50 protein-coding genes and 4 pseudogenes (1 of these 54 running past the window's edge) are annotated in these 57419 nt (G+C 69.6%); 35 read left to right on the forward strand and 19 right to left on the reverse strand.

Annotated elements, in window-relative coordinates:
- On the reverse strand, window positions 1–610 hold a 610-nt coding region (locus ACRWNP_RS24610; RefSeq protein WP_431964858.1), incomplete at its 3' end, for a GntR family transcriptional regulator.
- A gap of 270 nt (window positions 611–880) precedes the next feature.
- Between ACRWNP_RS24610 and ACRWNP_RS24615 the strand changes: the two genes are divergently transcribed.
- The 12 genes and pseudogenes from ACRWNP_RS24615 (at window position 881) to ACRWNP_RS24670 (ending at window position 12102) form a co-directional block, all read left to right on the forward strand.
- Window positions 881–2428 carry an extracellular solute-binding protein gene (locus tag ACRWNP_RS24615; protein WP_431964860.1) on the forward strand — a complete coding sequence of 516 codons (1548 nt, stop codon included), beginning with the start codon at window positions 881–883 and terminating at the stop codon, window positions 2426–2428.
- A gap of 80 nt (window positions 2429–2508) precedes the next feature.
- Entirely contained in the window at window positions 2509–3375 is an 867-nt protein-coding gene (locus tag ACRWNP_RS24620; RefSeq protein ID WP_431964862.1) for a carbohydrate ABC transporter permease, read from the forward strand.
- The gene (locus tag ACRWNP_RS24625) at window positions 3375–4286 is read left to right on the forward strand and encodes a carbohydrate ABC transporter permease (protein WP_431964864.1); all 912 of its coding nucleotides are present in this window, start codon (window positions 3375–3377) and stop codon (window positions 4284–4286) included. Before ACRWNP_RS24620 ends, ACRWNP_RS24625 begins: the two co-directional genes overlap by 1 nt.
- Entirely contained in the window at window positions 4286–5353 is a 1068-nt protein-coding gene (locus ACRWNP_RS24630) for an ABC transporter ATP-binding protein (RefSeq protein WP_431964866.1), read from the forward strand. The genes ACRWNP_RS24625 and ACRWNP_RS24630 overlap by 1 nt, the downstream gene beginning before the upstream one ends.
- Window positions 5353–6429, forward strand: coding sequence for an ABC transporter ATP-binding protein (locus ACRWNP_RS24635; RefSeq protein ID WP_431964868.1), 1077 nt, complete (start codon window positions 5353–5355; stop codon window positions 6427–6429). Before ACRWNP_RS24630 ends, ACRWNP_RS24635 begins: the two co-directional genes overlap by 1 nt.
- A gap of 35 nt (window positions 6430–6464) precedes the next feature.
- Window positions 6465–6629, forward strand: a complete 165-nt coding sequence (locus ACRWNP_RS24640; RefSeq protein WP_431964870.1) for an FAD-linked oxidase C-terminal domain-containing protein — start codon at window positions 6465–6467, stop codon at window positions 6627–6629.
- 76 nt (window positions 6630–6705) lie between these two features.
- Window positions 6706–8166 (forward strand): NAD-dependent succinate-semialdehyde dehydrogenase, encoded by a 1461-nt coding sequence (locus ACRWNP_RS24645; RefSeq protein ID WP_431964872.1) that lies wholly within the window; start codon window positions 6706–6708, stop codon window positions 8164–8166.
- Window positions 8163–8642: an Ldh family oxidoreductase gene (locus ACRWNP_RS24650; protein WP_431964874.1), complete on the forward strand. Its 480-nt coding sequence runs from the start codon at window positions 8163–8165 to the stop codon at window positions 8640–8642. The genes ACRWNP_RS24645 and ACRWNP_RS24650 overlap by 4 nt, the downstream gene beginning before the upstream one ends.
- Before the next feature lies 1 nt (window position 8643).
- On the forward strand, window positions 8644–9879 hold the full coding sequence (locus ACRWNP_RS24655; RefSeq protein WP_431964876.1) for an iron-containing alcohol dehydrogenase: 1236 nt from the start codon (window positions 8644–8646) through the stop codon (window positions 9877–9879).
- A gap of 263 nt (window positions 9880–10142) precedes the next feature.
- A pseudogene (locus ACRWNP_RS24660) lies at window positions 10143–10692 on the forward strand (IS701 family transposase); the annotation flags it as partial.
- A 21-nt stretch (window positions 10693–10713) separates the two neighbouring features.
- A pseudogene (locus ACRWNP_RS24665) lies at window positions 10714–11294 on the forward strand (transposase); the annotation flags it as partial.
- Between the two features lie 247 nt (window positions 11295–11541).
- The gene (locus ACRWNP_RS24670; protein WP_431964878.1) at window positions 11542–12102 is read left to right on the forward strand and encodes a hypothetical protein; all 561 of its coding nucleotides are present in this window, start codon (window positions 11542–11544) and stop codon (window positions 12100–12102) included.
- Window positions 12103–12158: 56 nt separating this feature from the next.
- On the opposite strand, the gene ACRWNP_RS24675 is transcribed toward ACRWNP_RS24670, so the two are convergent.
- Window positions 12159–13334: an ISAs1 family transposase gene (locus ACRWNP_RS24675; protein WP_431964880.1), complete on the reverse strand. Its 1176-nt coding sequence runs from the start codon at window positions 13332–13334 to the stop codon at window positions 12159–12161.
- Window positions 13335–13460: 126 nt separating this feature from the next.
- On the opposite strand from ACRWNP_RS24675, the gene ACRWNP_RS24680 reads away from it, so the two are divergent.
- The 5 genes from ACRWNP_RS24680 (at window position 13461) to ACRWNP_RS24700 (ending at window position 17258) form a co-directional block, all read left to right on the forward strand.
- Window positions 13461–13652 (forward strand): hypothetical protein, encoded by a 192-nt coding sequence (locus ACRWNP_RS24680; RefSeq protein ID WP_431964882.1) that lies wholly within the window; start codon window positions 13461–13463, stop codon window positions 13650–13652.
- 101 nt (window positions 13653–13753) lie between these two features.
- Window positions 13754–13927, forward strand: a complete 174-nt coding sequence (locus tag ACRWNP_RS24685) for a hypothetical protein (protein ID WP_431964884.1) — start codon at window positions 13754–13756, stop codon at window positions 13925–13927.
- 1038 nt (window positions 13928–14965) lie between these two features.
- Window positions 14966–15802 (forward strand): Sec-independent protein translocase subunit TatA, encoded by an 837-nt coding sequence (tatA, locus tag ACRWNP_RS24690; protein ID WP_431964990.1) that lies wholly within the window; start codon window positions 14966–14968, stop codon window positions 15800–15802.
- Complete coding sequence (locus ACRWNP_RS24695; RefSeq protein ID WP_431964886.1) at window positions 15741–16610, forward strand: AraC family transcriptional regulator; 870 nt, start codon at window positions 15741–15743, stop codon at window positions 16608–16610. Before tatA ends, ACRWNP_RS24695 begins: the two co-directional genes overlap by 62 nt.
- A 207-nt stretch (window positions 16611–16817) precedes the next feature.
- Window positions 16818–17258, forward strand: a complete 441-nt coding sequence (locus ACRWNP_RS24700) for a hydrolase (RefSeq protein WP_431964888.1) — start codon at window positions 16818–16820, stop codon at window positions 17256–17258.
- Between the two features lie 201 nt (window positions 17259–17459).
- Here the strand turns inward: ACRWNP_RS24700 and ACRWNP_RS24705 are convergent, their stop codons facing one another.
- The 5 genes from ACRWNP_RS24705 to ACRWNP_RS24725 all read right to left on the reverse strand — a co-directional run bounded on the left by ACRWNP_RS24705 (window position 17460) and on the right by ACRWNP_RS24725 (window position 24361).
- Window positions 17460–18332: a class I SAM-dependent methyltransferase gene (locus ACRWNP_RS24705; RefSeq protein ID WP_431964890.1), complete on the reverse strand. Its 873-nt coding sequence runs from the start codon at window positions 18330–18332 to the stop codon at window positions 17460–17462.
- Between the two features lie 115 nt (window positions 18333–18447).
- Window positions 18448–19041 (reverse strand): helix-turn-helix domain-containing protein, encoded by a 594-nt coding sequence (locus ACRWNP_RS24710; RefSeq protein ID WP_431964892.1) that lies wholly within the window; start codon window positions 19039–19041, stop codon window positions 18448–18450.
- A 634-nt stretch (window positions 19042–19675) separates the two neighbouring features.
- Window positions 19676–20314, reverse strand: a complete 639-nt coding sequence (locus ACRWNP_RS24715; protein WP_431964894.1) for a CBS domain-containing protein — start codon at window positions 20312–20314, stop codon at window positions 19676–19678.
- Window positions 20315–20672: 358 nt separating this feature from the next.
- Window positions 20673–22637 (reverse strand): SpoIIE family protein phosphatase, encoded by a 1965-nt coding sequence (locus ACRWNP_RS24720; RefSeq protein ID WP_431964896.1) that lies wholly within the window; start codon window positions 22635–22637, stop codon window positions 20673–20675.
- A gap of 782 nt (window positions 22638–23419) precedes the next feature.
- Window positions 23420–24361, reverse strand: a complete 942-nt coding sequence (locus tag ACRWNP_RS24725; RefSeq protein WP_431964898.1) for a ferritin family protein — start codon at window positions 24359–24361, stop codon at window positions 23420–23422.
- A gap of 239 nt (window positions 24362–24600) precedes the next feature.
- On the opposite strand from ACRWNP_RS24725, the gene ACRWNP_RS24730 reads away from it, so the two are divergent.
- From ACRWNP_RS24730 to ACRWNP_RS24770, 9 genes and pseudogenes are all read left to right on the forward strand, one after another.
- Window positions 24601–25155 carry a DUF2231 domain-containing protein gene (locus ACRWNP_RS24730; protein ID WP_431964900.1) on the forward strand — a complete coding sequence of 185 codons (555 nt, stop codon included), beginning with the start codon at window positions 24601–24603 and terminating at the stop codon, window positions 25153–25155.
- Complete coding sequence (locus ACRWNP_RS24735) at window positions 25152–25460, forward strand: hypothetical protein (protein ID WP_431964902.1); 309 nt, start codon at window positions 25152–25154, stop codon at window positions 25458–25460. Before ACRWNP_RS24730 ends, ACRWNP_RS24735 begins: the two co-directional genes overlap by 4 nt.
- Window positions 25430–25846 (forward strand): ferredoxin, encoded by a 417-nt coding sequence (locus ACRWNP_RS24740; RefSeq protein ID WP_431964904.1) that lies wholly within the window; start codon window positions 25430–25432, stop codon window positions 25844–25846. The genes ACRWNP_RS24735 and ACRWNP_RS24740 overlap by 31 nt, the downstream gene beginning before the upstream one ends.
- 135 nt (window positions 25847–25981) lie before the next feature.
- Window positions 25982–28303: a heavy metal translocating P-type ATPase gene (locus ACRWNP_RS24745; RefSeq protein WP_431964906.1), complete on the forward strand. Its 2322-nt coding sequence runs from the start codon at window positions 25982–25984 to the stop codon at window positions 28301–28303.
- 580 nt (window positions 28304–28883) lie between these two features.
- Window positions 28884–30011, forward strand: a complete 1128-nt coding sequence (locus tag ACRWNP_RS24750) for an ABC transporter permease (protein WP_431964908.1) — start codon at window positions 28884–28886, stop codon at window positions 30009–30011.
- Window positions 30008–30724, forward strand: coding sequence for an ABC transporter ATP-binding protein (locus tag ACRWNP_RS24755; protein WP_431964910.1), 717 nt, complete (start codon window positions 30008–30010; stop codon window positions 30722–30724). Before ACRWNP_RS24750 ends, ACRWNP_RS24755 begins: the two co-directional genes overlap by 4 nt.
- Before the next feature lie 61 nt (window positions 30725–30785).
- Entirely contained in the window at window positions 30786–31394 is a 609-nt protein-coding gene (locus tag ACRWNP_RS24760) for a TetR/AcrR family transcriptional regulator (protein ID WP_431964912.1), read from the forward strand.
- A gap of 254 nt (window positions 31395–31648) precedes the next feature.
- A pseudogene (locus ACRWNP_RS24765) lies at window positions 31649–31781 on the forward strand (IS21-like element helper ATPase IstB); the annotation flags it as partial.
- A gap of 628 nt (window positions 31782–32409) precedes the next feature.
- The gene (locus tag ACRWNP_RS24770) at window positions 32410–32901 is read left to right on the forward strand and encodes a MarR family winged helix-turn-helix transcriptional regulator (protein ID WP_431964914.1); all 492 of its coding nucleotides are present in this window, start codon (window positions 32410–32412) and stop codon (window positions 32899–32901) included.
- 167 nt (window positions 32902–33068) lie between these two features.
- On the opposite strand, the gene ACRWNP_RS24775 is transcribed toward ACRWNP_RS24770, so the two are convergent.
- The 3 genes from ACRWNP_RS24775 to ACRWNP_RS24785 form a co-directional block, all read right to left on the reverse strand.
- Window positions 33069–34553: a DHA2 family efflux MFS transporter permease subunit gene (locus tag ACRWNP_RS24775; RefSeq protein ID WP_431964916.1), complete on the reverse strand. Its 1485-nt coding sequence runs from the start codon at window positions 34551–34553 to the stop codon at window positions 33069–33071.
- A 495-nt stretch (window positions 34554–35048) separates the two neighbouring features.
- Window positions 35049–35630, reverse strand: coding sequence for a TetR/AcrR family transcriptional regulator (locus ACRWNP_RS24780; RefSeq protein ID WP_431964918.1), 582 nt, complete (start codon window positions 35628–35630; stop codon window positions 35049–35051).
- A gap of 335 nt (window positions 35631–35965) precedes the next feature.
- Window positions 35966–36175 carry a hypothetical protein gene (locus ACRWNP_RS24785; RefSeq protein ID WP_431964920.1) on the reverse strand — a complete coding sequence of 70 codons (210 nt, stop codon included), beginning with the start codon at window positions 36173–36175 and terminating at the stop codon, window positions 35966–35968.
- 334 nt (window positions 36176–36509) lie between these two features.
- On the opposite strand from ACRWNP_RS24785, the gene ACRWNP_RS24790 reads away from it, so the two are divergent.
- The 3 genes and pseudogenes from ACRWNP_RS24790 (at window position 36510) to ACRWNP_RS24800 (ending at window position 37749) form a co-directional block, all read left to right on the forward strand.
- The gene (locus tag ACRWNP_RS24790; protein ID WP_431964922.1) at window positions 36510–36710 is read left to right on the forward strand and encodes a hypothetical protein; all 201 of its coding nucleotides are present in this window, start codon (window positions 36510–36512) and stop codon (window positions 36708–36710) included.
- A 78-nt stretch (window positions 36711–36788) separates the two neighbouring features.
- Window positions 36789–37076, forward strand: a pseudogene (locus ACRWNP_RS24795) (alcohol dehydrogenase catalytic domain-containing protein); the annotation flags it as partial.
- Between the two features lie 97 nt (window positions 37077–37173).
- Complete coding sequence (locus ACRWNP_RS24800) at window positions 37174–37749, forward strand: zinc-binding dehydrogenase (protein ID WP_431964924.1); 576 nt, start codon at window positions 37174–37176, stop codon at window positions 37747–37749.
- Window positions 37750–37943: 194 nt separating this feature from the next.
- Here ACRWNP_RS24800 and ACRWNP_RS24805 read toward each other — a convergent pair whose 3' ends face one another.
- The 5 genes from ACRWNP_RS24805 to ACRWNP_RS24825 are packed head-to-tail and all read right to left on the reverse strand — an operon-like array spanning window position 37944 to window position 43225.
- On the reverse strand, window positions 37944–38801 hold the full coding sequence (locus ACRWNP_RS24805; RefSeq protein ID WP_431964926.1) for an MBL fold metallo-hydrolase: 858 nt from the start codon (window positions 38799–38801) through the stop codon (window positions 37944–37946).
- Window positions 38798–40225: an MFS transporter gene (locus tag ACRWNP_RS24810; protein ID WP_431964928.1), complete on the reverse strand. Its 1428-nt coding sequence runs from the start codon at window positions 40223–40225 to the stop codon at window positions 38798–38800. The genes ACRWNP_RS24805 and ACRWNP_RS24810 overlap by 4 nt, the downstream gene beginning before the upstream one ends.
- A 25-nt stretch (window positions 40226–40250) precedes the next feature.
- Window positions 40251–41378, reverse strand: coding sequence for a zinc-binding dehydrogenase (locus tag ACRWNP_RS24815; protein WP_431964930.1), 1128 nt, complete (start codon window positions 41376–41378; stop codon window positions 40251–40253).
- Entirely contained in the window at window positions 41375–42250 is an 876-nt protein-coding gene (locus tag ACRWNP_RS24820) for an NAD(P)-dependent oxidoreductase (RefSeq protein WP_431964932.1), read from the reverse strand. Before ACRWNP_RS24820 ends, ACRWNP_RS24815 begins: the two co-directional genes overlap by 4 nt.
- A 51-nt stretch (window positions 42251–42301) precedes the next feature.
- Complete coding sequence (locus ACRWNP_RS24825) at window positions 42302–43225, reverse strand: SDR family NAD(P)-dependent oxidoreductase (RefSeq protein WP_431964934.1); 924 nt, start codon at window positions 43223–43225, stop codon at window positions 42302–42304.
- Between the two features lie 132 nt (window positions 43226–43357).
- On the opposite strand from ACRWNP_RS24825, the gene ACRWNP_RS24830 reads away from it, so the two are divergent.
- The 3 genes from ACRWNP_RS24830 (at window position 43358) to ACRWNP_RS24840 (ending at window position 47442) form a co-directional block, all read left to right on the forward strand.
- Window positions 43358–44242 (forward strand): helix-turn-helix transcriptional regulator, encoded by an 885-nt coding sequence (locus tag ACRWNP_RS24830; RefSeq protein WP_431964936.1) that lies wholly within the window; start codon window positions 43358–43360, stop codon window positions 44240–44242.
- Between the two features lie 224 nt (window positions 44243–44466).
- Window positions 44467–46791, forward strand: a complete 2325-nt coding sequence (locus ACRWNP_RS24835) for an LLM class flavin-dependent oxidoreductase (protein WP_431964938.1) — start codon at window positions 44467–44469, stop codon at window positions 46789–46791.
- A 264-nt stretch (window positions 46792–47055) separates the two neighbouring features.
- Entirely contained in the window at window positions 47056–47442 is a 387-nt protein-coding gene (locus tag ACRWNP_RS24840; RefSeq protein WP_431964939.1) for a winged helix-turn-helix transcriptional regulator, read from the forward strand.
- 246 nt (window positions 47443–47688) lie between these two features.
- On the opposite strand, the gene ACRWNP_RS24845 is transcribed toward ACRWNP_RS24840, so the two are convergent.
- Window positions 47689–48318, reverse strand: coding sequence for a cysteine hydrolase family protein (locus ACRWNP_RS24845; RefSeq protein ID WP_431964941.1), 630 nt, complete (start codon window positions 48316–48318; stop codon window positions 47689–47691).
- 586 nt (window positions 48319–48904) lie between these two features.
- Here ACRWNP_RS24845 and ACRWNP_RS24850 point away from each other — a divergent pair.
- From ACRWNP_RS24850 to ACRWNP_RS24860, 3 genes are all read left to right on the forward strand, one after another.
- Window positions 48905–49516, forward strand: coding sequence for a nuclear transport factor 2 family protein (locus ACRWNP_RS24850; RefSeq protein WP_431964943.1), 612 nt, complete (start codon window positions 48905–48907; stop codon window positions 49514–49516).
- Between the two features lie 54 nt (window positions 49517–49570).
- A complete protein-coding gene (locus tag ACRWNP_RS24855; RefSeq protein ID WP_431964945.1) occupies window positions 49571–50671 on the forward strand; it encodes a Gfo/Idh/MocA family protein in 1101 nt (366 codons plus the stop codon).
- Between the two features lie 408 nt (window positions 50672–51079).
- Window positions 51080–52318: an acyl-CoA dehydrogenase family protein gene (locus ACRWNP_RS24860; RefSeq protein ID WP_431964947.1), complete on the forward strand. Its 1239-nt coding sequence runs from the start codon at window positions 51080–51082 to the stop codon at window positions 52316–52318.
- 534 nt (window positions 52319–52852) lie between these two features.
- On the opposite strand, the gene ACRWNP_RS24865 is transcribed toward ACRWNP_RS24860, so the two are convergent.
- From ACRWNP_RS24865 to ACRWNP_RS24875, 3 genes are all read right to left on the reverse strand, one after another.
- Window positions 52853–53806, reverse strand: a complete 954-nt coding sequence (locus ACRWNP_RS24865; RefSeq protein ID WP_431964949.1) for a fatty acid desaturase family protein — start codon at window positions 53804–53806, stop codon at window positions 52853–52855.
- Window positions 53796–54716 carry a pyridoxal-phosphate dependent enzyme gene (locus ACRWNP_RS24870; RefSeq protein WP_431964950.1) on the reverse strand — a complete coding sequence of 307 codons (921 nt, stop codon included), beginning with the start codon at window positions 54714–54716 and terminating at the stop codon, window positions 53796–53798. Before ACRWNP_RS24870 ends, ACRWNP_RS24865 begins: the two co-directional genes overlap by 11 nt.
- 78 nt (window positions 54717–54794) lie before the next feature.
- A protein-coding gene (locus tag ACRWNP_RS24875) for an amino acid adenylation domain-containing protein (protein ID WP_431964951.1) crosses the window boundary here: on the reverse strand, window positions 54795–57419 show its end. 4698 nt of this gene lie beyond the right edge of the window; 2625 of the gene's 7323 nt are visible here — the last part of the coding sequence; its start codon lies off the right edge, out of view; its stop codon occupies window positions 54795–54797.

Here is a 57419-nt window from a genome sequence, read left to right on the forward strand (position 1 = left end):
GAACCTCCTCGTGCTCGGCCATGGCCAAGTGAGTGACCTGGGTGTCGTGGAGAAGCCGGAACAGGTGCACGTGCGTGTGCAGGCGAGCCAGCGCTTCGCGGATGACCTGGTTCTCCGCGCTCAAGGCGATGAGATTGTGAAAAGCAGCGTCGCGGAGCCCGAAGGCGCCATAGGCCATGAGCCCGGTGCCCCCCTCCAGCTCCGCCATCTCCTCCAGCAGTCGCCGCAGGCCGGCCACCTGCTGCGATGATGCGCGTTCGGCGGATCTGCGCGCCGCTGCCGGCTCCAGGAGCAGGCGGAGCTCAAGCATGTCCTCGAATCGCTGACGGGTGATTTGGGGAGGAATGTGATAGCCGGCATGGGGCACACGCACGACCAGGCCCTCGGCCTCCATGCGGTTCAGAGCGTCTCGGATCGGCGTCTGCGAGACCCCCAGCTCTCGCGCCAGGACGTCGATCGTGACGCGGGAACCAGGCTCGATCCGTAGCGACATCAGCTGTCCGAGCAGCGTGTCGTACACCTCGTCGGCAAGCCGGCCACGAGATCTTCCCGGCGGCGTTCCGCCCGTCATGGCCCCCCGGCCCCGCGCGATCATCGCTTCGTCGTCCATCGTGACGTGAGGTCCCTTCTAGCGTCTTGGCGAACCTGTTGACATCGGTCGCAATGCTGCGGGATGTTGATGCTCCCATTCAGATCGTATAGGAAAGGTGACGGACGCCAGCCCTCCTTCACCCGTCGCGGAACCGCCCGCCATCGCTCCGCTTCGATCAGTTGGAGCTCCTATGAGCATGCTCGACGTCCCACTCGGTTCGCCGCAGGGCCGCACAAGGGCGGAAGGACCTGTCGACTGCTTGAAGCCCCATTACCTCGCGGCGTACTCGTGACGCCGGTCCGCGGGTCAGCCCTTGCGGCAGCCGTCGACCCGCCTGCACACCCCCAGCAACTGCTCGGCGAAGCACGCAGCAAGGCTCCAGAGCTCCCCGCCCAGAAGGCAGGCAAGAAGATGCGGCATCCAGAGCGAATAAGACGACTGTCCGTTTCCGGTCGAACGGCGCAGCTGGCGACGGCGGCCGTATTAGTGGCCGCGACCATGGCGGCTTGCGGGCAGGACGACGGCGCGGATTCGAGCGCGCCCAAGGCGCCGGCGACCATCCCGGAGCTCACCAAGGACCCGCTGACCCTCAGCTTCATCTGGTTCGACTGGCCCCCCGCTCACGCTCTGGAAGCCTTCGCGAACGCGGAGTACACCAAGGAGCGGCCGAACGTGACCATCAAGGTCAACACCGTGCCGAACGCGAACTGGCATGACGCGATGTTCACCCAGTTCGCAGCGCACAAGACCGACTTCGACATCCCGATCCTGGACTCGCAGCACATCGGTGAGGCCGTGACGAACGGCAACATCCTCGACATCACCGACTTCGTCAAGAAGAACATCGACGTCAAGGCCTACAACCCGTACCTCCTGGCGGCCTACGGCCAGTTCCCGCAGGCGGAGACCGGGAAGCGCGACGAGAACGCCAGCCTGTACGGACTGCCGCTGCTCGGCGACACCTGGACGATGATCTACCGCAAGGATCTGATCGGCGACAAGCCACCGCAGACCTGGGACGAGATGATCTCAGTCGCCGAGAAGTGCCAGGCGGACAACCCTGGTGTCAGCGGGCTGGCTTTCCACCAGGCCAACGGCTCCGACGCCGCGGCCGTGACCTACAACACGGTCAACGGCGTCTACGGCGGCAACCTCTGGGACGCCAAGACGCGCAAGATCGAGGGCGTCCTCAACGACGCGGCGGGCCAGGAGGCGATGGACGTCCTGGTCAACAAGATGAAGCCGCTGACCGCCAAGGGCTCCGGCAACTGGTTCATCGACGAGGTGAACGCGGCGGTCGCCCAGGGCAAGGCATGCATCGGGTTCAACTGGATCGCCGCGAGCGGCGGCCTGCTCGACCCGAAGCAGTCGACGCTCGGCACCACGCGGGAGCAGATTCTCGACAAGCTGGGTTTTGCCACCCTGCCGAGGCAGAAGACGAACCTGGTGCCTCTCGGCGGCATGGGGATGCACGTGTCGGCCTACTCCCCCAAAGCGAACCAGGCGGAGGCCCTGAACTTCATGAAGTGGTTCGAGCGGGCTGACATCCAGAAGAAGTGGGCCGCGGCTGGTGGCGTGCCCGCGCGTACGGACGCCCTTCAGTCGCCCGAGTTCCTCAATGCCGGGCCGTTCAACCAGGTGTACGCCGACTCGGTTCCGCGGATGCGGGACATGTGGAACGTGCCCGAGTACGCGCGCCTCGTCGACATCGAGAACACCAACGTGAACGCGGCTCTCAACGGCGCGAAAAAGCCGAAGGATGCGCTCGACGACATCGCCAAGGAGCAGCAGAGCGTGCTCGACTCCGGCAGCCGCAAGGGCGGCGGCGGACTGTGAGTGACCCCACCCCTCTGACGACCGACCACGCCCGGCAGGTGGCGTCCGCGACGCCGCCTGCACCAAGTCGGTCCCGCCGCTTGAGCGACCGCGGGCTCGCCGTGGCCTTCGTCTCCCCGGCGCTGCTGCTGCTGCTCGCCATGTCGGTGTTCCCGTTGCTGTGGGCGTTGTACCTGTCGTTCACCGACTACTCGGCCACTCGCGGGGGGCCGGCCCATTTCATCTGGTTCGAGAACTACACCGCCATCCTGACGTCGGCGCAGGTCCACCTGAGGGCCTTGACGACGTTGATCTACGTGTTCGGCGCGGTCACCCTGCAGACGGTGCTCGGTTTCGCCATCGCCTACCTGATCTCACGGCGCACGCACGGGCGAGGACTGCTGACCACTCTATTCCTGGTTCCGATGATGCTGTCGCCGGTCGTGGTCGGGCTGTTCTGGCGATTCATGCTCGACGCGCAATTCGGCGTGATCAACAGCATGCTCGGCTCGCTCGGCCTGGGGCAGGTGGAGTGGCTCACCCAGCAGCGAACGGCACTGATGTCCCTGATCGTGGTCGACACCTGGCAATGGACGCCGTTCATCATGCTCATCGCACTTGCGGGCCTCACCGCGGTTCCCAAATACCTGTACGAGGCCGCTTCGATCGACCGGGCGTCCGAGTGGTTCCGGTTCCGCACCATCACTCTTCCGCTGGTGTGGCCGCTGCTCCTCATCGCTGTGCTGTTCAGGGCCATCGAGGCCTTCCGGCTGTTCGACCTCGTCTACATCCTCACCAGCGGAGGTCCGGGGGTCTCCACCGAGACGTTGTCGTTCCACGTCTACAAGGTCGCGTTCCTGGGCTTCAACACCGGAACCGCCTCGGCGTACGGGATCCTCATGGTCCTCGTCGTCATCGTCCTCACGCAGCTCTACCTGCGCTACTTGAACAAGCTCAAGGAGGACTGATGGCCGTATCCGTCGACGAGGCCGCGTCCACAGGCCCTGTCCAGGATCACACGCCCCCCGCGCGTCGCCTCCGCGGCCGGGGTCGTTCCGTGCTGGAGGTCGCGCTGCTGACCGTGCTGGCCGTCGTGATGCTCTTTCCGGTGCTGTGGATGATCGAGACGTCCATCAAGGAGAACCGGGACGTCTATGCCATCCCGGCCAAGTTCTTCCACTTCAAGGTCACCATGGGCCATTTCAAGGACGTGTTCGTCGCCCCCGGCGGCGGTCGCTCGGCCTTGTCCGTCTCGTTCCTCAACTCCCTCCTTGTCGCCGGGGCCTCCACGGCGCTGGCCACCGTGCTGGGGGTCCCGGCGGCCTGGGCCTACTCACGCTTCGCCGTGAAGGCCAAGAAGGACCAACTGTTCTTCATCCTGTCCACCCGCTTCATGCCGCCCGTGGTGGTCGTGATCCCGATCTTCCTCATGTACCGCCAAGTCGGCCTCATCGACACCAAGCTCGGCCTGATCCTCATCTACGCCGCGTTCAACGTCCCGTTCACGATCTGGATGATGAAGGGGTTCGTCGACGAGGTGCCCGCAGAGTACGAGGATGCCGCCATGCTCGACGGCTACACCCGCTTGCAGGCGTTCCGGCGATTCACCCTTCCCCTGCTCCTGCCCGGCATCGCCGCGACGGCGGTCTTCGCACTCATCTTCTCGTGGAACGAGTTCGTGTTCGCCATCTTCCTCACCTCCAGCGACGACGTGCGGACGGCCCCGCCTGCCATCGCCGGCCTCATCGGTGGAACCACGGTGGACTGGGGTCTCGTGGCCGCCGCCTCCCTGGTGTTCGCCCTACCGGTGCTCGTCTTCGCCTACCTGGTGCGCAAGCACCTCGTCGCCGGTGTGACGCTCGGGGCGGTGCGACGCTGATGGCGGGCATCGAGGTGACCGCGCTGCACAAGCGCTACCCGGACGGGACGGTCGCAGTTGATCACGTGGACCTGTCCATCGGCGACGGCGAGCTGTTCGTGATGCTCGGCCCTTCGGGCTGCGGCAAGACGACCACGCTGCGAGCCATAGCCGGCCTGGAGCGGCAGACGACGGGCGACATCCGCATCGGCGACACGCTGGTCAACGACCTGCCGCCAGCAGAGCGCGACATCGCCATGGTGTTCCAGTTCTACGCTCTCTACCCGCATCTGAGAACCCGCGACAACCTGGCGTTCCCGCTGCGGGCCGAGGGACTGCCCAAGGCGGAGGTGCGCGAGCGGGTCGACGAGGCCGCCCGGCTGATGCGGCTCGGTCCGCTCCTGGACCGGCGACCGCACCGGCTGTCCGGCGGGGAGCAGCAGCGCGTCGCGCTTGCTCGCGCCCTGGTGCGACGACCGCGCGCCTTCCTCATGGACGAACCCCTCACCAATCTGGACGCGGAGCTGAGGGCGGACATGCGCACGGAGATCAAGCACCTGCAGGGGGGACTGGGGACGACGATGGTCTACGTCACCCACGACCAAGTCGAGGCGATGTCGCTCGGCCACAGAATCGCCATCCTCAACAAGGGCCGCGTCGAGCAGATCGGCACGCCGCTGGAGGTCTACGACCGTCCGGCGAGTCTTTTCTGCGCCGCATTCATCGGCTCCCCGCCGATGAACCTGATCGAGGTGGAGGTGGCCGACGGGAAGCTGCGCAGTCAGGGTGGACTGGTCCTCACGCCACCGCCAGGCCTGCCGCGCGACCGTCGCCTGGTCGCAGGCGTCCGGCCGGAGGCGCTGGAGGTCACGGAACCAGGGGCGGAGCGTTCGGCCCCGGCCCGCGTGGTCTCGGCGGAGTGGCTGGGAGACGAAATCATCTGCGTGATCGACCACGGTGGCCGGCGCGACGTACGGGTTCGGATGCCACCGACTGTCCGTTTCGCCGCTGACGCGCCGGTCGGGCTGCGGCACACCGGCGGGCCCCCGCCGGTCTACGACGTGCGCACGGAAGAGCTGGTGGCCTGATGGGAACCGTGGCAGTGCACGGGCTGTGCAAGTCCTTCGGCAAGGTCCAGGCCCTGGACGGGGTGACGCTGGACGTGCCGGACGGCTCGTTCTTCGTCGTGCTCGGGCCCTCCGGGGCAGGCAAGACGACGACCCTGCGAGCGATCGCCGGCCTTGAGAGGCTTGACGCCGGGTCGGTGCATCTGGACGGGAGGGACGCGACCGGTGACTCCCCGGCCGCACGCGACCTGGCCATGGTCTTCCAGAGCTACGCCCTCTACCCGCGACTCACGGCGTACGAGAACATCGCTTCGCCACTGCGGGCACGCCGCTGTTCTTCGAGCGAGATCGCCGCTGCCGTCGAGCAGATGTCGAGCCTGCTGCACATCGAACGCCTGCTGCAGCGTCGTCCCGCGCAGCTGTCGGGCGGTGAGATGCAGCGTGTCGCGCTGGCGCGGGCGCTGGTCCGTCGCCCGCGCGCGTTTCTCATGGACGAGCCGCTGACGAACCTCGACCTCAAGCTCCGCGTCGAGATGCGCACCGAGCTCACCCGCATCCACCGGAGTCTCGGGGGAACCTTCGTCTATGTGACCAACGACCAGGTCGAGGCCCTGTCCATGGCCGACCAGGTGGCGGTCCTCAAGGAGGGGAAGGTGCAACAGGTCGGAACGCCGACCGAGGTGTACGAGCGACCAGCCAACCAGTGGGTCGCAGGCTTCGTCGGGAGCCCGTCGATCAGCCTCCTCCCCTGCCGCGCCGAGGGGGATCGTCTGGTCGGGGCGGAAGGCTGGACGCTGCCGCGGCCCCGCTGGACCACGGCTGAGGACGGTCGTCCGCTGCTGCTGGGCCTGCGGGCAGAGGACCTGTCCATCGAGCAGCGTGGGGACGCGTCGTTGTCGGGTGAGCTCTACGGCCTTGAGCCGCTCGGTGACCGAACGGTGGTCGACGTCCGAGTGGGGACGGAGATCCTCAAGGTCAAGGCGCGACCCACCGTCACGGGTACGCCGGGCGAACGGCTGCTTGTCACGGTCGACCTGGACCGCGCGCACCTGTTCGATGCGGGCACCGGGCTGGCGCTGTCCGAGGCCGGGAGGTAACCGCGCAGGGCGGCGACGTCACCACGCGCCCGCACGTGGCAATCGAGCCTCGGCGGACCGTCACCGGTGAGCACGGCCTGACGACGCTGAAGCGGCCATGGCCCGAGAAGGCGATCGGTGGCGCGGGGCGTCGCCCTGCAGCCAGGGCCAAGGCCACGTTCGACCCGCTCGGCAACCTCGACCCCGACGAGGTCGTTTGACCCGTTCGTCAACGCGCGTGGCGCGATCGTTGAGGTCAGGCCGGACATCACCAAGAACATCACAGGAGGCGACGCAATGAGTGACCCGATGAACGTCCTGCCCCCCGAGCACCGGCGGCTCCGGATTGGCGACGCCTGGCGCGACGCCGCCAGCGGAGCCACCTTTGCCGTCGAGGATCCGGCCACTGGCAAGACCATCGCCGAGGTGTCGGACGCCGACGTCGTTGACGGGCTCGCCGCTCTGGACGCGGCGAGCAAGGCAATGGCGGAGTGGGCGGCGACACCGCCGCGAAAACGGTCGGAGTTGCTGACCGCGACGTACCGGGCACTGACCGAGCGATCCGAGGAGATCGCCCGGCTGATAACGCTCGAGATGGGCAAGCCGCTCGCCGAGGCTCGGGGAGAGGTGGCTTACGGCGCCGAGTTCTTCCGTTGGTTCGCCGAGGAGGCGGTGCGCGTCGAGGGGCGCTACAACACCGCTCCCGCTGGTGGATATCGCATCCTCACCGTGCCGAAGCCGGTCGGACCGTGCATCTTCGTGACGCCCTGGAACTTTCCGTTGGCCATGGGTGCCCGCAAGATCGCTCCTGCGCTGGCGGCGGGCTGCACGACGATCACCAAGCCGGCAGCCCAGACGCCACTCACCATGCTGTTCCTGGCCCGCATCATGGAGGAGGTCGGCGTTCCCCCGGGCGTCGTCAACGTCGTGACAACCGAGCGTGCCGGCGAGGTGGTCTCAGCACTGCTGGCCGACCGTCGGACCCGCAAGCTTTCGTTCACCGGGTCGACCGAGGTCGGGCGCGTGCTGTTACGACAGGCGGCGGACAACGTGCTGCGCACCTCCATGGAACTGGGCGGCAACGCGGCCTTGATCGTGTGTGCCGACGCGGACCTGGACGTCGCGCTCGAGGGTGCCATGGTGGCCAAGATGCGCAACATCGGGGAGTCCTGCATCGCGGCGAACCGAATCTACGTCGAGGAGCCGGTGCGCGAGGAGTTCACGGCGCGCTTCGCCCAGCGGATGGGCGCGCTCTCGGTGGGCCATGGTCTCGACGACGGCGTGGACGTCGGGGCGTTGATCGACGAGGCCTCGGTCACCAAGATCGACGAGCTCGTCGCCGACGCGGTCAATCGCGGCGCCCGTGTCTTGGTGGGCGGCGAGCGTCCGGATGGGCCGGGCCACTTCTACCCGCCTACTGTCCTGGTCGACGTGCCCGAAGACGCGCGGATACTGCGGACGGAAATCTTCGGCCCGGTGGCGCCGATCATCTCGTTCACGTCCGACGACGAGGTCATGGCGAAGGCCAACGACACCGAGCACGGCCTGGCCGGATACGTCTTCACCCGTGACCTCCAGCGGGCGCTCCGGTTCACCGAGGGGTTGGAGACGGGGATGGTCGGCATCAACCGTGGTCTGATCTCGGACCCGTCAGCTCCGTTCGGAGGCGTGAAGCAGTCCGGGATCGGCAAGGAGGGGTCGCACGAGGGCATCCTTGAGTACCTCGACGTCACCTACGCGGCGATCGACCTACCGTGACCGGTTTGCTGCTCCGGGTGCCCGCCGAGGATCACCGCGCCCTGTGCACACATGACCTGACCGGCCTCCACCCGTGGGGCGGGACCCGGGCCATGGCCGGCACGAATCCGCCGGCACCCGGGGACGCCGTCGACTCCGCCGGTGTGCGCGCCACAGACGCGGCCGCGGCGGTGGATGGGGCGATCAGCCCTTTCGGCGGTCCCAAAGGCTACGCCCTCGGGCTCATGATCGACGTGCTGGTCGCGACCTTGACTCGTACCGCCCTTGGCGACGATGTCCGCGGGACCCTCGACCCGACTGACCCGCCCACCAGGGGCGACGTCTTCATCGCGATGGACCCGAGGGCGCCCGGGCACGACCGAGTCCGGGAGCCCGGCGCGCGCCTGCGCCACCCGGAAGCCGACGCCGTCCCGGTCTCGCAGGTGAACTGGACGTCCGCCCAGCACATCACCGCCGACGTTCCAGAGAGGCACTGACATGCTTGAGACCGTCCGCGGACCACGCCAGCTGATAGTGGGCGAAGGGGTCGCGCAGAACATCCCACGAGTGGTGGCCGAGTGTGGCTCGCGAGTCCTCATCGTGACCGACCGGGTTCTTCTGGGGCAGCCGGGCGTGGCCGAGATCGTGGCCGCCGTGCGGGAGAAGGTCGAAGTCGTCGGGGTGTTTGCCGACGCCACTCCGGACGTGCCACTCGCCGATGTCGCCCTGGCCGTCTCGGTCGCCGCAGAGGTGCACGCCGACGTCATCCTCGCCATCGGGGGTGGCACGGTGATCGACCTCGCCAAAATCGTCGGCGTCATCCGGCGCCACGGTGGGACGCCGCGCGACTTCTACGGCGAGTCGAAGGTGCCGGGGCCGACGATTCCTCTCGTCGCGGTCCCGACGACGTCAGGCACCGGCTCCGAGCTCACGCCCGTCTCGGTGTTGACCGACCCGGACCGCGAGCTGAAGGTGGGGGTCTCCAGCGTCCACATCGTGCCCGACTTCGCCATCGTCGACCCCGAGCTCACCTACACCTGCCCTGCGACCGTCACTGCCCACTCCGGCATCGACGCGTTTTGTCACGCGGTGGAGAGCTACACCGCGCGACCCCGGGCCCACGGACCGCGCGACCCTGTGGAGCAGGTCTTCCTCGGCCGCAACCCGATCACCGATCACTACGCGCTCCTGGCCGCGAAGCGGATCGCCCGCAGCTTGCCCCTTGTCGTCAGGGACGGAGGCGACAAGGACGCGCGCGCGGACATGTCCTATGGATCCATGCTGGCCGGGCTCGCATTTTCCCACGCAGGCAACGCGGCTCCGCACGCCCTCCAGTACCCCATCGGCGCAGCCACCCACACACCGCACGGCCTGGGCGTCGGGCTGCTGCTGCCCTACGCGCTGGACGCGGCCAGGGATGCCATCAGCGACCGGTTGACCATCCTCGCCGGGGTGTGCGGGCTCGACGTGACCGACGCCTCGGATGCCGAGGCCGCAGATACGTTCCTCACCTGGCTCGACGGGCTCCTAGCCGACATCGGCATCCCTGCCACCTTGGCGGACATCGGCGTGGCACGCGCCGACCTCCCGCGCTTCGCGGAGATGGCCAGTGGCGTCACCCGCTTGATCCAGAACCATCCAGGCCCGACCGACACCGCCAGTCTGACCGCGATCCTCGACGCGGCCTGGATCGGGGACCGGACCCGACACGTCCTGACTCCGGAGCAGAGATAGTGACGGGCCTTTCACATGACGACGGGTTCCCTGCCCCACCCTGGGTATCGGAATTGTCGGCTACGACTTAGTACTCCAGCAGTACTTCGTGGCTTGACCTGGGGAAACGTCGAGTGGTGGGAGTGTAGCGGGCAGGATGCCGTCACGGACGGCTTCTGCCCGCTCACCCCTCGAAGGAGTGCCCACGACGGCAAAGTAGTCCCGGGCCGGGGAAGCCTCGCGTCGTGATCACCGAACAGGCAGCCGAGACCTGGGACCGCGACCTGGACCACCTTTTCACCACCATCGGGCACCACTTCAGCAGCCTCGAACCACGCCGCCGCATGCGGGACTACGTACGCGGACTGTTCGCCCCGGTGGCCCGCAAGAACAGCTGGCAGCTCGCCGAACACGTCGGCCACGCCACCCCCGACGGACTGCAGCACCTGCTCTCCCGAGCCCACTGGACCCCGACAATATCCGCGACGACCTGCAGACCTACATCGCCGAACACCTCGGCCGTCCCCACGGGGTACTGATCATCGACGACACCGGCTTCCTGAAGAAGGGCACCACCTCCGCCGGAGTTCAAAGGCAGTACTCCGGAACCGCCGGCCGGACCGAGAACTGCCGGATCGGCGTCTTCGCCGCCTACGCCAGCCCGCTGGCCGCGCTCTGGTGGACCGCGAGCTCTACCTGCCCAAGTCCTGGACCGACGACCGCGACCGCTGCCGCGGCGCCAAGGTCCCCGACCAGCGGGAGTTCGCCACCAAGAACACCCTTGCGGCAACGATCGTCCGCAGGGCGCTGGCCTCGCCGCTGCCGATCGCCTGGTCACCGCGGACGCGCTTACGGATCGGGTATGCCGCAGAACGCGGCGAGGTGGACTTGTCGCTGGTCAGCGTGGACTCTGCTACCTCCCGCGCTCACCACCACGCCGCCGGGATGGTTCTGGACGAGGAGCAGTTGAAAGCTCTGGTGGAGGCCGCCGAGTCCGAAAAGGGGGCGGGAAGAAGGGACAAGAGCCGCAAGACGAACAGGACGGAGACCCGGAACGAGCCGAGCGGCGGCGGCTGCGGCGACGCCGCCGGGCGCGTTTGAAGGCTGCTGACCTGGGTCGTTCCCAGGGTGGGCGGACCAGCAAAGTGCACTTGTCAGCCGACCGGCGCTGTCGTCCGCTGTCGTTCGTCCTCACTCCCGGCCAGGCCGGTGACAGTCCGCAGTTCGCGCGGGTCGTGGACAAGATCAAGGTCCGTGGCAGGAGGGGCCGGCCCCGCACCCGCCCGGACGCGGTCGCCGGCGACAAGGCGTACTCCTCCCGCAGCAATCGCACCTACCTGCACAAACGCAAAATCCGGGCGGTGATCCCGGAGAAGGCGGACCAAGCGGCCAACCGTAAGAAGAAGGGCTCGCGCGGAGGCCGCCCCGTCAGCCACGGGTCGTGTCCCCTGCCGTGACACGAGAAGGGACGCCATCCCGCGATGGCGGTGTTCGAGCGTCTCGGACTGGAGCGGGCCCGGGTGCTCAGAGTCTCGGTCCGCCCCCAGGGCTGATGCGTTCTCGGGTCGTGAGATGAGAGCCCCGACCTGTCTTGATCCACTCGTGGTTCCCCATGTGGTGTCCTGCTATGCCGACGCCAAGTAGGCTGCGCCAGGCGATCGGCAATCAACTTCGGGTGGGGCCTTGTCGAAGCCAGCAAGAGTGCTGTGGGAAGGGACCTACTGGGGTTTCCGCGGGGGCAACCTGAAATTTGCCGGGCCCGTGAGCCATCCGGCGCTGCTGGAGCTGAAGACCAGCCTTCTCGGCTATGTCATCGTCTCTGGCATGGAGGTGACCGGGGACGGTTTCAGGGAGGGACCGTACCTCGCATCGTTGATCGGGCCGAGGCCGAGCAGACTACTGATCCCACCGCAAGTCCACGGCTTGTGGATCAAGAGGGGTTCCTACAGAACGAACGGCATCATGCTCAAGTGCCGTGCCCGGGTTCTCCCGATCGAGGCTGCACGGCCCCTCGTGGGCGAGGTGCGAGGGTCTTCGGAGGACGTGCTTGCCCACTCCGGGGAGCGGCGGCGGGTCACCCTGGAGTGGCACGATGGGCCAGGCCGGCTGCTGTTCAGAAACCTGGACGGCACTGGCGAGCAGGTGCTCAACGCGCAGGACGGACGCTATCGCGGCAAGGTCACGCTGCCCGGACGCCCCGGCCTGGCCATCGTTGACTGTCCCGGCCGCTGGTCCATCGGCTGAGCCAGCCCCCCGCGTTCGAGAACGGCGTCAGCCCGATTGTCAGGACCGATGTGTTCTCAGCAGGTGATCTCGAGGAGCGCGGTGGCGTGCTCGGGGTGTGACCGGTAGTGGTCGGCTGCGGCAGCGATGTTGGCCCAGCCGGCCTGACGCATCAGCCCGATGGCGAGGTTGCGCAGGGTGGCCATGGCGCGGGGCGCGCTACCGGTGCGGATCTTGGAGGCATCCTCGGCGAACGTCACGTCTCGCACGTGGTGCAGGGCCTCCACGGACCAGTGGTCCTGGACGAGTTGGGCCAGGTATGAGGGGCCGGCCTGGTCGGGAGCGAGGCTGGTGACAACGTAGACGGTCTTGTGCTGGATCTTGCCTCTCTTCTTGTGGACACGGCGTCGCTTGATCTCGATGGCCTGGACCGCGTGCGGGAACAGCAGGCCGGCCTGGACCGTGCACACCTTCAGACGCCGCACCTGGCGGCGTCCGTGCCCGGCGGTGCGGGTGCGGTCCAGCAGCGGTATCTGCTTCCAGGGCAGGCGGCGAAGCTGCCGCTGCAGCTTCTTCTGGTTGCCCTTGGCCACCAAAACGTAGTGCCCGCCCGCAGCGACGATTTCCTTCGCGGTCTTGCGCTGGGTATGCATGGCATCGGCAGTCACCACCACGCCGCGCAGGTCGAGGCGGGCCAGCAACGAGGCGAAGGCCGGGATCTCGTTGCTCTTGGCCGCCACCTGGCGCTGGGCGACGACGGTCTGGGACTCGTGCAGGGCGGCGGCCAGCAGGTGCACCGTGACCTCGTCGGTGCGCGAGCCACGCACGCTCTTGCCGTCCACGGCCAATCCGACCAGGACGCCGTCCTCCCGGACTGGATCGGCAGCGTGACGGGCGAGCCAGGCGCCGACGGCGTCGTCCAGCGCGTCGCCATCGATCCGGGCCAGCAGCCGGCCGAGCGTCGAAGCGTCGGGGGTGGCGTGCTGAAGGCCGAGCTCGGCGCGAACTTCCTCGCTGGCGGTGGTGGCATACCGGGCGATCTGGGCGAGCGATCGGGCTCCACCGAGCACCGCCACGAGACACAGGGCCAGCAGCGTGCCGATGAGGTAGCGGCGTCCGCGTGCCCGGCGCGGATCGGGAACCGCGGCCAGCACCTCGGCCAGCGCGGCCAGATCACGTGGTTCGACGGACGAGCAGGGAACAGTGGCGTCCTCGCAGTGGCGCGCGAGGACGTTGATCACGGAAGATGGCACGCGGACGCGACTCCAGGTCGATCTTCGGTCTCAGCAACCTTGATCATCTGGTGTCACGTCTCTTGCTTCCACTCCGACAAGCGGCTCATCTGGCACCAAGTCCGATGAACCACCTCGTCCCGCCAGTTGAGAACGCATCAGCCCTGGGTCCGCCCCGAGCACCTGAAGGACGCGGCAGGCGCACCGCAGCAGCCCAGCCTCAACGCCGCCCGGGAGAACAGCCGGCGCCTGGACCCGGTCGTCGACCGGGTCCATGCCCGCTTCGGCCCGGGCACCGTCACCCGGGGCACGCTCGCCCACCGCCGCCACAGCGCCTGATGGCGTCTCGGCTCACTCCACGGCCGCGGGGCACGGCCCGTCACCGCCCCCCAACCGCCACGGCCGCCGAACGGGCCCGGCTGCTACGCCGGGCCGCCCTCATGGACCGCATCGCCCTGAACGACCCCCGCCCCGGCCCCCTCCCAGCAGCCGCAGAAACCGCCGGACAACTCCTCCTGCACGACCGCCGCCATCCCGACCTCGTGGCCGGCCCGCACCACCCCGACGCGACCACGCCCGCCCCCAGCCGCCGCTTCTACGTCCGCCAGGAGTAAGCCGCCTGGACGGCCGCCGGACGCCCCGGAACCTGAATCGACATCGCCCCGACCAGAAGAAGGAAACATGACCCGCAACGACATCGACACCCCGCACGCCCCCGCAGCAACCGGCCGGCACCACTCGCCTGGACTCCCACGCCCGACCGCCACACGTGAACAACGCGCCAGCCGGCAACAGGAACACTCACGCCAGGAAAAGCCGACGAACGCACCATGGCCGAACACACAGACCCACCGGCCGTTCCCGATGCCCGAACGCGGCTCCTCCCAGGTGCAGCAGCCGGCCCTCCATCCGGCCCAAACACCCCCGCACACCCCCCGAGCCGGACAGCCGGCGCACGTGGCCATGCCGGTCACAGGCGGCGAACCGCACCCCGCCACAAGCCCGTTGCCGGCCCGGCTCCGTGCGGTTGCTGCGGCGACGGGCGACGAATTCACCTGCGAGGCCCGGCCTGACGACGCCGTGGGAATCTCCCGACGGCGCAGCCGGACACCGGTGAAACCACGGTCCCAGGTGCACCGGGAGACCTCCTCCCAGGCGCCCGCCCACGAGACCGCGAGCGCGGGCACGGACACCGGCCTGCCCGGTCACCTCCCGCGGATCGCCTTCTGCGACGACGAGTGCCGGCAGTCCCTCGGTGCAGAGCCCTGCCGGGTCGTGGACATCGACCGCGTCCAGCAGCGTGACGTCCCGGCCGAGCGCGGCCGGGACGCGGAACGGGAACTCTTCGCCCCATCGGCGGACGGGCAACCGTGCCGGACGCACCCGCCCGCGGGAACACGCCGTCGTCCGCGGCCGAAGGCGTGTGCCTCCCGCGGCGTCGACCTTCCGCAAGACCCGGTCGCGAGCAGGACGCCTCTTCGAGCAGCGACCGGCGCTCTGCGCACGCCCGCGGAGCGCCGGGGCCATACCCGGGGCAGCAAGACACGATGCGCCGCGGGCGCCCCCGTTCCCACCGCCGCCTCGCAGGAACAAGCGGCACGGATCGCAGAGGCAGGCATGAAAGCCGACGCGTCCGAAGGGATGGTGTGACGATGTTCCGCAATGCGCTGGAGCCCTGGCACCTGCTGATCCTGGTCGCGGTGCTGGTCTTGATCTTCGGCTCGAAGAAACTACCCGACACCGCCCGGGCGCTGGGCAAGTCCATGCGGATCCTCAAGAGCGAGACCAAGGCCGTGCACGACGACGGCGCCTCAAACGAGCCACACCCCGAGCCCGAGCCCGAGCCCGCACCGGGACCGGGGACGCTCCCGAAGACACCGCCATCGCCCGCACCGCGCCCGCGGACAACACGACCGGCCACTGAGACCGAGTCCGGTCGTGCGCGCCCTTGGCTCATCCCCGCACGAGACGCTGCCCGAAGCCTTGCCGGCCGGCTCACCTCGCGCTGCCGGGCGCCCACACCGCTGTCTGCGAAATCGGCCGGCGTCCGGGCCGGAGCAGCGTTGCTTCCCGGCTCGAGCCCGGCGCACGACAGTGGACGGTCAAAGGACCCTGGTGAGCCGCCCGCCCTCGGGCCAGGCAGGGCAGATCAGACCACGGGAAGCGGTGCCGATCCGGACCAACTGCTCCCGTATCCGTCGCCATCTGCTCAGGTGGCGCCGCACTCCATCAGCGGCCACGATCGGGCGGGTACCGGGAGCCATCGACGGCGCTGCCCTGGACCGGGCGTCGGCGCCGATCTGGCCGACCGACGCCGCGCCACCGGGCCCGCCGTGACGTCCTCCGCCTCGGATGATCGGATCGGTTCGGAACGGTCGGGTGCGGCTGGGGCGGCAGCTGCCAGGGTTGCATCGAAAGGGAGGCCTCGTGATCTCGGCACTCAACCAGCTCGTCGATCTTGTCGAGGAGCACCTCGCGGAGGAACCTGACGTCCGCGGGCTGGCAGCGGCGCTCGGCACGACCGAGTACCACTTGCGCCGGATGTTCTCGTCGCTGGCAGGCATGCCGCTGTCGGAGTACGTACGCCGGCGGCGCATGACCGTTGCCGCCGCCGATGTCGTCCGGGGCGAGGGCGATCTGCTGAGTATCGCCGTCCGGCACGGATACGGCTCAAGTGAGGCATTCGGACGCGCGTTCCGGGCGGTCCACGGCGCCGGTCCCGGTGACGTGCGGCGTGATGGAGGCCCCTTGCACACACAACCGCAGCTCAGGTTCCGCCTGACTGTCGAAGGGAGCAACCCGATGGACACCCGCCTCATCGACCGACCCGCGTTCCGGCTCGTCGGACACGCGGCCCGGGTACCGCTCATTTACCAGGGCGTCAATCCCCACATCCAGCGGCACATCGCCGCACTGCCGCATGAGGAGCACCTGCGGCTGAAGGCCCTCGGCGACACCGAACCGGAAGGCCTGCTGCAGGTCTCCGACGACCTCGACCCCGACGGCGGGGAGGGCCGCGAACTGACCTACCTGCACGGAGTGGCCCTCGCCCACGACACGGCGGCCCCGGACGACCTCGACACCATCGAGGTGCCGGCTGGGAGGTGGGCGGTCTTCCGTACCAGCGGACCGCATCCGCAGGCCCTGCAGACGACCTGGGCGGCGACCGCGACCGAGTGGTTCCCTTCCAACCCGTGGCGGCTGCGGCCGGGTCCCTCGATCGTCGCCGTCCTCGAGCGCGCGGATGACTTCAGCACCGCGACCTGCGAACTGTGGCTGCCTGTCGAACCGGCGTGACGCACCATCGAACGCGGCCGAGGGCTTCGGTTGGCGGATGCCGCCAACCGAAGCCCTCCGTCACATCCGGCTCCGCCTGGTGCGGACCTGGACGATCCAGCGCGAGAGCCCGTCAGTGTCTGCCGAACCCGGGCTGTCCCGCGACCGCACTGGCGGTGTGCGTGCGGGAGCACCCTGTCCCGGCCCGGCCTCAGGGACGATGGGGTCATGGATCCGCTGCTGCGCCAACTACCGCCCGCCTTCTGGAGCGTTCGGTACGTGGGCTCCCGGTTTCCGGGGTCGTCGGAGGTCGCCGGCCTTCCCAGCCTTGAGGAGGGTGCGAACTGCCAGTTGTTCGCCTACGAGGTGCTTCGGCACTTCGGCCTGGCTCCGCCCGGTCTGCGTTCGAGTGAACTGTGGGCCGATACGCAGGCCACAGCTCGTGTATCGGTTGCGCAGCCGCTTGACCTGGTGTTGTTCAACGCCACCGATGATGCTTATGGCGCCCACGTAGGAGTCTGGGTGAACGAGAGACGGGTGCTGCATCTTTGTGCAGAGATAGGGCGCCCGGTGGTTTGGGAGATGACAGAGTTTGCGCAACGGCAGCGTTACCAGGTTTTGGTCGGCATCAAGCGTGTGGTCGACAGGACGGAGGACATTGTCGGCTGACTCGACAGGCCGGGGGGAGGCGTAGCGTCCTGAGGCCCCGACGGGCGGGCGTGCTGAGGGCTGCCTCGTAGCAGCCGGCCACGGGTTGAGATGATCTCGTAGTGGCTGTTGTGATCAGGGCGTCACAGCCGTCCTGCCGGCCGTGGAGTCCGCCCCGGGAGGACCGCGTCCTGCTGATCACGGCCCTGGGGGCACTTGGGATCAGGTGCGGCGGGCGGCCCAGACGGTGCGCTCGGTGCGCACCGCCAGGTCGTCGCGGCGCAGGATGCTGTGCGGGCTGGCGGTGTCGAGGAGCCGGTCGAGGGCGGTGACGTCCTCTGGGGAGAGCTCGGTGGCGGCGGCGCTGCGGATGCGTTGCAGGCCGCCGAGGGCGTAGCGGCCGACCGCTTCGCTGCGGGAGCCCTCGACCTTCACGGCGATGGTGCGTTCGCCCTCGACCGTGAAGCCGGCGGCGGTCAGCAGCGGGCCCCAATCGGCGCCGCGGTGGGGCCTTTGCTCGGCCTGGAAGCGGTCGGTCGCAGCATGGCAGCGCTCTTCCAGGCCAGGCCGGTCCTCGGGGGCACTCTCGGGCAGGAAGCGGGGGAAGCCGGCCAGTTCGACGACGGCGAACAGGCCGCCGGGGGTGAGCGCGGCGTGGACGTTGCGCAGTGCGCGATCGGGGTGGGCCATGTGGTGCATCGAGGCCGACGCCCACACCAGATCCGGTGAGCCGAGGTCGGGCCAGGCGGAGTCGTCGAGGTCGGCCTGCACGATACGCACGCGCTCCTCCAGGCCACGGGCGCATGCCTTTGCGTGAAGGTGCTGGAGGTATCCGGCGGATGTGTCCACGGCGGTGACGTGCGCGTCGGGAAAGCGGTCGAGGAGGGCAAAGGTGCCAGCGCCCGTTCCACAGCCCAGATCCACGATCTGACGCGGGCCGGTTTTCAGCGGCAGCCATGCGGTGATGGAGGCTATGTGCTCGGCGAGGACCTCGGCGTCCAGGTCGAGGATCTCCGCCAGGCCGTCTTCGTCGTGCTGCTGGTGGCGGCCGTGCTGAGCGCTGTGGTGGAGGGCGTGCGCGTGTGCTTGCTTCATGCCTCTACGGTAGGACAGTCATGCGTCTGTGGCATGACTGCTCCCTGTTTACGCAAGGAGATGGCCCGATGCGCTGCCCGACGCGCAAGATGCCGCCGTCGCGCGGCCCGCGCAGTCATCCACCGGCACCCTGAACGTCGCCGTCACTGCCCTCGTGCTGGTGGCCGCGGCGCGCGTCGCGGTCGAAGATGCCCAGGATCTCGCAGGGGCCACCTTCGGCGCCGATCGCGTGCGGCATCATGGTCGGGAACTCGGCAGCCTGGTGGGTCTCGACGCGGAGCCGGCGGTGGCCGAGCATGAGGATCGCGGTGCCGGACAAGACGACGAGCCATTCGCGCCCCGGGTGGGCACGCATGCGTGCCGGGTTCTCGGGTGGCGGATCAGTCATGCGCTGGCGCACCACACTCATACCGGGGTCCCCCTTCACCAGCCAGCGCATCGAGCCGCGGGCACCGTCGATCATCGGGCTGCTGACGACGTCGTCAGCCGCGGTCTCCACCAGTTGATCCAGCGTGGTGTCCAGAGCGCGTGCGAGAGTGACCAGCTGATCCAGCGCGAGGCGGCGCTGGCCGTTCTCGATGCGGCTCAGCGAAGACTGGCTGAGGTGGGCACGGGTGGCCAGTTCCTCCAGGGACCAGCCCTGCGCCACCCGCAAAGCGCGGATTCGTTTGCGTACGAGACTGTCCAGATCGCCGTCTTCTTGCGTCATGAGCAACATGGTATGCCCACCCCGCAAGCCGAGGGTCAGCGTCGGCTGCAGACCGAAGCCGGCAAGAACTGGCCCAGGCATTCGCGATCACATCGATCCCCACCGCCGTGATCGTGCGGGACGGCATCGCCATCTACCGCGAGCCCGGCGCACTACCGGAGGCCGACCGCGACGATCTCATCAGCCAGGCGCGCTAAGGGTGTTCCCCCGCGGCGTATGCGATGAGGCGTTCGGCCAGGTCCGTCAGGGGGCGCTGAGGATGTGGGGCAGGTGGTGTTCGACACGGTGGACGCGGCGGGTGCGGTGGCGCGCGTGTGCGGGGCGAAGCCGATGGGGTGGTCGTTGATGGCGAGGCGGTGGAAGTGCCGGGAAGGTGGTTCTTCGTAGAGGAGCGTCACCGGCACAGTGCCCGGCTGGGGCCGCTGGGGGGTACGGCTGAGCGGGACGTGATGGTGGAGCTCGTCTGCGGGGTCGGGGGCGTGAGCGCGCAGGAGGAAGGGCTTGTCGGGATGCAGGAGCTGCGGCCGAGACGTGGGGCCCGCCGAGCTCGCCTTCACAGACGACGGACACCATGGCCCCTCGCCCGGCCACCGAGCCCATGCAGGTGCCACGGGTGCGGCGGCCTGCCCGCGGCCTAGCGAACGGCGGCAAGGCGGGCGTCCACTGCGACGACACCCTCGATCCCCTGGCACAAGCCCACGACCACCGGGATCAGACGCGGTTCCGGGACGTGACCGCGCAGGGTGACAGTCCCGTCCTGGGCCTCGACCGCGACGGCGCCTTCCTCCAAACCCAGGATGCGCCCCAGGACGTCCTGCTCGATTTCGCCGCGGATCTCGATGTCGGAGCGGACGAAGATGTCGAGAAGATCGCTGCGGCTGACGATGCCGGCCAGCAGCCCGTCGTCGCCGACTACCGGCAGCTGCTTGACGTGCCGCCTGCGCAGTTCCCGAGCGGCCCGGGGGATCGTCCAATGGGCGCGGGCAGTGAAGACAGGACTGCTCATGAGCGCGCCCGCGGTCCGGGCCCGCGCCTTGTCCCAGACGCGCTCGTCGTCCCCGTCCTGCCCCTGTGGATCGGGCATGCCGGTCTCGTGCCGCAGCACGTCGGACGCGGACACCACTCCGACGGGGGCGCCGTCGTCGTCGACAACCGGAGCCGCGGCAATGTCGTTCGCGTCCAGCAGGGCCGCGACTTCCTGGAACGGCGTGTCGGTGCGGAGTGTGACGACGTCCTCGGTCATCACATCACCGACCGTGCGGCGGTGCGGCATGGCACCGGCCTCCTCCACTTCGACAGGCGACCGCGGAGAACCGGACCGGACGGACGGCGCGTGTCCGCCTCCGCCTGGCTCCTCCAAGGGCGGCCACGACCTCGTCAGCTCATCCGGACGCGACCTCACCTTCCATGACAGCACCACACCGCTCCGGCGACCAGTGACGTGCGGGCCGGCAGAGGGAGCCGGCCGGCCCACTGGGTCGGCGCCTCTCGCCGCGGTGGCGGAAGCAGCCGACCATACGGTCACACGCTGGGCTGTCGAAGATGTCTTCGGCGTACAGGCTGGGCACGACCGGTCATACGAAGTCGCGCTGGACAACGCCCAGCCCGCGTGTGCGACGACGCGGGTGCCGTCACGCGCGCCGGATGATCAGCACGGCCGCGTCGTCGATGTGGTCTACCGCAACCATGGCGTCGAGGATTCGATCAGCGGTCTCCTCGGCGTTCAACCCGTCGTGGGCGGCTTGCGCGGCCAGCGTTGCGACTCGCTCCAGCCCGGCTTCCAGCGTCAGACTCGGGCCTTCGACCACGCCGTCGGTCACCAGGATCAGCGCGGCATTCTTGTCCAGCGTGAAGGTTCCCTCGTTGTAATCGGCGTCGGGTAGGACTCCGAGCACCGGGCCGCCCGGCAACTCACGGATGCTGTGCCTGCCGTCGTCGCATGCGTACAGCAACGGCACATGTCCGGCGCTGGAGCCCGTGACCTGTCCGTCGCACGGGTCGACGTACAACATGGTGCAGCTGGCGAATCGCGCCGCGTCCATGGTGACGAGCAGTTCGTTCGTGCGCGTCAGCACGGTTGCAGGGTCAGGTTCGCAGGCGGCGATGGCACGCATCGAGGCACGCACCTGTCCCATGGCTGCGGCGGCGTTCACATCGTGCCCCTGGGCGTCGCCGATCTCGAAGGCGACCGCGCCGCAGGGCAGTACGAAGGCGTCGTACCAGTCTCCGCCTATGTCCAACCCGTCCCGGCTCGGTCGGTAACGGACAGTGACTTCCAGGCCCGGGAGGTGCTTCGGCAGCGTGGGAAGCATGGCATCTTGGAGCGCCATGGCCAACTCGACTCGCACTTCTCGAGACCTGACCCGCCTCAGTGCCTGGCCCGTAAGGTCGGCCAGAGTGATCATGAGGGCCCGCTCATCCGGGGACGAATGGTGCTCGCCCTCGTAGGTCACCGCCCAACCCCCGAGGGGCTGACCGCCGACCGAGCCGAGGGAGGTGATCGAGACGGCGTAGCCGGATTCGAGCTGGTCGAAGTACGGCACCATGACCCCGTGCGGCCAGTGGCGTATGTACTCCTCCCGGTTGCGCATGAACTGTGGCTTGCCCGTTCGGATCGCATAGGGCAGTGCGCTCGGATCCTCCAGCGACAAGCCGTGCACGGCGGCCACCGGCATCGGGATCCCGGCATCGGAGGAGACGCGCAGGCGGCCTTCGGCAACGAGCGCCAACGCGGCGCCGGTACCACCGAAGGTCGCGGCGAGGCGGGTCAGGAGGACCTGCTGTACTTCTTGCTCCGTGGCCGCGGTGATCAAGGCGGAGGAAAAGGCCGCTATCTCGTCGGCTCGCTGCCGCGCAGCACTCAGCGCGACCAACGCTTTGCGTCGGCGCGCTTCCCGCTTGGTGTCGTCGCGGATCACTCCGAAGACCCGCTGAGGGCCGCCGTACCCCAGCTGCACTCGACAGGCCTGGCAGGCCAGAAGGTGCCAGCCATCGCGCTCGGTCAGGAACCTCAATTTGATCCAGGGGGACTCGGCGGCGGTCGAACGCACGAGCCGCCGTAGAGCCCCCCGGTCATCAGGGTGAACTCGCCGGACCACACTGGACAACGATACGGATGCCTCCGGGAACAGCATTGCCAAGGCGGGTGCGCCACCCAGCCACTCCAGCTGGTGCTCCTGGGGTGAGTACATGCACACACCGAGATCGGCGGCCTTGGCCGCCAACCGGAACGGGATCACAAGACCGCCCAGGTCGTTCCCCGCGTTCAACGAGTGCACCCACACCAGCTGCTCGCCGTCCGCAGGATCCCTCGTCAGTCGCGCCTCGACCAGGCAGACCAGCCGTGCTGCGCCCGGCCCAGGGAATTCCAGCACCCGCATCACGACCGTCATCGTCGTGGCGGCGTGGGCCACGAGGCTTTCGACCGCAGTCCGCTGGCTTTCGGGCAACAGATCACCCAAGTTGCGACCCACGCACTGCTTCGCCGGCCTGTCCAGTACCTTTGCCATGGCCTCGTTGAGGCTGTGGATGGCACCGTCCAGGGTCAGGAGAGCCGAGGGGGTAGCCCTTCGGAGAAGATGGTCCGAGGCGTCCATCGGTGGCTCCCTGACACATGGCGAAACCGCTTCCTCAACCATATTCGCGCGTGCTGCTCCGTCGACTGTCGGCAACTCGGATCTCTTGATCATCCTGGCTTACCGCGGCCGCCGGCGAGATCGGCGCTGTGGGGTCCGCCGGGCCTGGTGGACGCCGGGGTCGGACGTTGATCCACTGCGGCAGGCAGGCGTCGGCGCTGTCCGAGGCGGTGATCAGTTCTGCGCGTGCGGCCAGGACGAGCTGTCTGCCGTCAGCGGGCACGGCGTCGAAGTCCTGACGCGCCGCTGCCGTCCAGTCCATCTGCCTGCGCGGGTGGGGAAGGCCGTCCGTCACTGGCCGTGGCCGGCTGCTGTTCGGCCCGCTGCTGCTCAAGATAGGCAACGGTCCAGCCTCTGCGGGTGATCGCGGCGGCCTCACCCGCGATGCGGGTGAGGCCGAGGATCTCGCCACTGCTTCCGGGCTCGCCGGCCGACCACCCCGCACCCGCCATGACCAATGGCGGGTGCGGCCAACGACGAAAGCCGCGCCGATCGGGCGGGGGCGCCCGACTTGGACGGGAACTACAGGGAGTCCAGGCCGGAGGGACGGGCCCCACGCAGACGCGGGCACTCTCGTGACGATGTCCTGGCCATCGCAGCGGATTGCGCTTCGTGGCCGGGGTACACCGCCGCGCGACGCGGGACACCGCGGTGGCATGGGCGCACTGAAACCAGGCCGGAGCGCAGGTCACAGCGTCTCCCGCAGTCCGGTCACCACCCCGTGACCAGCGGGTGCGGCGCGGTCACCGCAGCGCTTGGCGTGCGGCGACGAAGTCGCGGGCGTGTCCGGCCTCGTCCCCGGCGTCGTCGCGGAACAGGGCGGCCGCTCCGGTGTCGCCGACGGCCTGTGCCTTCCGCGCGAAGTCCGGATACATCGTCCGCGATTCGTACTGCTCACCGGTGACGGCCTTGGTGAGGTTGTCGCGCGTGGAGCGGACCAGCCCCGCCAGTGCCGCCTCACCGGTGAAGTGCTCGCGCAGTTCGACGTCGCCTGCGCCGGTGAACAGCCGTGCCAACGGCTTGTTGCCCCAGGCTTCGGCGTGCTTGGCGAACAGGGCGTATTTGGCGTGTGCCAGCGCCTCGCCGTGCATGGCGGTGTCCAGGTTCGCCTTGGTGCGGGCCGCACGGACCTGGGGCATCCCCGCGCGAACGCGCACCGGGCTGACGTCCGGCGGTTTGGGGATGCTGCCCTTGCCTGTCGTCAGCACGCGCAGCGCCGCCAGGAACCGCTGGTGGTGGCCCGCCTCGTCCTTGGCGATCTCCGCGAACAGCTCCGCAGCCTTGGTGTCGCCGTCCTCCTTGGCCTGCCGGGCGAAGCCCGGATACATCACCCGCGACTCATACGACTCGCCCTCGGCGGCAGCGCGGAGATTGGCGGCGTCGCTGCCCACCAGGCCGGTCAAGGTGGCCGCCTCCGTGAAGTGCTCCCCCAGCTCGACCGAGGCCACCCGCTGGAACAGCGAGGCCACGGCGGACAGTTTCTGGGCTCGCGCCTGCTCGGCGAAGACCGAGTACGAGGCGTTCGCGAACGCCTCACCCCCCAGGGACTTCTCCAGGTCCGCGGAAGTTCCGGCGTGCAGACCGTGCGGCATACCACCCGCTGGCGGACGGATGGCGGCGGCGGGGGTGCTGAGGCCGACGGCGAGCGCCACTGCTGCCAGGGCGCATATGCGGTGCGGGATCACACTGACCTCCTCAAGGTCTTGGAATCTCGTGCTGCGGGCATCTACGCCATGGCACCAAGGACACCCGTGTCGGGCCAGGCCGGACCGTCATCCGAGTGAACGACTGTTACTCGTCGTCACGCTTCGCCCGCTGCTCCATACGCGCCCGGTTCCCCGGGCTGACGACGCGTCCACCGGACAATGCCCGCAGCAGCAGCCATGTCGGCGCCCGGCCGGCGCTGCATGTCAAAGGAGATCCCGTGAGTGTCGGCTTGTTCAATGGCCTCCCCAGCCATCCCCTTTTCGTTCACGGCGTCGTGGTGCTGATTCCGCTGACGGCGCTGGCGCTCGTCGCCTGCACGCTCTGGCCGACCGTGGCCCGCCGGTTCAGCTGGCCGCTGCCCGTGCTCGGACTTGTCACCTTGGCGCTGGTCGTACTGACCACCGAGTCCGGTGAGTGGCTGGAGGAGCGGGTGAAGGAGACCGCGCTGGTGGAAAGGCATACCGAAATGGGTGAAGGACTGACCCCGTGGGCGATCGCCCTGTTCGTCCTCACCACCGCCGTGTGGTGGCTGGGCCGCGTCACCGCCCCGAGGGATCCCGCCAAGGGCGACACGGTCACTCCCGCCACCTCTCGCCGGGCATCCAGCGCGGTTCGGCTCGCCTCCTCGGTACCCGTACGCGTCGCGGCCGTGGTGCTCGCACTGGCCGTGACCGTCGGCGCGGTCTTCGAGGTCTACCGGATCGGCGACTCCGGTGCGAAGGCGGTCTGGCAGGGCGAATTCACCACCGGCGAGCCGGGGGCGGGTCAGTGACGCACTCACGCCGGGCCGTGGTCGTCGTCCATGCGATGGAGAGCGAACCCGCGAGCCGCAAGGACCAGTTACTGCTGACCGTCGCACCCCACCACGTCCTCGGCGGCGCCGTCCTGGCCGCGCTCGCGGTCGGCGCGGACCCCGTTCAGATGTGCCGGCCGCGCAGCGCGCCGTCCAGTACCGGCAACTGCGCGCGGCTCTGGACGAACGACACGTCCCTCGCGCGGCGCGACCTGGCCCCCGCTGGGTTGCCGCGCCCCGGGCGGGTGTGCTCGTGGCGCTTCCCCACTCGGTCTGCGGGCTGAACGACCAGTGCGGTCCCTGCCGCTTCGGGCTGCCCGCCGTGGCCGGGGACTTCGCCGCGCCGGCCGCCGGATGGCCCGACCCCGATCTGCTGCCCCGGCCGCACCGCAGGAGCGGCGTCCTCCACACCGGGGCGCCTACCGCCCGGCGTACCCCCGGAGACCTGGCGACGACCGCCTCAAGGACCCTGTGCGTCGACGACCGCACAGCCTGCACCGGGCGCGGCTTGTGCGGCGAACTCCTCCCCGAACCGACCGGCCTCGGCGCATGGGGCTCCCCCGTCATCAGGAACCGGGCCGTCCCCGACCACCTGCGCGCCCACGCCCGCCGGGCCGCCGCAGCCCGCCCCGCCCCGTCCTGGTCCTGCCGCCTCGACACCGGCCGGTGATGACGAGCACGCGCCACCACGGCCGTCCGGACCCGGAGCAGAGCCGGACGGCCCCTGCCTCCGGGACCTGCTGCCACCATGGGATGGAGAGGAACAGCCCCAACGGTCACCGCGCCGCACAGACCGAGGTGCGCCATGAACCACACCACAGCTCGACCACGCCACCTGACCGCCGCAGTCACCTCCCGGCTCGAACCCGTCCTCCTGACCGTCACCGCGGCAGCACTGACGGGTGGCGGCATCGCCTGGCTCGCTGATGCGCGCGGCCTCGCCGACCTGTTCTGGGCGCTGGGCACCGTTGCTGCCGTCGTCCCCGCGATCGGGTGGGTGCTGGCCGCGCTACGGCGTGGACACGCAGGGGTCGACCTGATCGCGGTACTCGCGCTCGGCGGCACCCTGGCTGTGGGCGAATACCTGGCCGGCGCCCTGATCGCGCTCATGCTCGCCACCGGCCGCACTCTGGAATCCGCCGCCCAGCGGCGTGCCTCCCACGACCTGCGCGCCCTGCTCGAACACGCGCCGCGCTCGGCACATCGCCGCACCGACACCGGAGTGGCCACGGTGCCCCTGGGAGAAGTCACCGTCGGCGACCTGCTTGTCGTCCGCCCCGGGGAGGTCGTGCCCGTCGACGGCCGCGTGGAAAGCGCCGCCGCCGTCCTCGACGAGTCAGTGCTCACTGGCGAGCCTCTCCAGGTCGAGCGGGTCCAGGGCGAGGCAGTGCGCAGCGGCGTGGTCAACGCGGGCGGCGCCTTCGAACTGCGCGCCACCACCACCGAACAGGACAGCACCTACGCCGGAATCGTCCGCCTGGCCCAGCAGGCCGGGGCCGAGTCCGCACCGGTCGTACGGCTGGCCGACCGCTACGCGGCCTGGTTCCTCCCGCTGTCCCTCGTCGTGGCGGGGCTGGCCTGGCTGATCAGCGGCTCTGCGGTACGCGCGGTCGCCGTCCTGGTCGTCGCCACCCCCTGCCCCCTGCTGCTGGCCGCCCCGGTCGCCATCGTGTCCGGCCTGTCCCGGGCCTCCCGCCTCGGCGTCGTCATCCGCGACGGCGGCGCACTGGAGAACCTCGGCCACGCCCGCACCCTCCTGCTCGACAAGACCGGCACCCTCACCCGCGGCCGCCCCCGCGTCCTCGACGTCACCGCCGCCCCCGGCGTGAAACCTGCAGAGGTACTGCGTCTGGCAGCCTCGGTCGACCAGTACTCGCCGCATGTCCTGGCCCAGGCCATCGTCGACACCGCCCGGGAACGCAAGTTGAAGCTGTCCGCACCGACCGACGTCAGCGAGGAACCCGGCCGCGGCGCCACCGGCATCGTGGACGGCCACCAGGTCTCCGTCGGCCGCCCCGACCCCATAGCCACACACCCCGTCTGGGCCCGGGCCGTCGACAACCGCGCCCTCCTCGACGGCGCGGCCGTCGCCTGGCTGACCCTGGACGGCCGGCCGGCCGGTGCCGTCCTGCTGCGCGACCCCCTGCGCCACGACGCCCCTCGCACCCTGCGCCACCTGCGCACGGCAGGCATCGAACGGCTGCTGATGCTCACCGGCGACCGCGCCGCACCCGCGCATGAAGTAGCCGCCGTCCTCGGCCTCGACGACGTACGCGCCGAACTCAGCCCGGCCGACAAGGTCGCCGCCGTACGCGAAGAGCGCGAGCGCGCGGTCACCGTCATGGTCGGCGACGGCGTCAACGATGCCCCCGCCCTCGCCGCGGCCGACGTCGGCGTGGCCATGGGCGCCCACGGCTCCACCGCCTCCTCCGAAGCCGCCGACATCGTCTTGACCACCGACCGGGTCGACCGCCTCGCCGACGCCGTCACCATCGCCCAACGCGCCCGCCGCATCGCGGTCCAAAGTGCCCTGGGCGGCATGCTGATGTCCCTGGCCGCGATGGCCGCGGCTGCCGTCGGCCTGCTCCCACCCGCCGCCGGCGCGCTGCTGCAGGAAGGCATCGACGTCGCCGTCATCCTCAACGCCCTGCGCGCCCTGCACGTCGGCCAGGCCGCACGACCGGCCCTCACCCCCGCCGCCGAAGCGCTCATCCACCGTTTCGCCGCCGAACACGACGACCTCCAGGACGTCCTCGACGCCGTACGCGACGCCGCCGACCGCCTCTCCGACACCCCCGGCCCCAAAGCCCTCTCAGCCGTGGAAGAGACCCACCGGTTGCTCACCGAACGACTCCTGCCCCACGAATACGCCGAAGAACACCAGCTCTACCCCGCCCTCGCCCCCACCCTCGGCGGCCCCGAAGCCACCGCCACCATGAGCCGCGCCCACACCGAGATCGAACGCCTCTCCCGCCGCATCGCCACCCACCTTCAACTGGCCCACCCCGACGGCAGCCTGGCCCCCGAACAACTCGACGACCTGCGCTCCTGCCTCTACGGCCTCAACACCGTCCTGCGCCTGCACTTCACACAGGAAGAAGAGAACTACTTCTCCCTCGCACCCTGAAACCGCAGACCACCTGTACCGATCCCCGCCCGGCGCTCCCCCACCACCGCCATCCTGTCCGTGGGTCCGAAGGAGCGGTTCCGGCAAAACAGAGCCATCATCTCTCGCCGCCCCGGCCGGCCGCCGTGGCTCGTCAGTCGGGTGGCGGCGGCATCAGACCCTCGGCCAGGGGCATGTGACATGGGCATGCAAAGTTAGAGCCTGCCTACCCGCGAGGCCTTGGGCCGGCAGCCCGCATGGCGCGACATCCGGGCTCGCAACCGGTTGGTCTCGACGAGCACCCGGTCCGCATTGCGGATCCCATTCCGCCGGAGCAGGCGTTCACCGAGGCAGTTCACCGTGCAGGAGGCGTGCCACAAGCTCACCCGGACTCCACCTGGGCCTGGACGGGATACGAACCGCGCGCAGGAGGAGAGCCCGGTCAGGTGCATCTGTGCAGTACACAGGGCACGCGCGCGAGGTGCCGACAGGCGCGTCGGTAACATCCGCTAAGATATCGACGCTCGCGTCGTCAAGTTTGAGCAAAGGGCCATGTGCGTCCTGGCGCCGCTCCCCGTCACCCTCGTCGCTCGGAGATCCCGTGTTCCTTGCCCTACGCGATCTGCGCTTCGCCCGCGGTCGCTTCGCCCTGATGGGTGCGGTGGTCGCACTCATCGCCGTACTCGGCGTCCTGCTGTCCGGACTCGCCTCCGGTCTGGCGGATGCCGGTATATCCGGTCTGCACGCGCTGCCCATAACCCATATGGCCTTCGACGAGAAGGCGACCAGTGAGCAGTTCTCGCGCTCGACCGTGGAGCAGGAGGACTGGCAGGCATGGTCCAAGGCCCCGGGTGTGAAGCGGGCGGAGCCGTTCGGGAACACCCTGGCCAACGCCCAGGTGACCCAGGGCGCCAAGAAGGGCGAGCAGGTCAACCTCGCCGTCTTTGGCATGGCGCCGGACTCGCCTCTGGCCCCCAGCCCCACCAGGGGCGAGAGCCTGGAGCAGGGCGGTGCGGGCATCGTCATCACCCGGGAGATCGCCGACCTGGGTGTGGAGATCGGGGACGTCCTTACTGCGGACAGGAGCGAGGTGCGACTGAAGGTCGTCGGCCTGGTCGACAGGACCATCTCCTACGGCCACATCGGCGTCGCCTACGCCAACCTCGACACCTGGCGGCACCTGCACTACGGCCTGCCGGGTGACCTGCCCGAGGCCGCACGCCGACAAGCCACAGCCGTCGCCCTGACCTTGGAGGTCGGCACCGACGTCTCCGCCGTGGAGAAGGCGACCGCCACCCGCGCCAAGACCAAGGAGGCCACCTTCGACGCGTCCCCCGGCTACGCGGCCGAGTCGAGCACCATGGCCCTGATCAAGGGCTTCCTGTACGCCATCTCCGCCCTGGTCGTCGGCGCGTTCTTCACCGTCTGGACAGTACAGCGCAAGGCCGAGATCGCCCTGCTGAAGGCGCTCGGCGCCCCCACCGGATACATCCTGCGCGACGCGCTCGCCCAGGTCGTCGCCGTGCTCGTCGGCGCCACGGTGATCGGCACCGCCGTCGGCCTGGCCCTGGGGAGCGCGATGATCGGCAAGGCCCCCTTCTCCCTCTCCGCCCCGGCCATCGCCACCTCCTCCGGCCTCCTCATCGGCCTGGGAACCGTGGGCGCCGTCGTCGCCGTCCGCCGCATCACCGCCGTCGACCCCCTGACCGCTCTGGGAGCCACCCGATGACCACGCCCTCCACCGGCCACCGAACCGCCGCGGACGCCGCGGGCTCCGGTGGACTGCGACTGGACGACGTCACCCTCACCCTGGGCGACGGCGACACCGCCGTCACCGCCCTCGACCACGTCGGCCTGAGCGTCGCGCCCGGGGAGTTCGTCGCCGTCGTCGGCCCCTCGGGATCCGGCAAGTCCAGCCTCCTCGCCGTCGCAGGCGGCCTCCAGCGGCCCACCTCGGGCACCGTCCACATCGCCGGCACGGAGCTGACCGCCCTGTCGGACAAGCAGCGCACCGCGGCCCGCCGTCACCACATCGGCTTCGTCTTCCAGCAGTCGAACCTGCTGGCCTCCCTGACCGTCCGGGAACAACTCCTGCTGCCCCTGCACATCGACGGACACCTCGACGCCGCAGCCCGGACCAGGGCCGACGAACTCATCAAGGCGGTCGGCCTCACCCACCGCGCCGGCGCCCGCCCGCACCAGCTGTCCGGAGGCGAACGTCAGCGCGCGGGCCTGGCCCGGGCCCTGATGACCTCCCCCGCCCTCCTGCTCGTGGACGAGCCCACCTCCGCGCTGGACCGGGTACGTTCGGCGGAGGCGGTACGGCTGATCGCCGAGCAGACCCATGCGCGCGGCACAGCCACGGTCATGGTCACCCACGACACGGCGATAATGGACAGTGCCGACCGGGTGCACGAGATGGTCGACGGCCGCCTCTCCTGACCGGGGGCCGCAGGCCGGCATCTCCCTCCCGGCCCGTCCGCCACCCAGGAGCCTGCGCCGCATGCCGAAGATCAACGCCTCCACCGTCGCCGAACACCGCGCCCAGCAACGCGAGGCGCTGATCGGGGCAGCGATCGACATCCTGGTGAACGAGGGCGCCACCGCCGTCACACCCACGGCGGTCGGCGCCCGTGCCGGTCTGGCCCGCTCCAGCGTCTACCAGTACTTCAACTCCTCGGCAGCCCTGCTGGCCACCGTCACGGAAGAGGCATTCCGGCGCTCCAACCAGGCACTCACCAACGCCATGGCCGCCGCAAACGGCCCGCTGGAACGCGTCGAGGCGTTCTTCAGGGAAAGCCTCCGCCTCGGCGCCGAAGGCGCACACCGGCCTGCCGCCGCCCTCATGAGCGCCGGCCTCCATCCCGCCTGCCAGGAACGGCTGATGGAACTCCACCTGGAACAGGTCGAACCCTTCCGCGCCGCCGTGAGGGAAATCGGCGTCCCCGACCCCGCGCTCACGGCGGACCTGATCGCCGGGATGCTGCACACAGCCCTTGCCGCCGCCGACCGCGGCACCCCGCTCGACACGGTCACGGAACGCACTCTCGCACTCGTGCGCCGCTGCCTCACTACGGGCGGACAGCATGAACCACGAGGCGATGGAAGGTGACTGACATCCGGTCAGGACCTGCCTCGCGGAACGCCGGGGCGGCCAAAGCCGGGCTGGAAGTGACACCCGATCAAGGCGTTGCGGAAGAACGAAAGAACCGTCCGAAGTGTGAAGCCTCGGCCGGCAGCCCGTGCCGCACCCGCGGCGGGAAGGCCGCGGCGAAGTACCACTCACCCGGCGCGCCACCGCGGTGGCGGTGTTCCGGCAGTGCTGCGCGGATGTCTGTGACGCGGCACGCCCGCGTCAAGGACGGGAGTCAGCCGCTCTGCCTGATCGGCGATTCCGGCACAGGCAAGTCCCACATGCTCATCGCCCGTCCGCTACACCCTTGCGACGAAGCTGGTGAACGAGCTGGTCGAGGCCGCAGGGACCAGCCAAGCCTCACGACATGCTTCGCTCCTGGAGTGCGAACGACGCTCGTTCTTGCCACGTCGTGCCGTCGTGCACGATGAGTTCAACCGACGAGGCGGCACCGCCGTCATTTTCCGTGACATCCCGAGTACAGATGATCACTGAACGCTGTCAGAACCCATGGACAACCGCTGTCGCCTGAAGTGAACGAAGCCACGCCGGGCTGGGCCGGGAGGCTGCGGTAGAAGTGGTCCGCGATCACCGAGGGGGCGATCAGCAACTTCCCCGTCACGGGCCGGTCTTGAGGATGTGCCCGGCGGGGCTGCGGGTGTGGAGCCGGCCGGGCAGGGGGGTCAGCGCCCCCACGGCAAGGAGTACGGCCGGGCCGCGGTCGCGAGCCGGCTGACCGGGGGTACCACCACGACCGCGCCGAACACTTCCGAGAGCGCCCGCCCATGTCGCAGGTCGCGTGCGCCGCGGGCATCCGGACGTAGCCGCGATCGTCCGATTCGGCGCGCTGCCGCACCGGAAAGCCGCAAAAAAGCAAATATCATACATATATCATCTACACTATAGACGATAGCATACGTCTGCAGCAACTAAGGTGGTCGCTGTGACTTCACAGCGCAGCACCAGAGCAGAGGGCCCGGAAAGCGGGCCTGACATGGAGGATGACTTCGGCTTTGCCCTCGGTGTGGTCTTTCGCGCCTACGCGAAGGTCGTCGAGGCGGCCGTCGCCGAGATCCCCGGGGGTCCCCGCGGCTACTTCACACTCATGGCTGCCATCCAGGGCCACGCCAACAGCCAGCGGGCCTTGGCCAAGCGACTGGGAATCGACCGCACGATCATGACGTATCTCCTGGACGACCTGGAACGCGCCGACCTGGTGGAACGCAAGCCGGACCCCGCCGACCGCAGGAGTCGGCACATCGTCGCCACCGAGCACGGAAGACAGCGCTGGGAGCAACTCAGCGGCCCGGTCGGCCTGGCCGAGCAGCAACTCCTGGACATTTTGCCCGAGAAGTCGCGGGCCACCTTCCGCACCTTGCTGCGCACCCTCGCCCACCACGTAAGCCCGGACAACCCCATGGCGATCGCCTCCCAAAAGCCCGACCGGCCACCCGCTGGTCGCTCGGGCCGGCGATCCACCACCTGACCTCGCGGCTATGACTCGCACAGTTCGCCAGGCTGGAAGGCAACATCGGCGTGAGTCATCTCCTGGAGCAATCCCTGGAGCGGTGTGCTACCGGGACACGGCCGCCGACCGGTCCCTGGCCGCAGTACGGCAGGGCCGGGGCGCGGCACGTCCCGGCCCTGTTCTCGTCACTCCGCGTGCTGGAGTTCTGCGGTCTCCGCGCTCCCGGCCGCGACCTTCGACTGGCTCCTCGGATTGCCGGCGTTGACGGCGAAGAACGCGACCAGAGCCGCGGCAGCGAGGAATCCCGTGCCCCACCAGTAGGCCATGGAGTAGCCGTGCACCAGCGACAGGTTGGTGAGGGATGCGGAGCCGTGGTGGGAGGCGACGTATCCGGTGGTGGCGCTTGCGGCGATGGTGTTCAACAGCGCGGTGCCGATGGAGCCGCCCATCTGCTGAGCGGTGCTGGTCATTGCGGAAGCGACTCCGACATCGCGAGGCTCGACACCGTGGGCTCCCAGGCTGAATGCGGGCATGAACGCCGTGCCGATTCCGACACCCACCACGATCTCGGCAACCGCGATGAAGCCGAACGAGGAATCGACGTCGAGCAAGGCGAGCAGCAGCACACCGGCGCCGGACACCGCGTAGCCGACACCCATCAGCAGGCCGGGCCGCACCCGGTGCGAGAGGCGGGCACCGATCTGCGTGGAGCCGATGGCCTGCGCGGCGGCCATCGGGATGAAGGCCGCACCGCTCTGCACCGGTGAGTATCCCTTCACCAACTGGAAGTAGTAGCTGAGGAAGAGGAACATCCCGAACATGGACATGACGGACAAAGCCAGGGAAAGATAGGAGCCCGCCCGGTTGCGTTCCGTAAGGACGCGCAGCGGCAGCAGCGGCGACTTCACCTTGGCCTCCAGCACGACGAAGGCCGCCAGCAGGAGGATGGACAGGACGAACATGCTGATGGTCACACCGGCGTCCCAGCCGTCGCTCTCCGCTTTGGCGAAGCCGAACACCAGGGCGACGGCACCTCCGCTGGCGAGGATGGCCCCCGGGACGTCCAGACGTCCGCGGCCCGCGTGCGCGCCGGCGTCACGGACGACGGCCAGGACGCCGGTGATGCCGATGGCAGCGATGGGAAGGTTGATGTAGAACCCCCAGCGCCAGTCGGTGTACTCGGTGAACACTCCACCGAGCAGCAGGCCGAGGGCGCCGCCCGCGGTGGCGATGGCGCCGTAGATGCCGAAGGCCTTGGCACGCTCTTTGACATCGGTGAACGCCAGCGAGATCAGCGCCAGGGCGGCGGGAGCGAGGAGCGCGCCGAAGACGCCCTGGAGGGCGCGGGCAGTCAGGAGCGTGGACAGGTTCTGCGCCGCGCCGCCTATGCCGGAGGCCAGGGCGAAGCCGACCAGTCCGATCACGAACACCCTCTTGCGGCCCCAGAGGTCGCCCAGGCGCCCGCCCAGAATGAGCAGGCCTCCAAAAGCCAAGCCGTAGGCGGTGATGACCCATTGCCGACCGCCGTCGGTGAAGTGGAGGTCATGCTGAGCAGACGGCAGAGCGATGTTCATGATCGCCCCGTCGAGGAAGACCATCAGCTGGGCTATGGCGATGAACAGCAGGGCCAACCAGCGCCGGGGGTCGGGATGGTGGACGTCTTGGGACATGACTGGCATTCCTTGAAGGTGTCGGTTGCCGGCCAGGCCTTTGCAGCCGGGCCGCGTGAATGGAAGGTCTGCGCCTTCCCGGGGGTGCAGGCGCGCTCGACGGCGTCGGTCAGGCGCGGAGATGGCATGACGTCGGGCGCCATGCGAGTTCCGGCGGCCCGGGTCCGGGGCGAGCCGGGAGGGCAAGCGGGCGTCGTTGCCGCCCATGGGGTGACGGAGTTCGGTGGGCGCGTCGTGACCCACGCACGACTCCGGTTCCCGGAGGAAGCGGACAACGGTGTCCGCGCCTCACGCGGCGGCCAGGCGGCAATGGGCGGCAATGGGCGGCAATGGGCGGCTTGCATCCAAGGCTCTTCGGGCATGGGGCCCAGTCATGATTCCTCCGCCGAACCGGCCATCCCACATCCATTTTAATACGAACGATCGTTAAATTAAGTACGCATGCACATACCCAGCTCGTGTGGCGACATGACGTCGGAACCCGCCGCTGCGGAGTCAGCGAAGGCAGTTCAGGGCGACCTCCGCGGCCCGCGTCAGCGCGGCCCGATCCGGATTTATGGCCCCCATGACCCGCAGGCCCTGGAAGGCCATGGCGAGGAATCCAGCGAGGTCTGCGGCGCTCTGGCCAGCCGGGATCTCGCCCCGTCCTTGCGCCTCGGCAATGACCTCGAAGAGTGTGAGCTCCAGCAGCTGCGTCGTTGCGCGAAGCCGCTCGGCCACCTGCGCATCGCTGTGCGCACGCTCCATCGCCGCCCCAACAATCAGGCACGACGCCTGGCCGGGGCCGCAGGTCACTTCGTCGATCACCGCCGCGAAAGCCGCACGGATCGTCTCGCGCGCATCACCGCCGGCACGCAGCATCTCGATGAACGGCAGTGCGTAGCGCCGCCGGTACAAGTCCAGTGCGGCCAGGTAGAGACCTTCCTTGCTGCCGAAGGCCGCATAGATCGATCCACTGCCGATCTCCATGGCGTTCGCCAGGTCACGCACGGACGTGCCACCGTACCCGGTGCGCCGGAACGCCTGCATGGCCGCCGTGACGGCGGCCTCGGTGTCGAACTCGCGAGTACGTGCCATACACCCGACCGTACCTATTGATGGAACGATCGGCAAATAACCGTGAGGCCCTGCGGAGCCGCCGGTCAAAGCCGGCTGCTACGTGCGGCGGCACGGCGTCACGGCGGGAGTTACCGGTCCTGGATCCTGCAAACGAGGTGCGACAGCAACCGGCGGTCGCCCCAGCACGGGGTCCGGACGCGCCCACAGCAGGTCGTCGGGGCATGTGGGAGCGCCGGTACCCGTGGCCCTCATTCCAACCGTCGCCGACAACGGTGCCCCGGCCGTTCGCAGGTACCGGCGGCACTCAGCCCCGGCACGAGGTGGAGACCGAGAAGGCCGGCGTTCGACAGACGTCACATGGTTGAGTTCCGGCTGTCGGGTTCGGCGGCGGTCATGCCGTATGCGTCCGCGATGAGGCCGAATGACCGCAGGCGCGTCTGCAATCCGTGGACGTAGCTGGTGATGAGCAGTTCGTCGGCCTGCGTGCGTTCCACCAGCCGGTCGAGGCCCTCCCGTACGACGTCCGGGGTGCCGTACTCCACGGTTGCCGTCCCGTTCCTCACGAATTCCTTTTCCGAGGGACCGAAAACTGGTTCCGTGCTTCCTGCGGAGTGGGCATGAGGGCCTTGTGGCCACGCTGGGTAGGCATCATGGATATGACACCGGTGAGGACCTGAGCATAGGCCTCGCTCTCGTCCCCGGCAGCCAGCGCCTGCACGGTCACCATGGCGTAGGGCCGGTCCAGGACCGCCGAGGGCCGGACCGCAGGGAAGTGGGGCGCCTCCCGTCACGAGAATCTGTGTCGTTCGCCCAAGTATAATCTTTATCGTTCGTTCAAACAGGACGTATGCTGCACCCATGGGGTGCGTCAGAGACATCGAAAGGTTGCCCCACGCAGTGCTCACTGAGGCGGCGGACGAGACCGTACGCGACCGCCGCGGGCAGCCCTGGCTGATCGTCGGCACCGAATGGATCCGGCTCGGCCTGGACGAAGCGCCATTCCCACTCCCCCGACTTCACCGCTGCCATACACGCCACCGCCTGATGAACGCCATCGAGAGCGCCTCGGCCGAACGGACAGTACACATCTTCGGCTGATCCGGCCGGACGCCCCGGCCGGGCACGACACCACCCCGCTGCACATACGCAACTCCGGCCCGTATCAAGAGGAAAAAGATGAAAACAGTTGGAGTATCCGAATTCGGAGGGCCGGAAGCGCTGCGCGTTTTCGAGGTGCCCGAGCCTCATGCCGGTCCCGGGCAGGTACGCATCCGGGTCCACGCCGCCACGGTGAACCCCGGTGACCGCTACCTGCGTATGGGGGCGCTCGGCCCCACATCCCCCGCACCCCCGTATGTCCCTGGCATGGAAGCAGCCGGGGTGCTGGACGAGATCGGCACCGGGACGGAGACCGATCTGCGCCTGGGGGACCGGGTGATGGCGATGGCCGACCCGACCAGTGCCCTGGGCGGCGCCTACGCGCAGTACGTCGTCCTGCCCTCGGAGCAGGTCGCCCGCGCGCCCCCAGGGCACGACCCACGCCGAGGCGGCAACCCTGCCCATGAACGGGCTGACCGCGCGGCTCGCTGTCGACCTGACCGGGCTCTCACCAGGGCAGACACTCGCGGTCACCGGCGCGGCGGGAGCCGTCGGCGGCTACGTGACCCAGATGGCCAAAGCGGGCGGACTCATCGTCGTCGCGGACGCCTCGCCGGCCGATGAGGAGCCCGTGCGCTCGTTCGGTGCCGACATCGTCGTACCCCGGGGTGGCGATGTTGCTCGGCACATCCTGCGGGCCGTGCCGGCGGGAGTGGCAGGGCTGATCGACGCAGCGGTCATCGGTTCGGCGGCGGTGGCCCCGGCGGTCCATGACGGCGGCGTCATCGTCACCGTCCTCGGCGAAGGACCCCGCGCCCTCAGCCCCGACGTGATACGGCAGCGGTCTCTGCGCGTGCGCATGGCCTTCGTCCCCGACTACCTGGGCGACCGCAGCCGGCTCGACGACCTGCGTGAACAGACCGAAGCCGGCAAGCTGACCCTGCGCGTGGCTCGCACCTTCGCTCCCGAACATGCCTCCGAGGCCCACCGTCTGTTGGAGGCGGGCGGCGTACGGGGTCGCCTCGTCCTGGAGTTCTGAACCGCCCCGCCTGCGTTCGCGGAGGCGGCGCAGGGGAACTCACCGCGGAGGCGGCCGGCCGCGGCACCGGATCCGTGGCCCCTCGCGTCGCGAACCGCCCGCTCGGGGGGACGGGCCCGCTCAGCGCGACGCGTGGAACGCGCCGCGCTGAGTTCCGGCCGCGGAAGCGGAACCCGCCCGGTGCGGATCAGGTGTCACTTCCCGGCCACAAAGGCGCGGGTGGGGAACACCGTTCCGGTGAAGTGAGGGCCGATGGTCACGGTGCCGGGCCGGGAGAGTTCCCCGACGAGCGCGTGCCGGGAGGCGACCGCGGCCTGGGGGTCGAGGTCGCCGGTCCAGCACATGTCCGGGTGCAGGACCTCGGCCGCCGTGTGCACGGCGTCGCCAACGACGATCGCGCGTTGAGTGCCCTCCCCGGACAGGACGAAGCTCACATGTCCCGGGGTGTGCCCGGGTGTGAGAAGGGCCTCGATTCCCTGGTGCGGCTGGTCGCCGGTGCGCAGGTCGTGGCGGCGTGAGCCGATGACGCTGTACTGCCGCGGGGTCGGTGCGGTCAGACGTGCCATGTTGGCGGGCTGACCCCAGAAGTCGAATTCGCCGACGCCGACGAAATACTCGGCGTTGGGGAACGTGGGTTCGGTGGAGACGTCGTCGGGGGTGATCCAGCCGACGTGGTCGGCGTGAAGGTGGGACAGGAGGATCGCGTCGATGTCGTCCGGCCGCAGGTTGGTCTCCGCGAGACTGTCCAGTAGTTGCCCGCCCGCCATCACGCCGACGGCCAGGGCGGGGTCCGGGGACGGTATGGGGATGACACGCGGCCCGATTCCGGTGTCGATGAGTATGCGTGCGGCAGGTGTCTCGACGAGAAGGGCGCCGACACTGAGCAGCAGCATGCCGTCCTCGTCGAGCAGCTTCAGCTCGGGATCCCGCGCGAGGTGCACATGTTCCGGGTAGGCCTGCAGAGGATGGGCGCGGATGATGCCGTCGGGAAGGTAGCGGACATTCAGGTCCCCCAGACGCATGGCTTCGCCGGGTGCGGGTGTCGCGGTCATGTTCTTTCTCCTGAAAAGGCTTGTACGGGGCGCCGGCGACCGGTCACTCCGCTCACCACGGCGACGAGCAGCCAGATGATCACTCCGGCGAGAGCCGCCACGACATAGCCGCCGTCGTCGGGGTAGGGCGATCCATGCGGTGTGCGGGATTCCAGGACGACGGCGGTCAGCACGCTGCCGACGCCGTAACCGACATAGCGGAATACCTGGTTGAAGCCGAGTGCGCTGCCGCGTTGATCGCTGCCGGTGTTCTCCACGATGAGCCCCGGTGCGGTGGAGAAGATGATGCCGATTCCGATGCCCGCCACGAGCATCGCGGCCACCAGACCCGGCAGGCGGTGCCGCCAGAGGGCGAACAACGCCATCGCGGCCATCATCACGACACCGGCCAGCGGCAGCGTCCAGCGTGCCGGGAGCCACCTGCCCAGTCGGCGGGTGATCCATCCGGCGGCGAGACTCCCCAGCGCCTGCGGAAGCATGAGAAGACCGGCGACCACGGCGGACTTGTCGAGCCCTCCGGTCGTCGCCGGGGCCTGAATCATGCGGGTGCTCACGGACAGCAGCAGGTACATCCCGATCCCGGCCAGCAGCACGGTGACATGGGCGCTGAGCACCGGACGCACCCGCAGCTGCCGGAGGTCGACCAGCGGGTGTTCCGTACGCGTCTCAAACCAGGCCCAGGCCGCGCCCACGAGCAGCGCCGTAACGCCGGCTGTCACGGTGGCGGGCGACGTCCAGCCCCAGTTCCCGCCTTCGGAGGCGGCCAGGATCAAAGCCGTGACCGGTAGGGCGAACAGGACGGCGCCAGGCACGTCGATCGCTGACGCGGGGCGGTCACGGGGGGCGGGGACGACGGCCGGCGCGGCGAGCAGGGCCGCCACGGTGACCGCGGCACCGAACCAGTAGGCGCCGGAAATGCCCGCACCCTGGGCGAGAACCCCGGTGAGGGGGTAACCGAGCCCGACACCCGCCGCGTTGACGATCGAGAGGATCGCGACGGCGCGCTTTCGCCGATCGGGATCGCCGGAGAAGGTGTCGCCGGCGACCGCGATGGTCATCGGTGCCAGGCCCTGCCCGGCTCCCTGCAGGGCGCGGCCGATCAGGAGCACAGGGAAATTCGAGGTTCCCAGGGCGGCGACGACCGAGCCGATCGCCACGAGCGTGAGTGCCACCAGAACCGCGATGCGCCGGTGACGGGTGTCACTGAGCCTGCCCATCACGGGGGTGATCGCCACCGCGACGAGGACGGTGATGGTGAGGGTCCACTGAGCCGTCGCCAGGGACACCTGCGTGGACTGGGCGATGGCCGGCATGAGCGGGGCGCCCAGGCTGCTGACCAGGGCGCCCACGAGGGTGATCAGAAGAAGACCGGCGACCCGCCCCCGGTCCCCCCGCGCAGGGGAGACCGGGGCGGTGTGTCTCACGGTGGGGATGGGATTCACCGCTACCTCAGGCCCAGTCGAATTCGATGACGGGCTTGATCTCGCTCCACGTACGCATCCGCTCGAACGCCGTGTTGATCTCGTCGAGCCGGTACCGGTTCGAGAGCAGGGCGTCCCAGGCGAAGCGGTCCGCGTGGGTGCGGAGGAAGTCCAGGGCCTTCCAGTAGTGGTCGACGCCGGCGGATCGGGACCCGATCAGCGTCGCCTGCTTGTGCATGATCACACTGGGGTTGAACGGCATGTCGCGCTGATGGGCCTGGCCGACGATGAGGTAGCGGCCACCGGGCCGGAGCATGTCGATGCCCTCGGAGAAGGCCGACGGGACGCCGGACATCTCCAGCACGACCTCGGCGCCCAGGCCGTCGGTCAGGTCCTTCACGAACGCTGCGCGCTCCGCGGGGGAGGTGACCTCGGCGACATCGACGCATACGTCGGCGCCCCACTGGGCGGCGACCTCGAGTCGCTCGGCGGGACCGCCGATCACGATGACCCGGCCCGCACCCTCGGCGACCGCCTTGGCCACGGCGAACAGTCCGACCGGTCCGGCGCCCTGCACCACGACCGTGTCGGTCGCGGCTATTCGGCCCAGCCGTTCGAAGCCGTGCATCACCGTGCGCAGCGAGCACGCCGCGGCGGAGGCCACCGCGTCCGGGACATCGTCCGGGACGCGGACCCTGCCCGCGGTCGGGTACACGTACCCGAATTCGGAGAAACCGCCGTGCAGGAACGGGTAGGTGTGAGCGCTCTCGGTCATGTAACGGCGCCGGTTCTCGCACAGGCTCGGCTCGCCGTCGATGACGCAGGCGCGGCAGCGGCCGCACATGCCGTGGGTCCAGACGATCCGATCGCCCTCCGCGAGCGGCTGGCCGAGCGAGTCGGTGCGCGGACCGTCGCCGAAGGCCGCGATCCGTCCCACCATCTCATGCCCGAGAATCAGGGGAAGTGTGCCGCCGACCTCGCCTGCGGAGCCGTCTGCGACATGGATGTCGGTGCCGCACAGCGTCGCGGCGGTCATGCGGACCAGCAGCGCGTCCCGCTCGATGACCGCGGGGATCTCCACGTCCAGTACCTGTAGTGCTTCGCCGGTGGCGGTCAGTGCGGCCGCGCGGCTGGTCGCCGGGATCTCGGCGGTCACGCGTCACCCCGCTCCGCTGTGGCGTCCTTGCGGGCACGGGCCACCATGCGGGCCGCTTCGACCAGACCCGCGGCGCCGGCGAGGCCGCGTTCCAGTACCTCGGAGGGGTCACCGCCGCCTGCGCGCACGGCGTCGGCGAAGTGGTGCATGTCCTTGTGCATGAGCGTGTGGACGTGTTCGGCCAGTTCCGGCGTGATGTCGCCGCCGAGGGCGCGGAGCGCCGCGCTGCCGCCACTGCTGGCGGAGACCACGTCGATGAGGGCCGGAATGTCCAGACCGGCCTGGGCGGCCAGACCGAGGACGTCCTCGGCGTTCTTCATGTTGGTGATGGTCAGCGCGTTGTTGAACAGCTTGGTGAACTGCCCAGCGCCGGCCGGCCCCATCAGCTTGACCGTGTCACTGAACGTGGCGAACACCGGCAGGGCCGCCTCGAAGGCGTCCCGGGACCCGCCGGTGAAGGTGGTCAGGGTGCGGGCGCGGGCGCCGGGGCTGCCGCCGCTCACGGGCGCGTCGAGGTAGACCCCTCCGGCCCGGGCGACGTGTTCGGCGATGCGTACGGCCTCGGTGGGGTCGCCGGTGCCGTGGTTGACGATGATCGTCCCCGGAGCGACAGCGGCCAGCAGGCCCTGGCCGTCCAGGACGTCCCAGAGGTCGGCGTCGTCGCGCAGGCACAACCCGATCATCTGGACGGACGCCCCGAGTTCGGCCACGGTGCCGTGAACGGTGTGCGGGACCTTCTCCACCGCGGACAGCGAGGCGGGGCGCCGGGCCCAGACGTGCAGCTCGAAGCCGTGCTCGCCGATGGCTTCCGCCATGGGGCCGCCCTGGTCACCGAGACCGATGAAGCCGATCTTCTCGATTGTCACCTTCATTGCGCATTTCTTTCGTCGGAGCGGATGAGAGACGGGGCTGGACTTCCGCGCTCAGCGGACGATGTCGCTGGCGAACTCCCACAGACGCTCGGCGTTCGCCGGGTCGATCGCGTAGCGCGCCACGCCGGGAACGCCGAGCTGCGTGGGACGGGCGTCCACCACCGGCGCCTGGTTGACATCCTCGAAGTAGCGACCGCCGATCCCCTCGACCAGGGGCGACGCCGCGAGGAACACGGTGGTCGCGGCGCCCTGCTCGACCGTCTTGCGGTAAGGCTCCGGCGTCCGCAGGCCGCCGGTGTGGCGCTGCAGGTTGGTCGCGATCGCACCGGGGTGCAGGGCGTTGGCCGTGATGCCCTCATCGGCCCAGCGGCGCTGCGCCTCGACGGCCAGGAGAACCTCCGCGGTCTTGGACTGACCGTAGGCCGCAAGTGCGTCGTACGGACGGAAGCGGAAGTCGATGTCGTCGAAGACGACCGGGGAGAACAGGTGGCCGCCGGAGGACACCGAGACAAGGCGCGCACCGTCAGCGTCGGCGAGCGCGCGGTGCAGCCCCAGGGTCAGGGCGAAGTGCCCCAGGTAGTTGGTGGCGAACTGCTGTTCGTGGCCGGCGATGCCGCGCTCGAGCTCCGGCGGCATCATGATCCCGGCGTTGTTGATCAGGACATGCAGCGGGCCCTGCCAGGCGGCGGTGAACGCACGGACCGATTCCAGATCGGACACATCCAGGCGGGCGACGTGGATCGCGTCGTTTCCGGTGGCCTTGCGCAGGTCCGCCGCGGCTTGCTCGCCGGCCTCGGGACGGCGCACGGCGAGCGTGACCTCGGCGCCGCCGGCCGCCAGAGCGCGGGCGGTCTCGACGCCGATGCCCGAGTTGGCACCCGTGACGACCACCCGCTTGCCGGACAGGTCGACGCCCTCGATCACCTCCGTTGCGGTGCTGTCGCGATTGAACGGGGTGCTGAAGAGCTCGGACATGTGATGCATTCCTCCTGGTTCGCGGACTGTCCCGCCAGGCTGCACCGAACGCCGCCAGGCGGACCAGGACGGGCTGAGACTGGGACTGGCAGGGCCACCCAGGGAATCGGGATGCCTTCGTACGCTGGAAACATGCCAGCCACCGAAGACGCCAACGCACTGGGCCGCTACCTGCGCGCCCGCAGGGAGCTCATCTCACCGGATGAGGCCGGCGTTCCCGATCAGGGCAACCGGCGCGTCCCGGGGCTGCGACGCGAGGAGGTCGCCTTCCTCGCGGGAATCAGTTCCGACTACTACAACCGCCTGGAACAGGGTCGCGACAAGAATCCCTCCGAGCAGGTCCTGCGCAGCATCGCCCGCGCACTGCGGCTGGACGAGGAGGCCACGGCCTACCTGCTGCAGATCGCCGCACCGAAAAGCCCGCAGCGCAAACGGCCCCGCAGGCCCGAGAAGGTCAGCGACGGCATTCGCACCCTCATCGGCGCCTGGCCGCTCACACCGGCATACGTCCACGGCAGGTACATGGACATACTCGCCGCCAACGACCTCGCCATCGCGCTCTCGCCATTCAACGCCCCCGGCCACAACGGCATCCTCACCGCGTTCCTGGAACCCGAGATGCGAGAGCTCTACCAGGACTGGGAAGACATGACCGCCCGGGTCGTGCCCTACCTGCGCTCCATCGTCGGCGCCGACATCCACGACCCGCGACTCGTCGAGATCGTCGGCGAGCTCACCCTGAGCAGCGAACGCTTCCGCACCCTGTGGGGCCGCCAGGACGTCAAACACAAGACCACCGGCACCACCTTGTTCCGCCACCCGCAGGCCGGCCCACTGGAACTGCGCTACGAAAAGCTGCTCATACCGAGCTCCGGGCAAACGCTGATCACCTACCACGCACAGCCGGGCAGCGCCTCCGAGGAACGCCTCCACCTGCTCGCCAGCATGCACGCCCCCGACCGTGCCGGCAGTTCACCGGCCGCCGACCAGCCCGCCCCCGGCAACACCGCCTCGTAACAATCGGGGGCAACATCATCGGCCGCACCGAAATGCGCGAACGGTGCGGCAGGCGGCGCTCCACGGCCTGAGCCACACCAGCGCGTGAGGTGTCCTGCCCTCCGCACACGCGGCATGCGACGACCTTTCGCCATGCCCGGAAATGTGCAGCTCCATAGATGTGTTGTCTTCTATACGATGTATCTGGAAGATGAACTGTTTGACAGCCCACCCAGAGGAAGTGCATGCCCGACTACGGCCACGAGCTCTTGCTCGGCACATTCATCACCCCCAGCGCACAGGACTCGGCGCAAGCCGTGGCGCTCGCGGAACTCACGGAGGCTGCCCAGCTGGACCTTGCCACGTTCCAGGATCATCCGTACAACACGGACTTCCTGGACACCTATACGCTGCTGACCTGGGTGGCGGCCAGAACCAGCCGCATCCACGTATCGGCGAACGTCACGAATTTGCCCCTGCGGCCGCCGTCGATGCTTGCCCGGACGGCGGCGAGCATCGACGTCCTGTCCGGGGGCCGGTTCGAGCTCGGACTCGGCGCGGGCGCCTTCCCCGACGCCGTTCACGGCATGGGCGGACCCCGTCTGAGCCCTGGGCAGGGCGTCGAGGCACTCGATGAGGCACTCGACATCCTCCGCGGCGCCTGGCAGAGCGGCGAGAACGGCTCCCTGCGTTTCCATGGCGAGCACTACACCATCCCGTCGATGAAGCGTGGACCACGCCCCGCCCATGACATCGGCATCTGGCTCGGCGCCTACAAACCGCGCATGCTCAGCCTGACAGGCCGCAAGGCCAACGGTTGGCTTCCAACGCTGGAATACCTCCGGGCGCCGGGGATGGCGGAGGCGAACAAGATCATCGACGATGCCGCCCACGCGGAGGGCCGCGACCCCAAGGAGATCCGGCGCCTGCTCAACCTCTTCAGCGTGGACTTCACCGCCACCCGGCGCGGCCACCTGCAGGGTCCGCCGCAGCAGTGGGTCGAAGAACTGCTTCCACTGGTCCTGGAGCAGGGTTTCTCGGCGTTCCTCATCGGCCGCGACGACCCCCGGCTGATCCGGACCTTCGGCGAGGAGGTGGCACCCGCCCTGCGCGAGGCCGTCGCCCGCGAGCGGGCGACCACCCCCACCGGCACGGTCACGGTGCCCGACCGCCCGGCAGTCGTCCTCGCCGAGCGGCGCGACACCATCGATTACGACGCGGTCCCCGAATCCCTGGCGAAGAAGGTCGTCGAGCCGGGTGACCCGGCCTACGAGGACGTCCGCCACAGCTACATCCACCCCGGATCGCCCGCCCTGGTCATCCGAGCCGAGAACTCCGACGACGTCGTGGCCGCCCTCGCCTACGCGCGCGCTCAGGACGTCGGACTCTCTGTGCGCAGCGGCGGCCACGGCATCAGCGGCCGATCCACGAACGACGGCGGCATCATCATCGACCTGTCGAAGATGAACTCCGTCGAGGTCCTGGACCGGGCCACCGGCCGCATCCGCGTCGGCCCCGGCGCACGCTGGGGACATGTCGCCCGCGCGCTCGCACCGCACGGACTGGCCATGAGCTCCGGCGACTACGGCGACGTCGGTGTCGGCGGCCTCGCCACCGCCGGCGGGCTGGGGTACCTGGCCCGCAAACACGGCCTGACCATCGACCACCTCACCGCCGCCGAGATCGTCGTCGCCGACGGCCGCAAGCTACGCGTCGACGCCGAGCACCACTCGGAACTGTTCTGGGCGATCCGAGGCGCGGGCGGCAACTTCGGCATCGTCACCGCCTTCGAGCTCCAGGCGTACGAGGTCGAGAACGTCGCCCACGCCACGCTTGTCGTGGACGCCACCAACACGGCCGGCTTCCTCCTGAAGTGGGGACGGCTGGTCGAAGCCGCCCCGCGGGAGATCACCAGCTTCATATCGATGTTCCCCGGCCGCCGCGGCGGGCCGGTCACCGCACAGATCACCCTGGTCTACGCCGGAGACGACACCGAGGACGCGCAGAACGCCCTGACCCCGTTCCTGGGCGCCGGCCCGGTCCTGCACCAGCAGGCGCAGCTCGTCCCGTACCACCTGATCGTCGCCCCGCCCGAGAACCAGCACCGCGGCCAGGGCCTGGCGAACACCCGTAGCGGGCTGCTGGACCACATCACCCCGGAGGCCGCCGCCATCATCGAGAAGGCGATGAAGTCGGGCGACGTCATGGTCATGCAGTTCCGCTCGATGGGCGGCGCCGTGCACGACATCCCGGAGGACGCCATGGCCTGGGCGCACCGCACCCAGAACTTCTCCGTCATCGCCGCCACCGCCTCCAGTCATGTCACCCGCATGAACGCCCACTGGGCTCGGCTGTACCCGCACCTCAACGGCATGTACCTCAGCTTCGAGACGGACACCGACCCGGCCCGTCTGGCGGACGCCTTCCCCGAGCCCGCACTCACCAGGCTCCGCGCCCTGAAGGCCGCATGGGATCCGGACAACGTCTTCAATCGCAACTTCGCCATCCCGCCCGCGGCGCCCTCCCATGGTGCCGCCCGCCCCGGCGAAGCGGCCCCCACCCGGCGCTGACCGTCAAGACCTTCCGTGCCGGGCTCCCGCCGGGCCCGCACCGGGCACCGTTGTCCTTCCCGAGAATGTGAAAACGGCGCTCGTCCCTGGCCGCGTCCACAACGGCGGCAGCGGAGCGGGTGCCACAGCGAGACTCAGATGCAGCAACCCTCGTGCGACGACGTGCCGACCCTGCCGTCCGGTACCGGGACCTGTGCCGACTCTCCGGCCGGCCCTCAGGCTCCGTCAACAGGCAACCGACCTTGAATCATGGGAGTTTCCGGAATGCGTGCTTCACCATCCGCGCAGTGCACAGAACGCACCATCGACGACAGCACCTGCCCGAATCTGCTGGGCGCGCTGGAGCTCGTCGGGCGACGTTGGACAGGAGGAATTCTGGCGGCCGCCGCACACGGGGCCCGGCGCCACGGCGAGTTCCGGACGATGGTCGGTGGTATCTCCGATCGCCTACTGACGCAGCGCCTGAAGGAGTTGGCCGCCGAGGGGCTGATCGAGCGCACGGTAATGCCGACCACGCCCGTGCAGATCCGCTACAGACTGACCCCGGACGGCCGAGCACTGCTGAACGCACTCCAACCCCTGGTCCAGTGGATGGCCCGCCGCTCCGTGCCGGTGGGCTCGGCGCAACCGCCCGCCCACCACCCCGGCTGACCGCAGGGCGGTAGCGGCGCGCGCGCACCGTCTCCATGGAGCCGGGTCGTACCTGGCTGCCGGTCGGCCTGGCCACGGGCGCCACAACCCTGGGGGCAGGTCTCGTCACGGCGGTCCGCCGTCGCAGGATTGCCCGCCCGTCTGACGTCTCGGCGGGACTGTAGCGCCTGCTGCACCCGCCCATGCCAAGGGCCCCGGCTGATCGAGCCGTGCGAGGTCGGCCGGTCCCGTGACGGCGCCATCGTGTCAGGCCTTCGCCCTGCTCGTGGCGGCGAGAAACTCGTCGACTGTGAGGGTGGCGTGGGAGATCGCCGGGTAGCGCAGCACCATCGCGTCGTACGCGGCCCGTCCGCCGGCCGCTGCTGTGGCGTCGGTGAAGGTGGTCACGTGGTAGCCGTGTTCCATGCAACTGCGGGCGGTCGACTCCACGCACATCGTGCCGACCATGCCGGCGATGGCGATGTACTCGACATTGTGCTGGCGCAGTTGAACTTCCAGGTCTGTGTTGGCCAGGACGTCGATGTTCTTGTGCGGGGCGATGACAACGTCGCCGTCGCCGGGTGAGAGCTCAGGGTGGAAGTCAGCTCCCCAGCTCCCCGCTTCGAACATGCGGTTGTCGAACATCTCCTGGTGGATGCCGGAGAGGTGCTTCCAGGATGTGTAGTCCTCCTCTGTGTAGGACATCGGCGCGAAGAAGACCGGAAGCCCTTGCTCGCGGGCACCCGCCAGGAGCCGTTTAAGGTTCTCGAACGTGCCGATCCTGTCGAACTCGTCCTTGAACTCGGGGTAGCCCTTGCCCTTCTCCGAGAACAGCTCGTTGACAGTGTCGATCAGGAGCAGGCCGATGCGTCCCGGTTCGTACGACGTCGTGGTCACAGAGCCTCCTACTGCCGATCCCCCTGCATTCGAGGCTATGCCCGCTGGTTGTTTCCCGCCCGCCGCCGGACCGGGACTCTCACCCAGGGCGGCCCATCGGAACCATACTGGCTCAATCGATCCTGGCCTCCCCTGTCGCACAGGCCGACCCGCAGCTGAACCGAAACCCTGCACCCGGTATCTCAACGATGTCCTGGAACAGCCCCCAGCACGAGGTCGCCCGGACCGACGATGGCGCCGAGCCCGCCTTCGACCGGCAGTGTCCCCGAGAGCGCCGCCAGGCGGGTCAGGCCACACAACCCGTGCCTGAAGGGCAGGGGCGAACGCTTGCACCGACCGACACCGAGGAGGAAGCGTGACTCGCCCCCCACTCTCGAACGATCGCTACAAATATTCCCTACGTTTGAGGCGAAAAGTTCGACTATTTTTTTGACGCATCGTTCCACATAGGGTTCACTGGCTGACGTGGCCGGGTCGCGACCGACCGGTAGCGGCGCTTCCTCGGTGAGCGCCGAGTCGGTCACTCACAGGCCCGGGACTCAACGAACGCCGCCCGCGCACGGATGCGGCGCCGAAAGGACACAGCATGAGCAAGCAGGAATCCCGCACGCCTTCCGCATGGCGTTCACGTGTGGTCGGCGCCGCCGCCGTGGCCGCACTGCTGGCCGGTGGCGGCGCGGGCGCGGCCGCCTGGGCCTCCCCGCCCGCGTCCGCCGCGCACCACCCCGCGCAGTCCGCCGCGGCGCACAACGCGGCCACGGTGCAGCGGCTCGCCGACATCGAGGACATCCGCCAGGTGAAGGCGCGCTACTTCCGCTACCTCGACAGCAAGCAGTGGTCCAAGCTGGCCGCTCTCTTCACCGCCCACCCCACCATCGACGTGGGCGTGAAGTACAGCAGCGGCAAGGAACTCGCCGAGAACACGGCAGCGCTCCTGGGGAACGCCCCCACCGCCCACCAGGGCTTCCTCCCCGAGATCCAGGTGCACGGAGACCGCGCCACCGCGATCTGGGCGATGGAGGACTACGTGAGCTTCCCCTCCGGCTCCAGCTACAAGAACGGCTTCCACGGCTACGGCGAGTACCGCGACACCTATCAGCGGATCCACGGCCACTGGTACATCTCCAGCACCGTGCTGTCCCGGTTCCGGGTGGACACCGTTCCCAACTGGACGCCGTCCGCCGCACCGAAGAAGTAACAACAGCCACCACCCCTCGGCCCGCACAGGGCCCGTCACCCAAGGAGTAACAACATGAGCACCATCGGTGTCGGCATCATCGGCGGCAGCCCGGGCGGCTGGGCCTCCATCAGCCACATCCCCGCCCTCAAGGCCCTCCCCGACTTCACACTGCGCGCCGTCAGCACCTCCCGCCGCGAGTCCGCCGAGGCGGCCGTGCGGGAATTCGGCGTCGAGGCGGCCTACGACAACCACGCCGCATTGCTGGCCCACCCGGGGATCGACATCGTCGTGGTAGCGGTCAAGGTCCCCCACCACCGGGAGCTGATCACGGCCGCGATCGACGCCGGCAAGTCCGTCTACAGCGAATGGCCGCTGGCCCTGAACCTGGCTGACGCCACCGAGCTCACCCGGCGTGCCGACGCCGCCGGGGTGCGCACCGCCATCGGCCTGCAGGGCCGCTACCACCCCGAACTGCGCTACGCGCGCCACCTGATCCAGAACGGCAGGATCGGCCGGGTCATCGGCACCTCCCTCGTCGCCTCCGGCATGGTCTGGAACGGGCAGACCACCAGGGCCCACACCTACTGGTACGACGAGACGCAGGGCGCCACCCCCCTGTCCGGCGCAGCCCTGCACGCCATCGACGCACTCAATGTCACCCTCGGGGAATTCGACCACCTGTCGGCCAACCTCGTACACGGCCGCACGGAGGTGACCGTCACCGACGACGGCGACACCGTGTTCCCTGTCACCGCCCCCGACCAGATCTCGGTCATCGGCACCCTCGAGAACGGCGCCGCGGCCTCGGTCTTCTACCGCGGCGGCGCCTCCCGCGGAGACAACTTCCGCTGGGAGATCAACGGCACCGACGGCGACATCGTCCTGACCGCACCCTGGGGCAACGTCCAGGTCACCGACCTCACCCTCGAAGCCGGCTTCGGCGACGACGCCACCGTGTCCAAGCTCGACGTGCCCGCCGAGTACTCCGCGGGTATCCCCGACGGCCTCGTCGGCCCCGCCAGGAACGTCGCCGCGCTCTACACCCACCTGGGACGAGACCTGCGCGAAGGCACGCACACAGTCCCCGACTTCACCTATGCCCACACACGCCACCAACTGATGGACGCCATCAAGAACTCGTCCCGCCAGCAGACCGCGCAGCACCTCGGCTGACGTCGCGCGGGAAGACCTGTCCCTCCCCGGGCCGCGGGGGGCCACCATGTGGCAAATTTTTAACGAACGCTCGAAATAGTATCGATGCCGGCTTTCGCCGCCACGAGGCTGGGCGCCAGGCGTTCGGGTCGGGTTCGCCCGTGCCGCGCCCATGCTCTCGCCTGGGCTGACGCACTCTGGCAGCAGCTCGACACGGGCTGCCATGGCATGCGACAACCAGACGTCACCGCGGGGACGAAGAAGGTGTCGGCAGCGTTGCCGGCAATGCCGGCTTGGCCATCCGGTCTCACCCGATTGGGCCGGCTTTCGGGTCAGGGCGCCGGCGGATCTCGTGCCGCCCCGCCGGCGCGGTGGGGCGGCACACCTGCTGTCTCCACCAGCAGCGCCGCTTCTCGAGCAACACATTCAATGACCACGACGGAGAAGACACATATGCACAGCTCCACGTCCGACGGCGTACCCGGCGGGCCGGTCCAGGCCGGTCCCAGGTCCGAGTCGGTCGCAGCGGCCGCCGCGTTGCAGCCGCTGCTGCGGAAGCACGCCGCTCGCGGGGACCGGGACCGCGTCGTACCAGCCGAGATCGTCCAGGCGCTGTCCGACGCCGGCGTCTTCCGGCTGCTGACACCGAAGCGGTACGGCGGTCAGGAGGCGGACCTGCGCACCCTGACCGACGTCTCGGAGGCGCTCGGCGAAGCCGACGGCTCGGCGGCCTGGGTCGGGATGATCATCTCCGTGACGAACTGGCTGGCATGCCTGTTTCCGGATGAGGCCCAGGAGGAGGTGTTCGGAGCCGACCCTGATGCACGGGTGACCGGTGTGGCTGCACCGACAGGCATCGGGAAGCGGGTGGCGGGCGGCTGGCGGGTCAGCGGCCGCTGGTCATACAACTCTGGCGCGCCATACGCAACCTGGGCGGCAGTCGGCGCACTCCTGCAGGACGAGGATGGTGCGGTCGCGGATCAGGCTCTGGTGCTGATTCCCGCCTCGGAACTTGTCATCGAGGACACCTGGCACACCGCCGGGATGCGGGGTACCGCCAGCAACACCCTCGTCGCGCAGGATGTGTTCGTTCCCGCGCACCGAATCCTTTCGGTCACGGCGGCGGCGGAGGGGGTCTACCCGCGCTCGTCCCGCGAGGAGGAGCTGTACGGCGCTTCGTTCGGCCCGATGCTGCTGCTGTGCCTGCTCGGTCCCTTGCTCGGGCTGGGCAGGGCGGCTCTGGACGTGGCGGTACGTGCTGCGGTGTCCAAGCCGCTGTCGTTCACCGTTCACAACCGGCAGGCGGACTCGGTGGGGATCCAGATGCAGGTGGCTGAGGCCGCGCTGAAGATCGAGACGGCCAGGCTTCTTACCCACCGCGCGGCCTCGCAGGTCGATCAGGCGGCCGCCGCCGGTCCACTGGACTATGCCGCGCGCGCCCACATCAGGGCCGGGGCGGGCTACGCGGCCCGCCAGATCCTCGAGGCCATCGGCATCCTGCTGGACGCGCACGGTGCCTCTGCCTTCGCCGAGACGAACACCCTGCAGCGCATTTGGCGTGATGCGAACACCGCAGCCCGCCACGCGGGCCTGATCCCTGCCGTCGGCCTGGAGGTCTACGGCAAAACACTGCTGGATGTGAACGAGCGAGTGAGCCTCATGGTCTGACCCGACAAGCGGATGGGGTCTGCGCCCGGTGGGGCGCCGTCCCCATTTCAGACGCGGGACGGCCTCGCCTGTAGGCGGGGCCGTCCGAACCAGCGCACACCGCCGCAGATACAAGGTTGTCGTCCTTTACGACGGCCGGCTTGCCGCGCACATCGCGGAAGTCGGGTGCCTGAGCGGTACCGGCAAAGACGGCGGTCAGCCTCGCGCTCCGGTCCCCGAGGGGCGGGGAGTACGCCTCGTAGACGGGGTGATGTCCAGTGGGCGGCCGTCTCTTCTGCGCCGAGGGAGACCACCGGAACGCCGAGGCGGCGGCCGAGACCTCGGCGACGGCCCGCAGCGGTACGCCCTCCTCGGCGGCCGCACGCAGGGCGGCACCGGCGTCGGCCGACGCCAGGGCCTTGCGGTAGAGCCGGGCGGCGTCGAGGCGGTGCACGGCCGGCCACCCGAACCCCTTTTCCGTCTCCAGGGCCGCCCCGCGGCTCCGGCGAGCCGGCCGTCGCCGCGGGGTACGGCCGGTGCGTGGTGCTGCGCCCGCTACGGCGCCGCCGGCCTACTCCTGAGCGCCTGCCAGAGGATCCGGTAGAAGTCCGCGTAGCTGCGCTCGACGTGCGCGGCGAAGGACCTCGCCTCCGCGTGCCGCTCGCCGAGGCGGTTGATCGGCACCGTCATCGCGGCATGGTGCTCGATGTGCAGGTTGTTGCCGTTGGTGAACCAAGTGGTCAGCCAACTGCCCCGGATGGAGCGGGTGTTGCGCAGCACATCTGTCGTCTCCGTGTCGCACAGCAGGTGTTCCGGCAGCTCCACGAGGAAGTGCATGGGGACGGCGAGCAGCAGGGGAAGCACCCACAGCCGCAGCACGTACTCGCCGTGGCCGAGGGCCGCCAGGACGGCCAGGCTCGCCACGGCGGCGCCCAGCAGGAGATGTTCGGTCACGATCCGCCGCCGCATCGCCGGCGCGATGTGCCCGAACGCGTACGTCCAGCGCCCCGTGGCCGCGCGCACGATCTCAGCGACGACGGTGCCCAGGCGCGGGTAGTCCAGCAGGCCGCGCAGCAGTGCCCGGAAGGTCAGCGGCCCACGCGTGTCGAAACCGAAGAACTCGGTGTCCTGCGGGGTGCCCAGGTAGCGGTGGTGCTGCAGATGGCGCACCCGGTAGTGGCTGTAGACCACGAGGAGCGGCATCCCCAGGGGCACGCCGACCAGGCGGTGGGGGAAGGCGCGCCGGAAGGCGGAGTGGTGCAGGCACTGGTGCTGCAGCTCCACGGCGTGGGTGAACATGGCGGCCAGCAGGACGATCCCGGCGCCCGCCGCCCACAGGTTCGTCTGCAGGGCCAGCACGGCGCCGGCGCAGGTGAGGACGGCAAGGACGGCGAGCTTGCCCAGGAAGACCCGCTCGTCGGCGGAGGTCACCTTGAGCCGGGTGAACAGGACGGCCGGGCCCGCGGGCGGAGCGCTGTCGCGCTCGGTGAGGAGCCGCTCAACGGCCACTGAGCACCACCACGTGGGTACCGGGCACCAGGCCCTCGGAGCGGGCCGTGCGGAGCAGCCCCGCCATGGCGACGGCCCCGGCGGCGGTGGGGAACGCGCCGTGCTCCGCCAGCGCATCCCTGGCGTCGCACAGCTCGCGGTCGTCGGCGCCGAGGACGGTGCCCCCGGTGGCCGCGATCGCCGTCATGGCCTCGTCGCCCTGCAGCGCGTGCCAGTTGACGAGCGGCTGGTTGTGGTCGGTGGTGGTGACGGACTGCGGCGGCAGCGTCCGGTACGGGCCCGGCCAGCAGGTCACCATCGGGTTGTTGCCCGCCGAGCCGACACCGTTGATCACCGTGTCCCAGCCGTACAGTTCCAGCCGGCGTCGCACCGCGATGACGGTCGTACCGTTGCCGACCGGCAGCCAGACCACCGCGGGGGCTGCGGGCAGTGCGGCCCGCAGCGCGGACACGACCACGCCGTGCCCCTCGAACACCGCCTCGGCGTAGGGGCCGTCCACGTTGCCGTCGACGCAGTCACCGGTGGCGGCGAGCCGGCGGGACTCGTCCACGGCGTCCTCGTACGCCCCGTCGACGAGGTGGACGCGCGCTCCGGCGGCGCGCATGGCCTCGCCGCCGTCGCTCCAGCCGCTGGGGAGGACGACCGTGCACTCCACACCGGCGGCCTGACAGGCCGTGGCCATGGCCCGCCCGTAGTTGCCGCAGGTGGCGATGGTGACATGCCGGTGGCCGTCGGCGACGGCCCGGGCCACGACGGCGCGGGCGGCGGGCTCCTTGTGACTGCCCGAGGCGTAGCGCGTCTCGTCCTTGACCAGGACCCGGGCGCCGGGCACCAGGGCGGAGACGTCGATGAGCGGGGTGCCGAAGGCGTCGGAGGGCGCTTCGGCGGACGGTGGTGCGGGGGTGGGCATGGCGGTTCCTTCGGGGTGGTGGAGGGACGTGCGGCCGGTGCCCGGCACGGTGGTGCGGCACCGGCGTACAAGGGGAGGTCAGGCGCGGGCTGTCGCCAGTTGGGCGTCGGCGTGGCCTTGGAGGTCGTCGAGGTCGCCGACCTCCGCCGGGGGCAGGGCGTCGGGCAGGTCGTCCTCCAGCAGGCGCAGACGGGAGTTCGCCCAGCCGCGGGCCGCCCAGCCCAGCTGCAGCAGTCCGCTGACGACGACGAGCAGCGCCAGCCCGCGTCCCGGGCCGGTGCCGAGCAGCACGCCGACCGTGTCCGCCAGGGCGCCGCCGGGCTCCAGGAGCGGCCTCACGTACCGCTCGGCCAGCGGGCCGACGACCAGGTAGCCGAGCGGCATGGTCAGCATCATCAGCGTCATGAAGATGGCCAGCACCCGGCCCTGGAGTTCGAGGCCGACCTTGGTCTGCACGAGGGCGATCCAGTGGCCGTCGGCCAGGGACTCGCCGAAGGCCAGCAGGAACATCCCGGTCACGATCAGCGGCGGGCTGGCGATACCGACCATGGCCATCGCCAGGCTGGCCACCGCCATGGAGATGATCATGCCGTGCGTCCTGCGGCCGGTGCCGCCCCACAGGCCCATCACCAGGCTGCCGCACAGGCCGCCGATACCGGCCGCGCCGAGTGCCATGCCCAGCATGAGCGGCGACTGCTCGATGAGCAGCATGGGCGTGATGACAGCGAAGCCGAGCGTGTAGAAGGCGTGGTCGATGACGAAGAATCGCAGCGCCGCGCGGAGTCCGGGCCGGCGGGCGATGTAGCGCCAGCCGCCGGTGATCTCCCTGCCGAACGACTCGTCCCGGCGGCGGAAGAGGGTGTCGGGGAAGCGGACCGCCAGGAGCGTCGCGACTCCCGCCGCGAAGCTCGCCACGTCGATCATGATCACGCCGGAGACGCCGATCACCCCGATCAGCCCGGCGCCCATCATGGGCGCGAACACCGTTCCCACGCCCACGCCGAGCTGGCTGATGCCGTTGGCGTGCCCGAGATACCGCTTCGGGACCAGCTGGGCCACCGCGGCCAGGTAGGCGGGCCGCTGGAAGGCGCCCGCGACGGAGGTGACGGACACGGCCAGGTACACCTGCCACATCTGCAGGCCGCGGCCGAGGACCAGCAGGCCGAGCGCGCCCATCGCCAGGCCAGCGACCGCGTCGCTGGTCAGCATGATCACGCGGCGGTTCCAGCGGTCCGCCACCGCGCCGGCCAGCGGTCCGGCGACGATGCCGGGAAGCATGCCCACCGCGTTCACCACGGCGAAGTCGGCGATCGACCCGGTGCGCTGGTAGACCCAGATGCTCAGGACGAGCGTGCTGAGGCTGCTGCCGATCATCGACAGGAACTGGCCCAGCGCCACGACCGCGAAGCGGGACAGGCTCGGCCTGGTGCCCCGCGTGCCCGCCGCCACCGGCCCGGACGACCGGACCGTGCCGCGAGGACCGTCCGGGCCTCGCCGGACTGCCGGCCGGGCCTCGTCCACGGGCGGGCCGTCCACGGGCACCGGCGGTTCCTGCCACCGTTCGGCGTGTTCCACCAGTGTCCGGGCCAGGGGCTCGGAGTGGGTCTTCACGAAGAAGTGGCCCGCCTTCGGCAGCACCGCCAGGGAGACGTCGTCCGCGAAGTGCTCCCACTCGTGATGGCGTTCCTGGTACAGCTCGGTGACCCGGTCGCGGGAGCCCACCACGCTGACCACCGGGGCGCGCAGCCTGGGCGCCGCGAAGTCCTGGTAGGCCTTGGTGTAGAACTCCTCGGCGTCCCGCGCGTCGTGCCGCACGTTGCGCAGCACGAACTGCTCCTGCTCGGGGTCGTCCAGATCGGTGAAACCGCCCCGCGCCCGCAGGTAGGACAGGTACTCCCGGTCGGAGGTGAGCCAGTCGGTGGGCGCCAGCCGGTGCAGCCAGTCGAAGAAGCGCCCGGGGAGCCGCGCCGTGGGGAAACTGGCCCCCAGGCCGACGCCCACCACGTCGACGCCGGCGGCCTCCGCCTGACGGGCGACCTCCAGCGTGACGGCCGTTCCCAGGCAGTGCCCGTAGACCATCACGGGCCCCTTCACCGCGCCGAGTTCCGCCACCACCTTGGCCGCCACCTCGGCGCCCGGCAGCAGCGGGTCGTCCGGCCGGCTGATGTCGTGGCCCGGCAGCTCGACCGCGTACAGCCCCCAGTGCGCGGGCAGTTGCTCGGCCAGTGGCCGGTATGCGACGGCGCTGCCGCCGGAGAAGGGCACCGCGACCACCGTGACGCCGCCCGCGCCCGGATCCGCCTCCTGCGAGGTGAGCCGGTGCAGCAGCGGCGCCGGCTCCTCGCGCCGCTCCTCGCCGCGCTCCGCGCGGTCCGCGAGCAGGGCGGCGAGGCCGCGCACGGTCGGGGTGCGATAAAGCTCCACCAGCGCCAGGCCCGGGTCGATCTGCCGGACGATCCGCAGCGCCGCGAACGAGTCTCCGCCGAGGGAGAAGAAGCTGTCGTCGACGCCGATCGCCGACTCCTCCACGCCCAGCGTCCGCGCCCAGATCGCGGCGATGCGCCGCTCGGCCGCGTTGCGCGGCGCGGTGCGCGCCGGGACGTCGGCGGCGTCGGGCGGGGACGGAAGGGCGCGACGGTCGAGCTTGCCGTTCGGGGTGAGCGGCAGCCGCGGCGGGAACACCACCCGCGCGGGCACCATGTG

The sequence above is a fragment of the Actinacidiphila sp. bgisy160 genome (assembly GCF_965342435.1).
Lineage (GTDB): Bacteria > Actinomycetota > Actinomycetes > Streptomycetales > Streptomycetaceae > Actinacidiphila.

What these genes read in the sequence shown, in the direction of transcription:
- ACRWNP_RS24625 (WP_431964864.1), top strand. Translation starts at nt 3,375, where the DNA reads ATGGCCGTATCCGTCGACGAGGCCGCGTCCACAGGCCCTGTCCAGGAT.
- ACRWNP_RS24630 (WP_431964866.1), top strand. Translation starts at nt 4,286, where the DNA reads ATGGCGGGCATCGAGGTGACCGCGCTGCACAAGCGCTACCCGGACGGG.
- ACRWNP_RS24635 (WP_431964868.1), top strand. Translation starts at nt 5,353, where the DNA reads ATGGGAACCGTGGCAGTGCACGGGCTGTGCAAGTCCTTCGGCAAGGTC.
- ACRWNP_RS24645 (WP_431964872.1), top strand. Translation starts at nt 6,706, where the DNA reads ATGAGTGACCCGATGAACGTCCTGCCCCCCGAGCACCGGCGGCTCCGG.
- ACRWNP_RS24655 (WP_431964876.1), top strand. Translation starts at nt 8,644, where the DNA reads ATGCTTGAGACCGTCCGCGGACCACGCCAGCTGATAGTGGGCGAAGGG.
- ACRWNP_RS24685 (WP_431964884.1), top strand. Translation starts at nt 13,754, where the DNA reads ATGGACCGCATCGCCCTGAACGACCCCCGCCCCGGCCCCCTCCCAGCA.
- tatA (WP_431964990.1), top strand. Translation starts at nt 14,966, where the DNA reads ATGTTCCGCAATGCGCTGGAGCCCTGGCACCTGCTGATCCTGGTCGCG.
- ACRWNP_RS24700 (WP_431964888.1), top strand. Translation starts at nt 16,818, where the DNA reads ATGGATCCGCTGCTGCGCCAACTACCGCCCGCCTTCTGGAGCGTTCGG.
- ACRWNP_RS24705 (WP_431964890.1), bottom strand. Translation starts at nt 18,332, where the DNA reads ATGAAGCAAGCACACGCGCACGCCCTCCACCACAGCGCTCAGCACGGC.
- ACRWNP_RS24710 (WP_431964892.1), bottom strand. Translation starts at nt 19,041, where the DNA reads ATGACGCAAGAAGACGGCGATCTGGACAGTCTCGTACGCAAACGAATC.
- ACRWNP_RS24715 (WP_431964894.1), bottom strand. Translation starts at nt 20,314, where the DNA reads ATGCCGCACCGCCGCACGGTCGGTGATGTGATGACCGAGGACGTCGTC.
- ACRWNP_RS24720 (WP_431964896.1), bottom strand. Translation starts at nt 22,637, where the DNA reads ATGGACGCCTCGGACCATCTTCTCCGAAGGGCTACCCCCTCGGCTCTC.
- ACRWNP_RS24745 (WP_431964906.1), top strand. Translation starts at nt 25,982, where the DNA reads ATGAACCACACCACAGCTCGACCACGCCACCTGACCGCCGCAGTCACC.
- ACRWNP_RS24755 (WP_431964910.1), top strand. Translation starts at nt 30,008, where the DNA reads ATGACCACGCCCTCCACCGGCCACCGAACCGCCGCGGACGCCGCGGGC.
- ACRWNP_RS24760 (WP_431964912.1), top strand. Translation starts at nt 30,786, where the DNA reads ATGCCGAAGATCAACGCCTCCACCGTCGCCGAACACCGCGCCCAGCAA.
- ACRWNP_RS24770 (WP_431964914.1), top strand. Translation starts at nt 32,410, where the DNA reads ATGGAGGATGACTTCGGCTTTGCCCTCGGTGTGGTCTTTCGCGCCTAC.
- ACRWNP_RS24775 (WP_431964916.1), bottom strand. Translation starts at nt 34,553, where the DNA reads ATGTCCCAAGACGTCCACCATCCCGACCCCCGGCGCTGGTTGGCCCTG.
- ACRWNP_RS24780 (WP_431964918.1), bottom strand. Translation starts at nt 35,630, where the DNA reads ATGGCACGTACTCGCGAGTTCGACACCGAGGCCGCCGTCACGGCGGCC.
- ACRWNP_RS24800 (WP_431964924.1), top strand. Translation starts at nt 37,174, where the DNA reads ATGAACGGGCTGACCGCGCGGCTCGCTGTCGACCTGACCGGGCTCTCA.
- ACRWNP_RS24805 (WP_431964926.1), bottom strand. Translation starts at nt 38,801, where the DNA reads ATGACCGCGACACCCGCACCCGGCGAAGCCATGCGTCTGGGGGACCTG.
- ACRWNP_RS24820 (WP_431964932.1), bottom strand. Translation starts at nt 42,250, where the DNA reads ATGAAGGTGACAATCGAGAAGATCGGCTTCATCGGTCTCGGTGACCAG.
- ACRWNP_RS24825 (WP_431964934.1), bottom strand. Translation starts at nt 43,225, where the DNA reads ATGTCCGAGCTCTTCAGCACCCCGTTCAATCGCGACAGCACCGCAACG.
- ACRWNP_RS24830 (WP_431964936.1), top strand. Translation starts at nt 43,358, where the DNA reads ATGCCAGCCACCGAAGACGCCAACGCACTGGGCCGCTACCTGCGCGCC.
- ACRWNP_RS24835 (WP_431964938.1), top strand. Translation starts at nt 44,467, where the DNA reads ATGCCCGACTACGGCCACGAGCTCTTGCTCGGCACATTCATCACCCCC.
- ACRWNP_RS24840 (WP_431964939.1), top strand. Translation starts at nt 47,056, where the DNA reads ATGCGTGCTTCACCATCCGCGCAGTGCACAGAACGCACCATCGACGAC.
- ACRWNP_RS24850 (WP_431964943.1), top strand. Translation starts at nt 48,905, where the DNA reads ATGAGCAAGCAGGAATCCCGCACGCCTTCCGCATGGCGTTCACGTGTG.
- ACRWNP_RS24855 (WP_431964945.1), top strand. Translation starts at nt 49,571, where the DNA reads ATGAGCACCATCGGTGTCGGCATCATCGGCGGCAGCCCGGGCGGCTGG.
- ACRWNP_RS24860 (WP_431964947.1), top strand. Translation starts at nt 51,080, where the DNA reads ATGACCACGACGGAGAAGACACATATGCACAGCTCCACGTCCGACGGC.
- ACRWNP_RS24870 (WP_431964950.1), bottom strand. Translation starts at nt 54,716, where the DNA reads ATGCCCACCCCCGCACCACCGTCCGCCGAAGCGCCCTCCGACGCCTTC.